Source organism: Nonomuraea zeae, assembly GCF_005889725.1.
In the GTDB taxonomy this organism is placed as follows: domain Bacteria; phylum Actinomycetota; class Actinomycetes; order Streptosporangiales; family Streptosporangiaceae; genus Nonomuraea; species Nonomuraea zeae.
Window position 1 is genome coordinate 1 of record NZ_VCKX01000078.1, and the last position, 44695, is coordinate 44695.

40 protein-coding genes are annotated in these 44695 nt (G+C 70.7%); 32 read left to right on the forward strand and 8 right to left on the reverse strand.

What is annotated here, in order from left to right; all coding sequences use genetic code 11:
* Positions 1-147: 147 nt before the first annotated feature.
* The 13 genes from ETD85_RS24565 to ETD85_RS24625 all read left to right on the forward strand — a co-directional run bounded on the left by ETD85_RS24565 (position 148) and on the right by ETD85_RS24625 (position 12622).
* Entirely contained in the window at positions 148-1170 is a 1023-nt protein-coding gene (locus ETD85_RS24565; RefSeq protein ID WP_138692140.1) for a LacI family DNA-binding transcriptional regulator, read from the forward strand.
* Between the two features lie 140 nt (positions 1171-1310).
* Positions 1311-3002 carry an ABC transporter substrate-binding protein gene (locus ETD85_RS24570; protein WP_138692141.1) on the forward strand — a complete coding sequence of 564 codons (1692 nt, stop codon included), beginning with the start codon at positions 1311-1313 and terminating at the stop codon, positions 3000-3002.
* A gap of 4 nt (positions 3003-3006) precedes the next feature.
* Positions 3007-3993: an ABC transporter permease gene (locus ETD85_RS24575; RefSeq protein WP_138692142.1), complete on the forward strand. Its 987-nt coding sequence runs from the start codon at positions 3007-3009 to the stop codon at positions 3991-3993.
* Positions 3994-3997: 4 nt separating this feature from the next.
* A complete protein-coding gene (locus ETD85_RS24580) occupies positions 3998-4870 on the forward strand; it encodes an ABC transporter permease (RefSeq protein ID WP_138692143.1) in 873 nt (290 codons plus the stop codon).
* Positions 4867-5907, forward strand: a complete 1041-nt coding sequence (locus ETD85_RS24585; RefSeq protein WP_138692144.1) for an ABC transporter ATP-binding protein — start codon at positions 4867-4869, stop codon at positions 5905-5907. Before ETD85_RS24580 ends, ETD85_RS24585 begins: the two co-directional genes overlap by 4 nt.
* Before the next feature lie 5 nt (positions 5908-5912).
* The gene (locus ETD85_RS24590) at positions 5913-6800 is read left to right on the forward strand and encodes an ABC transporter ATP-binding protein (protein WP_240779395.1); all 888 of its coding nucleotides are present in this window, start codon (positions 5913-5915) and stop codon (positions 6798-6800) included.
* Positions 6801-6858: 58 nt separating this feature from the next.
* On the forward strand, positions 6859-7821 hold the full coding sequence (locus tag ETD85_RS24595) for an acetylxylan esterase (RefSeq protein ID WP_138692146.1): 963 nt from the start codon (positions 6859-6861) through the stop codon (positions 7819-7821).
* A 104-nt stretch (positions 7822-7925) separates the two neighbouring features.
* Entirely contained in the window at positions 7926-8189 is a 264-nt protein-coding gene (locus ETD85_RS24600; protein ID WP_020547470.1) for a phosphoribosyl-ATP diphosphatase, read from the forward strand.
* 64 nt (positions 8190-8253) lie between these two features.
* Positions 8254-9099: an ATP phosphoribosyltransferase gene (hisG, locus tag ETD85_RS24605; protein WP_138692147.1), complete on the forward strand. Its 846-nt coding sequence runs from the start codon at positions 8254-8256 to the stop codon at positions 9097-9099.
* 163 nt (positions 9100-9262) lie between these two features.
* Complete coding sequence (locus ETD85_RS24610; RefSeq protein ID WP_138692148.1) at positions 9263-10147, forward strand: ABC transporter ATP-binding protein; 885 nt, start codon at positions 9263-9265, stop codon at positions 10145-10147.
* Positions 10147-10881, forward strand: a complete 735-nt coding sequence (locus tag ETD85_RS24615) for an ABC transporter permease (protein WP_138692149.1) — start codon at positions 10147-10149, stop codon at positions 10879-10881. The genes ETD85_RS24610 and ETD85_RS24615 overlap by 1 nt, the downstream gene beginning before the upstream one ends.
* A complete protein-coding gene (locus ETD85_RS24620) occupies positions 10878-12020 on the forward strand; it encodes a sensor histidine kinase (protein WP_138692150.1) in 1143 nt (380 codons plus the stop codon). The genes ETD85_RS24615 and ETD85_RS24620 overlap by 4 nt, the downstream gene beginning before the upstream one ends.
* Positions 12017-12622, forward strand: coding sequence for a response regulator transcription factor (locus ETD85_RS24625; protein ID WP_138692151.1), 606 nt, complete (start codon positions 12017-12019; stop codon positions 12620-12622). Before ETD85_RS24620 ends, ETD85_RS24625 begins: the two co-directional genes overlap by 4 nt.
* A 134-nt stretch (positions 12623-12756) precedes the next feature.
* Here ETD85_RS24625 and ETD85_RS24630 read toward each other — a convergent pair whose 3' ends face one another.
* Genes ETD85_RS24630 through ETD85_RS24640 form a run of 3 tightly spaced genes read right to left on the reverse strand, consistent with a single transcriptional unit; the run spans position 12757 to position 15922 of the window.
* Complete coding sequence (locus ETD85_RS24630) at positions 12757-13518, reverse strand: endonuclease/exonuclease/phosphatase family protein (RefSeq protein WP_138692152.1); 762 nt, start codon at positions 13516-13518, stop codon at positions 12757-12759.
* Positions 13515-14840, reverse strand: a complete 1326-nt coding sequence (locus ETD85_RS24635) for an aminotransferase class V-fold PLP-dependent enzyme (protein ID WP_138692153.1) — start codon at positions 14838-14840, stop codon at positions 13515-13517. The genes ETD85_RS24630 and ETD85_RS24635 overlap by 4 nt, the downstream gene beginning before the upstream one ends.
* 56 nt (positions 14841-14896) lie before the next feature.
* Positions 14897-15922 (reverse strand): EAL domain-containing protein, encoded by a 1026-nt coding sequence (locus ETD85_RS24640; protein WP_240779392.1) that lies wholly within the window; start codon positions 15920-15922, stop codon positions 14897-14899.
* A gap of 120 nt (positions 15923-16042) precedes the next feature.
* Here ETD85_RS24640 and ETD85_RS24645 point away from each other — a divergent pair, with 120 nt between their 5' ends.
* Positions 16043-16696, forward strand: a complete 654-nt coding sequence (locus tag ETD85_RS24645) for an acVLRF1 family peptidyl-tRNA hydrolase (protein WP_138692154.1) — start codon at positions 16043-16045, stop codon at positions 16694-16696.
* Between the two features lie 72 nt (positions 16697-16768).
* Here the strand turns inward: ETD85_RS24645 and ETD85_RS24650 are convergent, their stop codons facing one another.
* Positions 16769-17596 (reverse strand): NmrA family NAD(P)-binding protein, encoded by an 828-nt coding sequence (locus ETD85_RS24650; RefSeq protein ID WP_138692155.1) that lies wholly within the window; start codon positions 17594-17596, stop codon positions 16769-16771.
* 85 nt (positions 17597-17681) lie between these two features.
* Here ETD85_RS24650 and ETD85_RS24655 point away from each other — a divergent pair, with 85 nt between their 5' ends.
* From ETD85_RS24655 to ETD85_RS24715, 13 genes are all read left to right on the forward strand, one after another.
* Entirely contained in the window at positions 17682-18269 is a 588-nt protein-coding gene (locus ETD85_RS24655; protein ID WP_138692156.1) for a TetR/AcrR family transcriptional regulator, read from the forward strand.
* A 190-nt stretch (positions 18270-18459) separates the two neighbouring features.
* Positions 18460-19479: a LacI family DNA-binding transcriptional regulator gene (locus ETD85_RS24660; protein WP_138692157.1), complete on the forward strand. Its 1020-nt coding sequence runs from the start codon at positions 18460-18462 to the stop codon at positions 19477-19479.
* Between the two features lie 446 nt (positions 19480-19925).
* The gene (locus ETD85_RS24665) at positions 19926-20582 is read left to right on the forward strand and encodes a DUF1961 family protein (protein ID WP_138692158.1); all 657 of its coding nucleotides are present in this window, start codon (positions 19926-19928) and stop codon (positions 20580-20582) included.
* Positions 20583-20705: 123 nt separating this feature from the next.
* Positions 20706-21335 (forward strand): YesL family protein, encoded by a 630-nt coding sequence (locus ETD85_RS24670; protein WP_240779393.1) that lies wholly within the window; start codon positions 20706-20708, stop codon positions 21333-21335.
* 119 nt (positions 21336-21454) lie between these two features.
* Positions 21455-22888: an extracellular solute-binding protein gene (locus tag ETD85_RS24675; RefSeq protein ID WP_138692159.1), complete on the forward strand. Its 1434-nt coding sequence runs from the start codon at positions 21455-21457 to the stop codon at positions 22886-22888.
* Positions 22889-22950: 62 nt separating this feature from the next.
* Positions 22951-23928, forward strand: coding sequence for an ABC transporter permease (locus ETD85_RS24680; RefSeq protein ID WP_138692160.1), 978 nt, complete (start codon positions 22951-22953; stop codon positions 23926-23928).
* Between the two features lie 11 nt (positions 23929-23939).
* Positions 23940-24851 (forward strand): carbohydrate ABC transporter permease, encoded by a 912-nt coding sequence (locus ETD85_RS24685; protein ID WP_138692161.1) that lies wholly within the window; start codon positions 23940-23942, stop codon positions 24849-24851.
* On the forward strand, positions 24848-25468 hold the full coding sequence (locus ETD85_RS24690) for a rhamnogalacturonan acetylesterase (protein ID WP_138692162.1): 621 nt from the start codon (positions 24848-24850) through the stop codon (positions 25466-25468). Before ETD85_RS24685 ends, ETD85_RS24690 begins: the two co-directional genes overlap by 4 nt.
* A 64-nt stretch (positions 25469-25532) precedes the next feature.
* A complete protein-coding gene (locus ETD85_RS24695) occupies positions 25533-28154 on the forward strand; it encodes an exo-rhamnogalacturonan lyase family protein (protein WP_138692163.1) in 2622 nt (873 codons plus the stop codon).
* Positions 28155-28264: 110 nt separating this feature from the next.
* Positions 28265-29863 carry an ABC-F family ATP-binding cassette domain-containing protein gene (locus tag ETD85_RS24700; protein WP_138692164.1) on the forward strand — a complete coding sequence of 533 codons (1599 nt, stop codon included), beginning with the start codon at positions 28265-28267 and terminating at the stop codon, positions 29861-29863.
* Between the two features lie 113 nt (positions 29864-29976).
* Positions 29977-30192, forward strand: coding sequence for a helix-turn-helix domain-containing protein (locus tag ETD85_RS24705; RefSeq protein WP_020547488.1), 216 nt, complete (start codon positions 29977-29979; stop codon positions 30190-30192).
* A 148-nt stretch (positions 30193-30340) separates the two neighbouring features.
* On the forward strand, positions 30341-31162 hold the full coding sequence (locus tag ETD85_RS24710) for an enoyl-CoA hydratase/isomerase family protein (protein ID WP_138692165.1): 822 nt from the start codon (positions 30341-30343) through the stop codon (positions 31160-31162).
* A 106-nt stretch (positions 31163-31268) separates the two neighbouring features.
* On the forward strand, positions 31269-33152 hold the full coding sequence (locus ETD85_RS24715; protein ID WP_138692166.1) for an ABC transporter ATP-binding protein: 1884 nt from the start codon (positions 31269-31271) through the stop codon (positions 33150-33152).
* On the opposite strand, the gene ETD85_RS24720 is transcribed toward ETD85_RS24715, so the two are convergent.
* A complete protein-coding gene (locus ETD85_RS24720) occupies positions 33124-34008 on the reverse strand; it encodes a sulfotransferase family protein (protein ID WP_138692167.1) in 885 nt (294 codons plus the stop codon). The genes ETD85_RS24715 and ETD85_RS24720 overlap by 29 nt on opposite strands.
* Before the next feature lie 30 nt (positions 34009-34038).
* Between ETD85_RS24720 and ETD85_RS24725 the strand changes: the two genes are divergently transcribed.
* From ETD85_RS24725 to ETD85_RS24735, 3 genes are read left to right on the forward strand one after another with little or no spacing between them, the layout of a single operon-like run.
* The gene (locus ETD85_RS24725; RefSeq protein ID WP_206058530.1) at positions 34039-34773 is read left to right on the forward strand and encodes an SIR2 family NAD-dependent protein deacylase; all 735 of its coding nucleotides are present in this window, start codon (positions 34039-34041) and stop codon (positions 34771-34773) included.
* A 3-nt stretch (positions 34774-34776) separates the two neighbouring features.
* Positions 34777-35670, forward strand: coding sequence for a S66 peptidase family protein (locus tag ETD85_RS24730; protein WP_138692169.1), 894 nt, complete (start codon positions 34777-34779; stop codon positions 35668-35670).
* A gap of 33 nt (positions 35671-35703) precedes the next feature.
* Complete coding sequence (locus ETD85_RS24735; protein ID WP_138692170.1) at positions 35704-36573, forward strand: hypothetical protein; 870 nt, start codon at positions 35704-35706, stop codon at positions 36571-36573.
* A 92-nt stretch (positions 36574-36665) separates the two neighbouring features.
* Here the strand turns inward: ETD85_RS24735 and ETD85_RS24740 are convergent, their stop codons facing one another.
* From ETD85_RS24740 to ETD85_RS24750, 3 genes are all read right to left on the reverse strand, one after another.
* Complete coding sequence (locus ETD85_RS24740; RefSeq protein ID WP_138692171.1) at positions 36666-38978, reverse strand: ATP-binding cassette domain-containing protein; 2313 nt, start codon at positions 38976-38978, stop codon at positions 36666-36668.
* Positions 38979-39114: 136 nt separating this feature from the next.
* Positions 39115-40278, reverse strand: a complete 1164-nt coding sequence (locus ETD85_RS24745; protein ID WP_206058532.1) for a pyridoxal phosphate-dependent aminotransferase — start codon at positions 40276-40278, stop codon at positions 39115-39117.
* Between the two features lie 59 nt (positions 40279-40337).
* A complete protein-coding gene (locus ETD85_RS24750; RefSeq protein WP_240779394.1) occupies positions 40338-41507 on the reverse strand; it encodes a PP2C family protein-serine/threonine phosphatase in 1170 nt (389 codons plus the stop codon).
* A gap of 349 nt (positions 41508-41856) precedes the next feature.
* On the opposite strand from ETD85_RS24750, the gene ETD85_RS24755 reads away from it, so the two are divergent.
* Both ETD85_RS24755 and ETD85_RS24760 read left to right on the forward strand, forming a co-directional pair.
* Positions 41857-43551: an ABC transporter ATP-binding protein gene (locus tag ETD85_RS24755; protein WP_206058534.1), complete on the forward strand. Its 1695-nt coding sequence runs from the start codon at positions 41857-41859 to the stop codon at positions 43549-43551.
* A complete protein-coding gene (locus ETD85_RS24760) occupies positions 43548-44657 on the forward strand; it encodes an ABC transporter transmembrane domain-containing protein (protein WP_206058536.1) in 1110 nt (369 codons plus the stop codon). Before ETD85_RS24755 ends, ETD85_RS24760 begins: the two co-directional genes overlap by 4 nt.
* Positions 44658-44695: the final 38 nt, after the last annotated feature.

Consider the following 44695-nt stretch of genomic DNA (forward strand, 5'->3'; position numbering starts at 1 on the left):
GGGTGGGAGTGCCGTTGTCAGGGGTGGTGTTGCGGGCCGGGCGAAAAGGCCAGGGGGCTTGCGTAGGGGGCATCTTTCATGTCACATGTCTTGTCGTAAACGAGCGTGTGCGGGTAAATGAACCGGTAAATCCCCAAGGACGGCCGCATGAAGCGACCCACGATCGACGACATCGCGCGCCGGGCAGGCGTCTCGAAGGGCGCGGTGTCCTTCGCCCTGAACGGCCGCCCCGGCGTCTCCAGCGAGACGCGCCGCCGGGTCCAGGCCATCGCCGCCGAGCTGGGCTGGCAGCCGAACAGCCTGGCGCGGGCCCTGTCCGACGGGCGCCCCGACGTGCTCGGCCTGGTGGTGGACCGGCCGGCGCGGACGCTGGGCCTGGAGCCGTTCTTCATGCAGCTGATCTCCGGCATCGAGGCCACGCTCTCGGAGGCGTCCGTCGGGCTGCTGCTGCAGATGACCGAGGACCACGAGGCCGAGATCGCGATCTACCGCAAATGGTGGGGGCAGCACCGGGTGGCCGGGGTGTTCGTCGTCGACCTGCGGGCCGCGGACGCCAGGATCGCCGCGCTGGAGGAGCTGCGCCTGCCCGCCGTGGTCATCGGCGGGCCGGAGGGGACGGGCGGGCTGCCCGCCGTCTGGAGCGACGACGCGGGCGCGATCGCCGTGGTGGTGGAGCACCTGGCCGAGCTGGGGCACCGCAGGATCGCCAGGGTCGCGGGCCCGCAGGAGCTCAGGCACACCGGCGTCAGGACCGACGCCATGAGCGAGACGGCCGCCCGGCTCGGCGTGCGCTGCCGCACCCTGTACACCGACTACAGCGGCGAGGGCGGCGAGCGGGCCACGCTCGCCTTCCTGGAGGCGGTCGGGCGGCCCACCGCCATCGTGTACGACAACGACGTGATGGCCGTCGCCGGCACCGCCGCCGCCCGCGAGGCGGGGTTCGCCGTCCCCGCCGAGCTGTCGATCGTGGCCTGGGACGACTCCGCCCTGTGCCTGCTGGCCAGGCCGCACCTGACGGCGGTGGGCCGGGACATCCCCGCGTTCGGCGCCCAGGCCGCCCGCTCGCTGCTCGACCTGGTGCAGGGGCGCCCGGTGGCGGACACCCAGCAGGCCCGGCCGCGGCTGGTCCTCAGGGACAGCACCGCCACCTGCCATGAATCGGTTCAGTAACTGAGCGGAAATCTCGCCGACCAGCCATTGCAACTAAACGGGTTTAGTGATGGCATGGCCGTCAATGGGAGCGCTCCCATCCGCCGTACTCCGGCTCCCGCGCAGGGCCGGCCTCCTGATCCCCCCACCTGGAGAAGCAGATGAGAGTCAAGCTCGTCGTGGCGGGCGTCGCGCTCGCCACGCTCGCCGCCTGTTCGGGCGGAGGCGTCCCGCTGACCGCCGGCAGCACCGCGCCCACCGCCCCCGCCTCGGGCGCCTCCGCCTCCAAGGCCGCCGGCGACACGATGGTGAACGTGGTCGGCGGGACCGGCCAGTTCAACGAGAACCTCAACCCTCTGGTCCAGGGCACCCCCAACCTGATGGGCACGTGGGGGATGATCTACGAGACGCTGATGTTCTTCAACCAGTCGAAGTCGGGCGACGTCCAGCCGCTGCTGGCCACCAAGTACGAGTTCGGCGACGAGGGCAAGTCGCTCACCTTCACCCTCCGCGAGGGCGTGAAGTGGAACGACGGGCAGCCGTTCACCGCCGACGACGTCGCCTTCAACTTCCTGTACCGCAGGGACAAGAAGGACCTGAACGCGGCCGGCACCAACATCGTGGACGCGCAGGTCCTGAGCCCCACCCAGGTGAAGATCACCTTCAGCGAGCGGATGTACACCAAGCTCTGGGACGTCGCCGGCAACTCGTACATGGTGCCCAAGCACGTCTGGGAGAAGATCGACAAGCCGAGCAAGGAGACCAACCTCAAGCCGGTCGGCACCGGGCCGTTCATGATGGGCGAGTTCACGCCGCAGAGCTACACGCTGGTCAAGAACCCCCAGCACTGGGACACCGGCAAGCCCAAGATCGCCGGACTGCGGTTCTGGTCGTTCAACAACAACGACGCCTCGCTGCAGGCCCTCGTCGCCGGGCAGATCGACTGGGGTGCGATGTTCATGGCCGACCCCGACAAGCAGTTCGTGGCCAAGGACCCCGCGCACAACACCTACAAGAACGAGTCCCACCTCTACATCACCAACCTGGTGCCGAACCTGACCAAGGCCCCCACGAACGACCTGGCCGTGCGCCAGGCGATCAACCTGGCGCTCGACCGGGACAAGATCATCGATCTGGCGTTCGCGGGGCTCGGCAAGCCGGTCAGCCCGCTGGGTGTGGTGCTCCCGCTCTTCCAGGACTACGTCTCGCCCAAGCACGCCGCGCTGAAGCTGGACTACAACCAGGAGAAGGCCCGCCAGACGCTGGAGGCGGCCGGCTACGCCAAGGACGGCGACGGCTACTACGCCAAGGACGGCAAGCGCGTCTCCCTCACCTGCCACCTGGTCAGCGGCTGGACCGACTACATCTCCGCCGCCCAGGTCATCAAGCAGCAGCTCAAGGAGGTCGGCATCGAGTTCAGGGCGAAGGAGGTCTCCTTCAACGCCTTCACCGACATCCAGCAGAAGGGCGACTTCCAGCTGCTGATGTGGAACGCGTGGGGCGGCCCGCACCCGTTCTACATGTACGACAACATCCTCAACAGCAAGAACGTCCCCCCGGCCCGCCAGAACATCGCCCGTTACAAGAACCCGGCCGTGGACGACGCGCTGGCGCTCATCGCCTCCACGCCGCCCGAGCAGGCGGACACGATCAAGCAGGCCATCTACACCATCCAGGACGCGGTCGTCGCCGACCTGCCCTACATCCCGGTGCAGCAGTCCAGCTCGCTGGCCGAGTTCAGGACCACCAACGCCACCGGCTGGCCCAGCGAGCAGAACCCGTACGCGCTCGGCCTGCCCTTCTCCCATCCGGACAACGGGATCGTCGCCAAGAACCTCGAGCCCGCGCAGTAGACACATGACATATCTCTGGCGCAAGCTCGGCTTCTACGCGGTGGCGCTGTGGGCGGCACTGACGATCAACTTCCTGATTCCGCGGTTGATCAGGGGCAACCCGGTCGACATCATCATGACGCGGTTCCAGTCCAGGCAGCCGCCGCCCCCGGAGTTCCGCAGGACCCTGGAGGTGATGTTCGGGGTCAGCGACGAGCCGCTGTGGCGGCAGTACCTGGCCTACCTGCGCCACCTGGTCACCGGGGACATGGGCACCTCGGTCACGTACTACCCGACGCCTGTCACCACCGTGATCGGCCAGGCGATGCCCTGGACGCTCGGCCTGGTCTCGATCTCGCTGCTGATCACGATCGGGCTGGGCGTGGGGCTCGGCATGGTGGCCGGCTGGCGGCGGGGGAGCTGGCTGGACGGGCTGATCCCGTCCACCACGTTCCTGGCCGCGATCCCGTACTTCTGGCTGGCCCTGCTCCTGCTGTTCTTCCTCGGGGGCGCGCTCGGCTGGTTCCCGCTCAACGGCGCCTACGACTACGCCCACGTACGCATGGGGTTCACCGGCGAGTTCGTCGGCAGCGTGCTCTACCACGGCGCGCTGCCCGCGCTGACGCTGGTGATCTCCGGCATCGCGGGATGGCTGCTGGGCATGCGCAACATGATGGTCTCGACCATGGCGGCCGACTACGTGGTCATGGCGCAGGCCAAGGGGCTGCGGCCGCGCCGGGTGATGATCGCCTACGCCGCCCGCAACGCCGTGCTGCCCAGCGTGACGGGGTTCGCGATCACGCTCGGCTTCTTCGTCGGCGGCCAGGTCGCCACCGAGGTGGTCTTCTCCTATCCCGGCGTGGGCTTCGCCCTGCTCCAGGCGGTCGGCAGCGCCGACTACCCGCTGATGCAGGGCATCTTCCTGATGATCTCGGTGGCCGTGCTGGCCGCCAACCTCCTGGTCGACCTGCTGTACGGGCTGATCGACCCCCGAGTGCGGAAGGCGGCCTGAGATCATGACCGCACTTGTGACCCTGGCCGCGCCCCGGGACCGCCTGCTCGGCCTGCCGAGGTCGGGCAAGCTCGTCACGGGCCTGGCGATCGTCGGCTTCTTCGCCGTGCTCGCCGTCGCCGGGCCGCTGCTGGCGGGCGATCCGGAGGCCCTCGTGGGCGGCCGGCTCGACCCGCCGTCGGCCGGGCTGTGGCTCGGCTCCACCGACACCGGGCAGAGCGTGCTGGCCCAGCTCCTGACCGCCACGCGCGGGTCGATGCTGATCGGCGTGGTCGCCGGGGTGCTGGCCACGGCCGCCTCGCTGGTCGTCGGCGTGGTGGGCGGCTACGTCGGCGGCTGGCTGGACGAGGCGTTCTCGCTGCTCAGCAACGTCACCTTGGTGATCCCCACGCTGCCGCTGCTGATCCTGGTCGCCGACTACGTCGAGGACAGCGGCCCGTTCACGTACGCGCTGATCATCTCGGTGATCAGCTGGGCGGGCCCGTCGCGGGTGATCCGCGCGCAGGTGATGTCGCTGCGCAGCCGCGACTACGTGGACGCGGCCCGGGTGAGCGGCGAGCCGGGCTGGCGGATCATGGTCTTCCAGATCCTGCCGAACCTGACCCCGGTCATCGCCGCCGGGTTCGTCTGGGCGGTGATCGGCGCCGTCCTCACCGAGTCCGGGCTGTCCGCGCTCGGCCTGGGCGGCGGCTCGGTCGCCTCCTGGGGCGGGATGCTCTACTTCGCCCAGAACGGCTCCGCGCTGTCGATGGGCGCCTGGTGGTGGTTCGTGCCGCCGGGGCTGTTCATCGCCGCGCTCGGCACCGGGCTCTCCCTGATCAACTTCAGCATCGACGAGCTGATGAACCCGCGACTGCGAAAGGGGGCCGCCGCGTGAGCGACCCCGTCCTGTCCGTACGCGGACTGAGCGTGGCCTACGGAGCGACCCGCGCGGTCCGCGACGTCAGCTTCGAGCTGGGCCGCGGCCAGGTGCTCGGCATCGCCGGCGAGAGCGGCTGCGGCAAGTCGACGCTGGCGTACGCGATCAACCGGCTGCTGCAGCCGCCCGGCCGCACCACCGCGGGCGAGGTCGTCTTCCACCCGGCGGACGGCGCCCCGATCGACGTCCTCGCCCTGGAGGGCGAGGCGCTGCGGCGCTTTCGCTGGCGGCGGGTGGCGATGGTCTTCCAGAGCGCCATGAACGCGCTCAACCCCGTGCTGAGCGTGCGCCGCCAGCTCCACGACGTGTTCACCACCCACGAGCCGTCGATGTCGAGGCGCGAGCGGGAGGAGCGCTGCCGCGAGCTGCTCGACCTGGTCGGCATCGATCCGGGGCGCATCGGGGCCTATCCGCACGAGCTGTCCGGCGGCATGCGGCAGCGGGTGCTGATCGCGATGGCGATGGCGCTCAACCCCGACGTGGTCGTCCTGGACGAGCCGACCACGGCACTGGACGTGGTGGTGCAGCGCGACATCCTGGAGGAGATCGACCGGCTGCGGGAGAGGTTCGGCTTCGCGGTCGTCTTCATCACCCACGACCTGTCGATGCTGCTGGAGGTCAGCGACCACCTCGCCATCATGTACGGCGGCCGCATCGTCGAGTACGGCACCAGCAGGGACACCCTGCTGAACCCCCGCCACCCCTACACGGTCGGCCTGCTCAGCTCCTTCCCGCGCCTGCGCGGCGAGCGCCAGGCCCTGCACGGCATCCCCGGCAGCCCGCCCGACCTGTCCGAGGAGCCGGCGGGCTGCTCGTTCGCGCCCCGCTGCCCCTACGCGTTCGAGGGCTGCCACACCCACGAGCCCGAGCTCGACGCCATCCAGGGCTCCCTGGTGGCCTGCCTGCAGTACGACCGCAGGCTGCACCCGGCCCGCCCCGACCGGCGCCTGCTGGAGCGGCGCTTCGAACCCGCCGAGCACGAGGTGACCCCGTGACGTCGATGACCGTCAGCCACCTGAGCAAGACCTTCAAGCTGTCCAGGAAGGAGCGGCTCAAGGCGGTCGACGACGTCTCCTTCGAGCTGAGCTCCGGCGCGACCACGGCGCTGGTGGGGGAGAGCGGCAGCGGCAAGTCCACGATCGCGCGCATGCTGGCCAGGCTCGTCAAGCCCACCTCCGGCGAGATCCGGCTGGCGACCTCGGACTACCGCAAGGACGTCCAGATGGTCTTCCAGGACCCGTTCGCGTCGCTCAACCCGGCCCACACGATCGGCTACTGCCTGCGCCGCCCGCTGGAGATCCACCGGCAACCGGGCACGGCCGAGGAGCTGCTGGAGCGGGTGAACCTGCCGGCCGCCTACGCCCGCAGGTATCCGCACGAGCTGTCCGGCGGCCAGCGGCAGCGGGTGGCGATCGCCAGGGCGCTGGCGCCGCGTCCCAAGGTGCTGCTGGCCGACGAGCCGGTCTCGATGCTGGACGTGTCGATCAGGCTGGAGATACTCAACCTGATCGACCGGCTCAAGCGGGAGGAGGACCTGGCCGTCCTCTATGTCACCCACGACCTGGCCACCGCCCGGCACTTCGCCCGCGACATCATGGTCATGTACCGGGGGCAGATCGTCGAGAGCGGCCCGGCCGACGACGTCATCCTCACGCCCGGGCACCCGTACACCCGGCTGCTCGCCGAGGCCGCCCCCGACCCCTGGGCGGCGCACGAAGGCGAGCGCGAGCCCCGCCAGGAGCGCAGGACCGGGCCGCCGGTGGCGGACGGGTGCCTGTTCCGCGCGCGCTGCCCGTACGCCGTGGACGCGTGCGCGAACGAGATCGCCGTCCACGGCGAGGAGCACCGCGTCCGGTGCGTGCTGCGGGAAAGCGAGCCGGCCGGCTGATGGAGCGCCAGAATTGTCCTGTCTGATCCTTGATCGCCCCGCCTGACAAGGAGCGCCCGTGTTCGTCGACATGCCACTCCCGCAACTGCGCGAGTATCTCCCCGACCGCGCCGAACCCGCCGACTTCGACGGCTTCTGGGACCGTACGCTCGCCGAGGCCCGGGACCATGACCTGGTCCCGGTCTTCGCCTCCGTGCCCTCCGAGGTGAGCACCGCCGACGTGTACGACGTCACCTTCGCCGGGTTCGGCGGCCACCCGATCAAGGGCTGGCTGCTCGTCCCGCGCCACGTCGCCGGGCCGGTGCCGTGCGTGGTCGAGTACCAGGGCTACGGCGGCGGGCGCGGGCTGCCCATCGACTGGCTGCTGTGGCCGAGCGTCGGCTACGCCGTGTTCGTCATGGACAGCAGGGGCCAGGGCGCCGGCGGCTGGCGGCGCGGCGACACCGCCGACCCGTTCCCCGGCACCGGGCCGCAGACGCCCGGCGTCATGACCAGCGGCATCCACGACCCGGACGCGTACTACTACCGGCGGCTCTACACCGACGCCGTGCGCGCGGTCGAGGCCGCCAGGTCGCACCCCAGGGTCAGCGCGGTCGCGGTCGCGGGCGCCAGCCAGGGCGGCGCCATCGCGCTGGCCGTCTCGGCGCTGGCGCCCGGCCTGGCCTGCGCGCTCATCGACGTGCCGTTCATGTGCCACATCAGGCACGCCACCGAGATCACCGGCGAGCATCCCTACGCCGAGCTGGCCGCCTACTGCCGGGCGTTCAAGGATCAGGTGGAGCACGTCTTCGGCACGCTGGCCTACTTCGACGGCGTGAACTTCGCCGCCCGCGCCTCCACGCCCGCGCTGTTCTCGGCCGGGCTGCAGGACGGGATCACCCCGCCGTCCACGGTGTTCGCGGCCTACAACCACTACGCGGGCGAGAAGGACATCCGGGTCTACCCGTACAACGGGCACGAGGGCGGCGAGTCCGCCCACACCATGGAGAAGATCGTCAGAGCCCGTAAGTCGCTGGGCTGAAACTTGCCGGGATGGCGCCGTCTCGCGTGGCGGACGCGAGGCGGCGCCACTCTCTCGCGCAGACTAGGCTTAACAGGCACGTCAGCCGACCGACGAGAGAGACCATGAAGACCTTCGAAGAGCTGTTCGCCGAGCTGTCAGAGAAGGCCCGGACCAGGCCCGCGGGCTCGGGCACCGTGGCCGCGCTCGACGCCGGCGTCCATGCCATCGGCAAGAAGGTCGTCGAGGAGGCCGCCGAGAGCTGGATGGCGGCCGAGCACGAGTCAGACGACAGGGCCGCCGAGGAGATCTCTCAGCTCCTCTATCACGTGCAGGTGCTCATGATCGCCAAGGGCATCGGGCTCGACCAGGTCTACAAGCATCTCTAGGGCGCCGCGCGCCCGCCATCGCCAGCCCTGGAGAAGCGACAGCGAGACAAAAGAAGGACCTGACATGCTGCGTCTGGCAGTACCCAACAAGGGCGCGCTCAGCGAAGCCGCCCAGCACATGCTCAAAGAGGCGGGCTACCGCTCGCGCAGGGACAGCAAGGAGCTCGTCGTCGTCGACGAGGACAACGGCTGCGAGCTGTTCTTCCTGCGCCCCCGCGACATCGCCGTCTACGTCGGTGAGGGCACACTCGACGTCGGCATCACCGGCAGGGACATGCTGATCGACTCCGGCGCGCCGGTCGAGGAGATCATGCCGCTCGGCTTCGGCGGCTCCACCTTCCGGCTGGCCGCCCTGGCGGGCACGATGTCGTCGGTCAAGGACCTCGACGGCCAGCGGATCGCCACCTCCTACGCGGGCCTGCTCGACAAATACCTGTCCGACCAGGGCGTCGACGCCCGGGTGATCAAGCTGGACGGCGCCGTCGAGACCGCCATCAGGCTCGGCGTGGCCGACGCGGTCGCCGACGTGGTGGAGACCGGCACGACGCTGCGCAACGTCGGCCTGGAGGTGTTCGGCGAGCCGATCATGCGATCGGAGGCGGTGCTGATCAAGCGGCAGAGCACGCCGGAGACGCCCGGCGCCGGCCAGCTCGTACGCCGCATCCAGGGCGTCGTGCACGCCCGCGACTTCGTCATGATGGACTACGACATCCGCGCCGAGCGCATCGAGGAGGCCATCGCGCTCACGCCCGGCATGGAGGGCCCCACGGTCTCGCCGCTGCACCGCGAGGGCTGGGTGGCGGTGCGCGCCATGGTCCGGCGCAAGGGCCACCAGCAGGTGATGGACCAGCTCTGGGACATCGGCGCACGAGCCATCCTGGTCACCGACATCTACGCCTGCCGCCTCTGACCTCCGCCCGCCAGGGCCGTGCGCAAGCCGGGCCTGGCGGGCAGGTCACAGCCGTGCGTGCCGAACCGGCCGCCTGGTGAGCCGGAGGGCCTGACAAATGTCACGGCCAACCCCGGAAGGAACGCACTGACCGCGCGAGATCCGCGGCCATAGCGTCTTCGCCATGAACGCCATCGTGTTCGACAACGTCAGCAAGCACTACGGGGACGTGCTCGCCGTCGACGACCTCTCGCTCGCCATCGAGCCGGGCAAGACCGTGGCACTCCTGGGCCCCAACGGGGCCGGCAAGTCCACCTCCATCAACCTGCTGCTCGGCCTGCTCGCGCCCACACACGGCACGGTCTCCATCCACGGCCGCAACCCCGCCCAGGCCGTCAGGGACGGCGAGCTGGGCGCCATGCTCCAGGACGGCGCGCTCCTTCCCGAGCTGTCGGTCAAGGAGCTCGTCGAGCTCGTGCGCCGGCTCTACCCCGACCCGCTCGGCCTGGACGAGGTGCTCCAGCTCGCCGACCTGACCGGCCTGGCCGACCGGCGGGCGGGCCGGCTGTCCGGCGGGCAGGCCCAGCGGGTCAGGTTCGCACTGGCCGTGGCGGGCGCCCCCAGGATCCTGCTGCTGGACGAGCCGACCGCGGCCATGGACGTGGAGTCCAGGCTGCGCTTCTGGGCCGGCATGCACGACTACGCGGCGGGCGGCAGGACCGTGCTGTTCGCCACCCACTACCTGGAGGAGGCCGACGAGCACTCCGACCGGGTGATCGTCATCGCCAGGGGCAAGGTGGCGGCCGACGGCACCGCCGCCGAGATCAAGGCGGGCGCCGGCGGGCAGGCCGTCCGCTTCGTGATCGGCGAGCAGCCCACCGCCGGGCTCGACACGCTCCCGGGCGTCAGCGCCGTCGAGGTCGGCGCGGGCGTCGCCACGCTGCACACCTCCGACGTGGACGCCACCCTCGCCGGGCTCTACCGGGGCACCACACTCGACGTGCGCGACGTGCGCCTGTCCGGCGCCGACCTCGAAGCCGCCTTCCTCGCGATCACCAGGGAGTCCTGATGCTCTACTACGGCCGGACCGAGGCCCTGCGCATGCTGCGCAACCGGCGCTACCTCATCTTCGTGGTGGTCTTCCCGGTCGTCCTCTACCTGATCAACGCCAACATCTACGGCAAGCAGGTCGACGAGGCCGGGGTCAGCTACAGCGTCGGGCTGATGGTGTCGATGGCCGCCTACGGCGCGCTCGCTTCGTCCATGATGAGCTCCGCCGTGCCCTGGGCCACGGAACGCCAGTCCGGCTGGCTGCGCCAGCTCCAGATCACCCCGCTGCCCAACTGGGCGATCATCGTCACCAAGCTGGCCGCCGCCATGGTGCTCGTGCTGCCCTCGCTGCTGCTGGTCAGCCTGGTCGCGATCGTGCAGCAGGGCGTGTCGCTGCCGCCGGGCCGGTGGGCGCTGCTGCTGCTCATCCTGTGGCTCGGCACCGTCCCCTTCGTGGCGCTCGGCCTGGCGATCGGGTCGGTGCTGTCGGCCGACGCCGCCCAGCCCGCGGCCATGATCTGCATGTTCGCGCTGGCGCTGGCCGGCGGCCTGTGGTTCCCGCCCGAGATCTTCGGCGCCACCATGAGGACCATCGCCGGCCTGACCCCCACCTTCCACTACGCCGCGCTCGGCTGGAGCGTGGTCGGCGGCCACGGCCTGCCCGTGACGGACCTCCTCGTCCTCGCCGGGTGGGCGCTCGGCCTCGGGGGCGTGGCGGTCTACCTCTACCGGCGGGCTACTGTTCGGGCATGAGCTTCGCGGACCGGATCAGCTTCGGCGGGGACGGGGACAAGCCGTCGCCCGTGCGGCGGCTGCTCGGCATCTCCGTCGGGCTCGTCTACCTCGTCTTCCCCGTCACGGACCTCGTGACGGGCGTGGTCACGGGGGCGCGGGCGCTCTGGGCGGGCGTGCTGCTCCTCGTCTTCGTCTGCTGCTACCTGCTCACGGTGCTGAGCGCGAAGAGCTTCCTGACACGGAACCCCTTGACCTATCCGCTGCTCGGGCTCACCACCGTGCTCGGCGTGACCGGCGCCCTGGTCTTCGGCGGCTCCTGGCTCAGCCTGCCCGTCTACACCGTCGTCCTGTACGGGTTCATGCTGCCGCCGATCCTCGCCCTGTGGGCCATGCTCGCCAGCCTGGCCGTCGTCATCGGCGGCGGCGTCATCAACGACAGCGGGCTCGAAGGCGTCATCGTGCTGGGACTCCAGGTGGTGACGCTGGGCGTGCTGTTCATCAGCATCCGCAACAGCCGGGTGCTCAACGTCAAGCTCCGCCTGGCCCAGGACGAGGTGGCCAGGCTGGCCGCGACGGAAGAGCGGCTGCGCATCGCCCGCGACCTGCACGACCTGCTGGGCCACAGCCTGTCGCTGATCGTGCTCAAGAGCGAGCTGGCCGGGCGGCTGGCCGAGGCGTCGCCGCAGGCCCGCAAGGAGATGGAGGACGTCGAGACCGTGGCCAGGAAGGCGCTGACCGAGGTGCGGGAGGCGGTCACCGGCTGGCGCCGGCGCAGCCTGCCGGAGGAGATCGACAGCGCCAGGGCCGTGCTGCGCGCGGCGGGCGTGCGCGAGCAGGTGCGCATCTCGGGGACGCCGCTGCCCGACCCGCTCGACGGGCTGTTCGGGTGGGCGGTGCGCGAGGGCACCACGAACGTGGTGCGGCACGCGCGCGCCACGACCTGCGAGATCAAGGTGACGTACGACGGGGGGCAGGCCGTGCTGGAGATCGTGGACGACGGCACGGGCGGCGGCGAGCCGTACGCGCGGGGCAGCGGGCTGCGCGGTCTCGGCGAGCGGGTGGCGGACGCGGGCGGCACGATGACGGCCGGCCCCCGGCCCGGCGGCGGCCACCGGCTCAGCCTGCTCGTCCCGGCCAGGGCGGAGGCGTGCGCATGATCCGGGTGCTGCTGGCGGAGGACCAGGGCATGGTACGCGGCGCTCTGGCCTCCCTGCTGGGCCTGGAGCCCGACATCGAGGTCGTCGGCGAGGCCGCGGACGGCGAGGAGGCGATCGCCGTCGCCGCCGAGGTGCGGCCCGACATCGCGCTGCTCGACATCGAGATGCCGGGGACGGACGGGCTCAGCGCCGCGGCCGGGATCACCGCCCGGGTGGCGGGATGCCGGGTGATGATCCTGACCACGTTCGGCCGGCCCGGCTACCTGCGCACGGCGATGGAGGCCGGGGCCATGGCGTTCCTGGTCAAGGACAGCCCGGCCAGGGAGCTGGCGGCGGCCATCCGGCGGGTGCACGCGGGGGAGCGGGTCATCGACCCCGCGCTGGCCGCGGCGGCGCTCAGCGCCGGGCCCAACCCGCTGTCGGCGCGCGAGCGCGACGTGCTGGCGGCCGCGGCGGACGGCTCGACCATCGGTGACATCGCCCGGCGGCGGCACCTGTCGGAGGGGACCGTGCGCAACTACCTGTCGTCGGCCATCCAGAAGACACACGCCCGCAACCGCATCGAGGCCGTGCAGCGGGCCAGGGCGCAGGGCTGGCTCTGACCGTGGGTCGGCGGTAGTGCGGGGCTGGCTCTGTCTCGGGGTCCGTAGTGCGGGGCCGGCTCTGTCTCGGGGTCTGTAGAACGGGGCTTGCTCTGAGCCGGGGTCCGTAGTGCGGGGCCGGCTCTGAGCAGGGGTCAGTAGCGCAGCTCGGCCAGCACGGCGTAGTGGTCGGAGGCCGGTTGCGGGCCGTCGCCCACCACCTCGCAGCGCACCGGGTGGCCCGCGCCCCCGGCCCGCGGCCAGGCGCTGAGGACGTAGTCGAAGCGGCGGTCGGGATAGAGCCCCGGGCGCGCCCACGGGTTGGCGTTGCTCCACGTGTGGCCGGGCCCGCCGTCGCCGGCCACCTCCCAGGAGTCGTAGAACACCACCCCCGGCGTGCCGGGAGCGCTGCGCCCGGTCAGCATCCTGATCTCGTCGCTGTCCGGCGGCGCGTTGAAGTCGCCGCACACCACCGCGGGATGCCGGCGCCCGGCCACCTCGCCCACGAACGCGGTGAGCGCCCGCACCTGCGCCTGCCGCACCTCCGACTCGTCCAGCCGGAACGAGCCGATGATCACGCTGAACACCTGTAACGGCCCGCGCGGCCCGGCCAGCTCGCAGAACAGCACACTGCCCGGCATGGCGCCGCCCGCCAGGTGCCGCTCCTCGCGCCGGGTGATCGGCCAGCGCGACAGCACCGCGCACGGCAGAGCGCCCGAGCCCGCGGCGGAGTGCTCGTAGCCGAGGGACTGGCCGGCCCACTCCTGCAGCGTGACCACGTCGGGGGACAGCTCACGCACCACCTTCTCGATCTGCCGCGTGCGCTCGGCGTGCGGGCCGTACTCGCCCCACACGTTCCAGGTCAGCAGGCGCACGCGGGTGTCGATCAGCGGCCCGTACGGCTCCGTCCAGCTCATCGCAGCCCCTCCACCGCCTTGATCGCCTGATCCACCTGCTCGGGGGTCGTCACGATACTGGTGCCGAAGCGCAGGAGCGAGGGGTTGTAGGGGGTCGTGCTCGCGACGACCTTCTGGGCGTGCAGCCGCTGCACCGCCTCGAACGGCTGCATCCCCTCGATCGAGCAGCACACCAGCCCGGCCGACAGCTCCGGCGCCCGCGGCGTGGCCAGCGTGACGTGCGGGATCCCGGCCAGCCCCGCCTTGAGCCTGGTGGCCAGCTCCTGCGTGCGCCGCTGGACGCGGTCCTTGCCGATCGCCGTCATGAACCCGAACGCCTCGGCCATCGCCCACCGGTGCTCGAACGCCTTGAACCCGCCGGGCGTGACCAGCTCGGCCGTGCTCGCCGGATCGCCGCCCTCCTGCCAGGCGGTGAACGAGGCCTCGCTGAAACTGGCGATGACCGGCGCGACCGCGTCCCAGGCCCGCCCCCAGACGATGCCGGTGCCGCGCGGGCCGAACAGCCACTTGTGCGTCCCGCTGGCCAGGAAGTCGCAGCCCAGGTCCGCCACGCCGTCGGCCAGCGCGCCGAACCCGTGCACGCCGTCCACGCACAGCAGCGCCCTGTCCCGCTCGTCCCGGTCCTTGTTCGCCTCGGCCAGCAGGTCGGCGATGGCGCGGACGGGCACGCGCACGCCGGTGCTGGAGTGGACCCAGGTGATCGCGACCACCCGCGTGCGGGGGCCGAGCCCGGCCTTGACGGCGGCGACCATCCGGTCGGCCGAGGCCGTGGCCGGATCGTCGTACAGCCTGACCTTGCGCACCTTCGCCCCCGTGCGCCCGGCCAGCAGCCGCAGCCCCTCGTGGGTGGCCAGGAAGTCGTGCTCGGTGGTCAGCACGTCCTGGCCGGGGCGCAGCCGGATGCCGGAGTAGAGCAGGCCGAGGCCCATCGTGGTGCTGTCGGTGAGCGCGATGTCGCCCGCCTCGGCGCCCAGGTAGCGGGCCGCGGCCTCGCGTACGGTCTGGTCGGGGGACTGCGCGCCCTTCGGGGTGTACTCCGGGTCGGCGTCGAGGGCGTCGCGGTGGGTCCTGATCACGGCGCGCACCGGCGCCGGGGCGGGCGCCAGCACGAAGGCCGCGAACTGCGCGTAGGCGGGGTCCATCGCGAACTGGGCGCGCACGGAGCCCCAGTCCGCCGGGTCGAAGGCCGGGCCCGCGCCGGTCCCCGTGGGAGCGGCGGGAGTGGCCGGGGCGGTGGTGCACGCGGACGCGCCGGCCAGCACGCCGCCCGCGCCGAGCAGCGTCTTTCCGATCAGGGCACGTCTGTTCAGCGGCCGGTCCATGGCACATTCCTATCCCGGCCGCCCTGCCCCCGCCCAGCATCGCCCGCGAGTCGTTATCAGCTTCTGATCGACGTCACCTGTCTGATCAGGTCGGAGACGCGCACGATGCCGAGGCAGCGGTTCAGCTCGTCGGTCACCACCAGGTCGTCGTAGACGCGGGCCGCGTCCCGGCCGGCCGCCTGCATGGCGGCGATGGCCGGGGTCGTCCGCGGGACCGTGCGCGGCGGGTCCGCCAGCCGTTGCGCCGGCTTGGCGCCGTGGAGCGCGTGGCCGTAGCGGGCCGCGAACGACAGCAGGAACCTGCTGCGGTCCAGGCTGCCCTTCGGCCGCTGGAACTCATCCACCAGGATCACGCTGGTGATCGTCGGCTCGTGCCCGAACGCCGCGACCACCTCCTCCGCCTTCGCCTCGGCCGGCAGCGTCACCGCGGGCAGCAGCAGCTCCTGCACGCGGGGGCCGAACATGACCGTCTCCGGCGACTCGTCGGCGACCGGGAGCGGCACCCGGACCTTGCCGTCGGGTCCAGGGGCCACCAAAGGGCCGTGCGCGAGGCGTACGCCGAGGCCGCGGATGACCGCGAGCTGCGGCTCGCGCTCGACGCCCGGGGCCAGCACGTGCGCGCCGATGCCGCGCGCCAGCGTCGCCACCGAGCGCGCCACCGCGACCGCGCGGTGGTCGCCGGGGATGCGCGAGACCAGCTCCGGATCGAGGGCCAGCAGGTACGGTGCCGCCTCCGTGACCAGGTCCAGCGACGCACCGCCGGAGCCCACGTCCGCGAAGCCGAGCAGGTAGCCGATCGTGCGCAGGCCGTCGATCCCCACCTTGAGCAGCCGCCGGTCCTGCTCCTGGCAGGGGCCGGTGAGCAGCAGGATCGCCTCGCGCGGATGCCGTCCGGCCCGCCTGAGCGCCTCGTGCAGGGGCGCCAGCGCCCCAGCGCCCGACAGCACCACCCGGATGGGCAGCTCCAGCACCATGGGCAGCGGAGTGGCCCGGAGCGTGCCGGTGGAGTCGACGACGGCCGGGTGCGCGATCACGGCACCGGTGTCGAGATCCACCATGGGGCTGGTGAGCAGGGAGGACACGTACAGATGGTGCTCCCGTCACGGCGGTCCCAGAAGCCCCGCGAAACAGAATTAACCGACATTTCCGCTTCGGTTCCCCGCCTGCTGGGGCGGGGACGGCATTCGGCTAGCCTTCGGGGCATGAGCGCGCGTCCGGCAAAAGGCGGCGGCCGGTGGGTCACGGTGCCGCCGGAGCGCGTGCATCCGTGGATCGACGGGTTCGCCGGGCGGCACGGCCCCTTCTCCGCGTCGGGCGACGAGCGCGTCGTGCGCCTGGTGGCCGAGGACGGGGCGCTGGCCGAGCTGCACGTGCCCTTCCCGCCCATGCGGCCGGGGCCGCCGCACGTCACCCGGCTCGTCTCCCACGCGCGGGCCGAGCGGCGGGTGGGGGTCTTCCTGGTGCGGCTCGGCGGCTACGCGGCGGGGGTGTTCCACGGGCCGGTGCTGGTGGCGTCCAAGGTCGGGTCGCGGCTGGTGCAGGGGCGCACGGCGGCGGGCGGGTGGTCGCAGCAGCGCTTCGCCAGGCGGCGCCAGAACCAGGCGGCCCAGGTCTTCGACGACGCGGTGGAGACGGCGGTGCGGGTGCTGTCGCCGCACCTGGGGGAGCTGGACGGGGTGGTGCTGGGCGGGGACCGCCGGGCGGTGGACGCCCTGCGGCCGGATCGGCGGCTCGCGCCCCTGCTCGCGCTGGAGACCGAGCCGTTCGTGGTGGTGCCGGACCCGCGGCTGGCCGTGCTGCGCGACACCCCGGCCACGTTCCGCGCGGTCCGCGTGCGGGTGGTGGATCCGGAGTGAGGGCGGGGCCGCGCTCGCGGGGCCGGGCTGATTGGGGTGCCGGGCTGACCGGCGTGCCGGGCGGGTGAGGGGCTAGGAGGTCCGGCCGAAGGCGTCCTTGTGGTCGGCGAGGAAGGCGGACAGCGGGCGGGGCGGGCGTCCCGTCAGGTCCTCGACCGCCGTCGTGGTCGTCGCCCACCGGCCGTCGCCCGTCTCGGCCATCAGCTCGGCCAGGTCGCCGGCCTGCGGCTGCGGGACGCCCTGCCGCTCCAGGTGCGCGGTCATCTCGGGGACGGACAGGTTCACGTACCGGACCGCGCGGCCGGTCGCGGCGCTGATCTCGGCGGCGATCCGGTCATGGGACAGCGACTCGGGCCCGGTGAGCACATGGTCGCCCGAGGCCGCCACCGGACCTGTCAGCAGCGCCGCCGCCACCTCGGCGATGTCGCGGGTGTCGATGTAGTTGACCGCCTCGGGGCCGTACGAGCCGTAGAAGCGGCCGTCCCGCACCTCGTGCGGCAGGTTCTGCATGAAGCCGGTCGGCTGGAGGATGGCGTACGGCAGGCCCGACTTCCTGAGGTGGGCGTCGACCTCCCCGTGCATGCCGCCGCCCAGCTTCGCGCCCGGTACGGCGCCCCGTACCGACACCGCCACCACCTGCGCCACACCCGCCCGGGCGGCCAGGTCGATCACCGCGCGGTGGGCGTCGACGAAGCCGGGCCAGAGCGAGCTGTTGAGGAAGAGGCGATCGCCCGGCGACAGCAGCCTGCCGATCGTCCCGGGCTCGTCGAAATCGGCCAGCGCCTGCTGGCCGCCCAGATCGGCGACGGGGCGCCGGACCACGGCGCGCACGTCGTGCCCGCTCAGCCGCCCCACGAGCGCACGTCCGATGGAGCCGGTGGCACCGGTTACCACGATCATCGTCATCCTCCTAAGTGGAACATCAGATTCCGCTTGCGTGGACGCTACACTAACCGGAATCAGGTCGTCCACTTGGGAGTCGTACGTGCGCGCTGATGCCAGGCGGAATCTGGACAAGATCGTCGTCGCGGCCGCCGAGGTGGTGTCCGAGCGCGGCGTCAACGCGCCGATGGAGGCCATCGCCAAACGCGCGGGCGTCGGCGTCGGCACGCTCTACCGCCGCTTCCCCGACCGGCACGCGCTGATCGCGGCCGTCGGCGACCACTACATCCACACGATGGCCGGCGCGCTCGACCGGGCCGCGAGCGTCGCCCCCGACGCCTGGAGCGCGATCTGGGACTTCGTCTCCTGGGCCGCGGAGCCGGGCCGCGCCGCGCTGGCCACGGCGCTGGCCGAGCTGCCGGAGGAGTCGTACGTGGAGCGGGCCGAGTTCGCGCGGATGCGGGCGCAGTGGGTGGAGCGGTTCGACGGGCTCGTCCGCCGGGCCCAGACCGAGGGCTCGATGCGGGCCGACGTCGGCGTCGAGGACCTGGTCCACCTGCTCAACGTCTTCACCTGTCACCCCGACCACCTGCCGGAGCCGGTGGCGGCGCAGCCCGCCCGATATCTGCGCCTGATGCTCGACGGCATGAAGGCGGGCGCCGCGACGCCACCGGCCGATGGCCCAGCGTGACCGTTTCGTGTGGTTGAGACGATTCAAAAGAATCTTGAATGCCGCTATGCTGAGCGAGTTCACGGTGCAGCCGCTTTCGGCGGTCCACCGCAGACGGCGCTTTCCCGCACCCGCGAGGTGCGGCCGCGTCCAGCGGATCACCGAAAGCAGCGGATCATGCACTTACAGCAGCACGGCCTCGTGAGGATCGATGGCGACCAGGAACATCAAGGAGGTCGCGCAGCTGGCGCGCGTCTCTGTGGGCACGGTGAGCAATGTGCTCAACCGCCCGGAGATCGTGTCCCCCGCCACACGCGAACGCGTCTTCGAAGCGATCAAAAAACTGGGCTTCGTCCGCAATGAGGTGGCTCGCCACCTGCGGGTCGGGCGCAGCCGGACCGTCGGGCTCGTCGTGCTCGACGTGGCCAACCCCTTCTTCGTGGACGTGGCCCAGGGCGCCGAGTCGGTCGCCGACGACCACGACACGATGGTGGTGCTCTGCAACAGCGCCGGTGATCCCGGCCGCGAGCGCCGCCACCTCGACCAGCTCGAACAGCAGCGGGTCATGGGCATACTGATCACCCCTGTCGAGATGGAGAGCCCCTGGCTGGAGGAGCTCGTCGCCCGCGGCACGCCCGTGGTGCTGGTCGACAGCCCGGCCACGGGGCTGCAGTGCTCGGTGGCCGTCGACGACCGGCTCGGCGGCCAGATCGCCGGGGCCCACCTGATCGAGCGCGGGCATCGGCGGATCATGTTCGCCGGCGGGCCGCCGGCGATCAAACAGGTGGCCGACCGGCACGCGGGCGTCGTCAGCGCCGTCGCCGCCGCCGGCGGCGCCGTCGAGCTGCTCACCTCCACCGCGCCGACGCTCACCGTGGCGGAGGGGCGGGCGATCGGGGAGCGGGTGGCGGCCCTGCCGCCCGAGGACCGGCCCACCGCCGCCTTCTGCGCCAACGACATGATGGCGCTGGGGTTCTTACAGGCGATGGCCACGCACGGGCTGCGGGTGCCCGAGGATCTGGCCATCATCGGGTACGACGACATCGACTTCGCCGCGGCGGCCGCCGTGCCGCTGTCGTCCATCAGGCAGCCGCGTGAGCTGCTCGGGCGAACGGCCATCGACCTGCTGCTGGAAGAGGTCGCCGAGCCTGAGCAGCATCGGCATCGGCAGGTCATCTTCCAGCCTGACCTGGTGATCCGGGAGTCCAGCGCACCGCGCCGGGACCTCTGACCACCGAGGTCCGAGCTTCCTGTTCTTTTCCCGGGGACTCGACTTTGGGCTTTCCGTCGTTTTCCGGTTTTTTCCGGCTTTCCGCTACTCGGGGTGTCACGCGCCGCCGGTCTGTGCCGGTCTCGGCGGGCGGATGTGCTGGTCGTCGTACGCGTTGCGCCGGGCCCCGCCGTACGCCTCCCCGCCGACGCGGCGCGCCAAGCGGGATGCGTGATCCGCGATGCGCGATCCCGTGATCCGGGATGCCGCGATCCGGGGTGCGCGATCCCGCGATCCGGGATGCGCGATCCGGGATGTGCGATGTGCGATGCGGGTGGTGGCGTCGGGCTTATGGCTTTCACCTGGGCGCAAGCCGGTTCGACCAGCCCGCGTGCCGGTGTGCGGGGACCGGTGTGTGACCAGGGCCGCCGGAAAGGTGGCCGTTTGAGCACCGAGGAGGAAAACTCTTGACCGAGCTATACCGCAACCCCCTGGCCGGCCCGGAGGATCTGGACGGCTTCCGGCTGGAAGGCGACGGCGCCGTGTCCTTCCCCCAGGGCCGCCTGCGCCTGGAGAGCCTCAGGCCGCCGTCCGACGGCCAGGCGGCCAACCTGGTCCTGTGGTGTCCCCAGGAGTTCCCCGCCGACGTGCGGATCGAGTGGGACTTCTGGCCGATCAGGGAGCCGGGGCTGGCGATCATGTTCTTCCACGCCCGGGGCAGGAACGGCGAGGACGTCCTGGACCCTGGTCTGGCCGGGCGCACCGGGCCCTACGAGCAGTACCACCACGGCGACATCGACGCCTACCACGTCTCCTACTTCCGCCGCATGTGGGAGTCCGAGCGGGCCCTGCACACCTGCAACCTGCGTAAAAGTCACGGGTTCCACCTGGTCGCGCAGGGGGCGGACCCGCTGCCCGGGGTGCTCGACGCCCGGGGCCCCTACGCCGTCCGCCTCGACGTCAAGGGGGCCGAGATCACGTTCTCGGTCAACGATTTGGTCTCGTTCCGCTGGGAGGACGACGGCTCGATCGGCGGTCCCGCCCTGGCAGGGGGCAAGATCGGCTTTAGGCAGATGGCGCCGCTCATCGGAGAGTACGCAAATCTCCGCGTATCTCGTCATTGACTTTGAGTCGATTCAACACTAATTTCGCACCAACCGCCGTTCACTAGCCTGTAACTGGCCAGGAACCACGGTGCAACACTCCACCCCCGTATCCGTGCACATGCCACGAGAAGGTGGTGCCGGATGAACCATCCCGCCATGTCGATCAGGATTCAAGCTGCCTGCTCAGAGCTCATCTGGGCGGTCCGCCTGAATCTGATGTGGATCGTCTTCACCCTCGCTGGAGGCGTGATACTCGGGCTCGGGCCCGCCACCGTAGCCGCCTACACCCTGGCTCGGCGGCATGCCCGTAATGAATCGTTTCAGGCTTGGACCGAATTCTGGACCGTCTACCGACGGGAGTTCGTCCGGGCCTCGTTGCTGGTCCTGCCGGCGGCGGCCCTCGCCACCGTGCTGATCGGCAACTACCTGTACTTCTCCGCGCTCGGCCCCGACATGGGGGCGCTGCGGATCGCGACCTTGGTGGCGCTCATCGCACTTGCCGGTGCGGGGGCGTACGTCGGGCCGCTGTACGTGCATTATGACCTGCCGCTGCGGGCCTACTGGCCCAAGGCGTCCCAGCTAGCGCTCATGCGTCCGGCGTCATCCGTGCTGTTGCTGCTAGCGCTCTCCGCCGTCGCCTTCGCGACCTCGGCGGCGCCCCTCCTCGCGCCGATCATCAGCTTCGGCGCCTGGATTTACCTCAACACGTGGCTCTGCCTGCGCTTCTTCGAGGAGAACGAGGCGCGCCTGCATTCGAAAGGGAACTCATGAGCGCATCGCGTCGCCGGCGGCTCTTCGCCGGTGTGTTAACGCTAACGGCTGCTCTCACCGCTTCTGCCTGCTCCGGCGGCGGCGACGCGGCCCAGTCCGATCCGAACACGATCACGTTCATGTCGAAGCTGTTCGGCACGGCCCCCGAGCCGACCGGCGAGATGCAGCAGGCCATCGAGAAGTTCCTCGGCAAGAAGATCAAGGTCACCTGGGTCCCGAACGCCGAGTACACCGAGAAGCTGAACGTCACCCTGGCGTCGGACAGCATCCCGCAGGTCGTCGTGGTGGACCCGCACCTGCCGGCGTTCGTGAAGGCCGCGCAGGCCGGGGCGTTCTGGGATCTGACCGACAAGCTGGAGAAGTACCCGAACCTCAAGCCGGCGAACGCGCAGTCCGCGCTCAACGCCTCCATCGACGGCCGGACCTACGGCCTCTACCGGATGCGGCCCCTGCTGCGCTCGGCGGTCGTCATCCGCAAGGACTGGCTGAAGAAGGTCGGCCTGGAGGAGCCGAAGACGATCGAGGACTTCTACAACGTCGCCAAGGCGTTCACGGAGAAGGACCCCGATGGCAACGGCAAGAAGGACACCTACGGCCTCATCATCCCGAAGTGGCCGGGTAACTACGCCAGCGCCAGCCCGTACGACGTGATCGAGACCTGGTTCGGCGCCCCGACCGGCTGGGGCGAGCGCGGCGGCAAGGCCGTTCCCGGGTTCGACACGCCGGAGTTCCTCGAGGCCAACAAGTGGCTGAAGAAGATGGTCAGCGAGGGCCTGGTCAACCCCGACTTCGCCACGCTCGACTCCGCCAAGTGGAACGAGCCGTTCTTCCACGGCCGGGGCGGCATGATCATCGACGTCAACATCCGCTCTCGCCAGGTCCTCGACCTGTTCAGGGAGGACGGCGACCAGAACTACGGTGACAAGGTCGCCATGGTCGGCAACATGGCCAAGTCCGCCACCGAGAAGTACTCCTACCCGTTCACCGGTTACGCGGACTCCCTGGCCATCTCCAAGCAGGCCGTGCGAACCGACGCCGACCTCGACAACGTGCTGAAGACGCTGGACAAGCTCGCCACCAAGGAGGGCCAGGTCCTGCTGCAGGACGGCATCGAGGGCCGCAACTTCAAGGTCGAGAACGGCGACACCGCCGCGTTGATCAACGAGGACGACCCCGCCGTCCGCACCGTCCAGGACAACGTGGACGACGCGTTCACGCAGCTCAGCACCAAGGGCACGATGGACATCGGCGGCATCGCCTACCAGCGCGTCCCCTCCGGTCAGCCCTACCGGGACATCCTCGCCCTGCAGAAGAAGCTGGTGGAGGAGGACCTCAAGACGGCCGTGCACAACGTGGCCCTGCCCGTGATCTCGAAGACGCAGATCGAGAAGGGCGCGCAGATCGACGTGATCATCGCCGACGCGCGGATCAAGTACCTGTCGGGCGCGATCGACGAAGAGGGCCTCAAGGCCGAGATCCAGCGCTGGCACACCAGCGGCGGCGACCAGGTGATCACCGAGGTCAATGAGGGGCTCGCGAAGCTTCCCAAGTAGTCACGTCCCCCGCCTGAGGGGCCCGGGCACCTCCCGGGCCCCTCATACGAAAGGAGGCCGCTGTGGCCACCGACCTGGCGACGCCTCCGAAGGCGGCGCCCAAGGCGAAGAAGGCGAAGCGGGCGGACAGGGTGCCGCTGGGCACCGCGTTGGTGCGTTACCGCTGGCTCTACCTGATGCTCCTCCCGGGCCTCGCCTACTTCGCGATCTTCAAGTACCTGCCGATGTACGGCGTGACGATCGCGTTCCAGGACTTCCTGCCCTTTCTCGGCTACTCGGGCAGCCCCTGGGTCGGCTTCAAGCACTTCGAGGCGCTCTTCACCGGCGGCGATTTCGGCAAGCTGATGTACAACACGCTCCTGCTGGCGTTGTTGCACGTCCTCATCGTCTTCCCGGCGCCGATCATCGTCGCGCTGCTGCTGAACGAGCTGCGGCTGCGCATACTCAAGCGCTCGATCCAGTCGCTGATCTACATTCCGCACTTCCTGTCGTGGGCGATCGTCGCGTCGGTGACGTACGTGCTGTTCTCGGCTGACTTCGGCGTGCTGTCCGGCTGGATGCGCGACTTCCTGCACGACACCGCGAAGATCGACTACATGGCGCAGGAAGAGTGGTTCCGGCCGCTGATCATCCTCCAGCAGGTCTGGAAGATGACGGGCTGGGGCACGATCATCTACCTGGCCGCGCTGGCCGGTGTGGACCCCAACCTGTACGAGGCCGCCCGCATGGACGGCGCCGGCCGCTTCCGCCAGCTCTGGCACGTCACGCTGCCCGCGATCCGCCCGACGGTCGTCGTCATGGCGATCCTCGCCTCCGGCAATCTGCTGGACTCCGGCTTCGAGCAGATCTGGCTGATGACCACCGCGCTGAACCGCGACGTGGCGAACGTGTTCGACACCTACGTCTACTACGCCGGCATCCAGAACGCGGCCATCAGCTACTCCACCGCCGTCGGCCTGTTCAAGGGCGTCGCGGGCGTCATCCTGATCTTCGGCTCCAACTGGCTGGCCAAGCGCCTCGGCCAGCGGGGACTGTTCTAAGGAGCCCGGCCATGACCACCATGACTGAGTCCGAGCCCAAGAAGCTCGCCGTCAACAACAACAGCTCGCTCGGCAACCGCGCGTTCGACACGCTGAACATCGTCGTGCTCGTCGGCATGGCGCTGATAACGGTGCTGCCCCTGCTGTACGTTCTGGCCGGCTCGTTCGCCCCTGAGCCGCAGATCGCCTCAGAGCCGTTCTTCCTGTGGCCGGAGCGGATCGTCACCGAGTCGTACGAGTACATCTTCGCCACGCCGACCTTCGTGCGCGCCCTGCTGACCACCGTGATCGTCACGGCGGTCGGCATGGTGGTGCAGGTGCTGCTGACGTTCACCATGGCCTACCCGCTGGCCAAGCGATACCTGCCGGGCCGCGCGCTGGTGCTGAATCTGATCATCTTCACGATGGTCTTCTCCGGCGGCATGATCCCCACGTACCTGGTGGTGCGTGACATGGGGCTGCTCGACAGCTACTGGGCGCTGATCCTGCCGCTGGCGATCAACCCGTTCTACCTGGTCATCGTCAAGAGCTTCTTCCAGGAGCTGCCGCAGGCGCTGGAGGAGGCGGCCAGGATCGACGGCTGCAACGAGATGGGCGTCTTCTTCAAGATCGTCCTCCCGCTGTCCAAGCCGATCATCGCGACGTTCTCGCTGTTCTACGCCGTGGCGATCTGGAACGACTACATGTCGCCACTGCTGTACATCAGCGATCCGAGCAAATGGACGCTGCAGGTCCTCGTCCGCCAGCTCATCACCACCGACGCCGCGACCGCCCTGGCGCAGATGGACCGGACCTGGGTGCCGCCGGAGCAGGGACTGAAGTTCGCGGTCATCGTGATCGCGACGCTGCCGATCCTGCTGTTCTACCCGTTCCTGCAGAAGCACTTCGCCAAGGGCGTGCTGATCGGGGGCGTCAAGGAGTGAGCCGTACCGTGCTGCTGGCGGGCGACTCGACGGTCGCCTCCTGCCCGGCCTTCGAGGCCCCGATGTCCGGGTGGGGGGCGCAGCTCGGGGCGTACGTCGGCGGCCCGGTGCGCAACTTCGCCAAGGGCGGCGCCACCACGGCCAGCCATCGTGCGGAAGGGCTGTGGGCGGCGCTGCTGCGCGAGGTCGTGCCGGGCGACCTGGTGGTGCTCCAGTTCGGGCACAACGATCAGAAGGAGCCTGAGCTGCCGTACCAGGACAACCTGCGCGCCTTCGTCGAGGAGGCGCGCGGCGCCGGGGCGCTGCCGGTGCTGTGCACGCCGGTGCAGCGGCGCAGGTTCGAGGGCGGGCGGCTGACGCCGACCCACGGCGGCTGTCCCGGGCAGGTGCGCGCGCTGGCCGCCGCCGAGCGCGTGCCGCTGATCGACCTGACCGCCGCGACCACCGAGCTGTACGAGCGGCTCGGCCCCGACGGCTCGAAGGCCCTGTTCACCCACTTCCCGCCGGGCGTGCACCCGCTCTATCCCGACGGGGTGGCCGACGACACCCACTTCTGCTTCCGCGGCGCCGACGAGGTGGCCGCGATCGTCGCCGCGCGCCTGAAAGAGATCACGTGACCGAACGAAGCGAGAGAACGATTTGACGCAGCACCTTGATCACGAGGCCCGCGAAGACGGCCGCGTGACCGCATTGAGCTGGCTGGACCGACCGGGAGATGAAGGGACGACTTGGGGCGTTCCGTGGCCGCGGGGCGCGGTCGAGCGGGGCACGCCGTTCGCGCTGGCCGGCGCGGACGGGCACGAGGTGCCCGTGCAGAGCTGGGTGACCGCCACCTGGCCCGACGGCTCGGTCAAGTGGTCGGCCCACGCGATCGGTGCGCGGCCCGCGACCGGCGCGTCCCGGACCGAGGCCCGCGGTACGGACGGCGAGCCCGCGTACCGGATCGAGCCGGGCCGCGAGCCCGCGCGGCCCGCCGTCCCCGTCACCGTCACCCGCGACGGCGGGGTGCTGCGCGTGAGCACCGGCGTCGTCACGTGGACGATCGAGGAGTCCGGCGGCACGCTGGCCCGCTCGATCTCGCGCGGGAGCCGCGAGATCGCCAGGGACGTCCGGCTGGTCAGCCTGCGCCAGAGCGAGCCCACCCCCGACGAGGGCGGCCCGGTGGCCAGGGAACAGGCCACCGGCCAGGTCACCGGGGTCACGGTCGAGCAGGACGGCCCCGTGCGCGCCGTGCTGCGGCTGGAGGGGCGGCACGGCGACTGGCTTCCGTTCACCGTGCGCCTGTACTTCTACGCGGGCGCGGAGAACGTGCGGATCATGCACACGTTCGTCTGGGACGGCGACGCCGAGCGCGACTTCCTGGCCGGGCTCGGCCTGCGCGCCGACGTCGTCATGCGTGACGAACCGCACGACAGGCACGTGCGGCTGGCCGGGACCGATGGCTTCCTCACCGAGGCCGTGCGCGGGCTGACCGGCCTGCGCCGCGACCCCGGCGAGTCCGCGCGGCGGGCCCAGGTCGAGGGCCGGCCGGCCGGTGAGATCGACCCCGAGGTGGCCACCCGCCTGCACCTCATCCCCGCCTGGAACGACTACACGCTCGACCAGGGCTCCGCCGACGGCTACACCCTGCGCAAGCGCACGGCGGAGGGCCACTCGTGGGTGACGATCCCCTCGGGCACCCGCTCGGCCGGCTACGGCTACGTCGGCGGCGTCAGCGGCGGCCTCGGCTTCGGGCTGCGCGACTTCTGGCGCCTGCACCCCGCCAGGCTCGACGTCAGGAACGCGGCCACCGGCCTGGCCACCGCGACCGTCTGGCTGTGGTCGCCGTCCGCGCCGGCCATGGACCTGCGCTTCTACCACGACGGCATGGGCCAGGACACCTACGCCGAGCAGCTGGAGGGGCTGGAGGTCACCTACGAGGACTACGAGCCCGGGTTCGGCGACCCGCACGGCGTGGCGCGCACGCACGAGCTGACCCTGCGCGCCCACGACGCCACGCCCTCCTCCACGGCCCTGGCCGCGCACGCGGCCGCCATGAACGCGCCCGGACTGCTGGCCGTGAGCCCCCGGCGGATGCGCGAGGCGGGCGTGTTCGGCGTCTGGGAGCTGCCCGACCGCTCCACGCCCGCGCACGCGCGGATCGAGGACCGGCTGGACTTCCTGTTCGACCTGTACGTCCGCGAGCGCGAGCAGCGCAGATGGTACGGCTTCTGGGACTACGGCGACGTCATGCACACCTATGACGGCGACCGGCACACCTGGCGCTACGACGTGGGCGGCTACGCCTGGGACAACTCCGAGCTCTCGCCGGACCTGTGGCTGTGGCTGCAGTATCTCCGCACCGGCCGGGCCGAGGTCTTCCGCTTCGCCGAGGCCATGACCCGCCACACCGGCGAGGTGGACGTCTACCACCTCGGCAGGTGGAAGGGCCTGGGCAGCAGGCACAACGTGCAGCACTGGGGGTGCAGCTGCAAGCAGCTGCGCATCTCCAACGCCGCCTACCGGCGCTTCTACTACTACCTGACCGCCGACGAGCGCACCGGCGACCTGATGGACGAGCTGAGCACGCCCGAGGAGACGTTCGTCGTCATCGACCCCACGCGCAAGGTGCGCGAGGACGTCTACACCCCGGATCCCTCGGCGCTGTCGGTCGGGCTCGGCACCGACTGGGGGTCGCTGGCGGCGGCGTGGCTGACCCGGTGGGAGCGGCACGGCGACGAGCGGGCCAGAGACCGGCTGCTGGGCACGATGGCCGACATCGGGGCGATGCCCCGGCGGTTCCTGACCGGCGAGGGCCGGCTGGACCTGGCCACGGGGCGTTTCGACACCTCCGGGGACAAGATCTCGATCTCGCACCTGTCGTCGCTGTTCGGGCTGCCCGAGATGTGCGCCGAGCTCATCGCGCTCGGCCTGGACGTGCCGGGCTTCGAAGAGGCGTGGCTGGAGTACTGCAGGCTGTACCTGGCCACCCCCGAGCAGCAGGAGGCGGAGACCGGGCAGCGGCTGAGCGGGATCTCGCTGATCCAGGCGCACAGCAGGCTCACGGCGTACGCGGCGGCGCGCACCGGGGACGCCGAGCTGGCCGCGTGGGCCTGGCGCAAGTTCCGCCTGGGGGAGGGCGACCAGCTCAACCGCAACCCGCTGCAGCACCAGGAGAACTGGGAGCTGACCGTCGTGGACGGCCCCGAGGTGCCGCATCCGGTGTACGAGGCGCCGTTCGTCAGCACCAACAGCGCCGCGCAGTACGGCCTGGCCGCCATCCACAACCTGGCGCTGATCGGCAGGCATCTGGCGGAACGTTAACCAGAGGTGGGGCCCCGCAAGGGGCCCTACACTGATCTGTATGCATACTCCCGATTGACCGGCGTCGCACGCCCAATCCTCGTTTCCTAGCTCGGGAGTGTTCCGCCAATATGATCATCGCCAATGACATCGAGCTGCGCGCGGGCGCGCGACTGCTCATCGAGAAAGCCTCGTTCCGGGTCAACCCCGGTGACAAGATCGGGCTCGTCGGCCGCAACGGCGCGGGCAAGACGACGCTGACCAGAGTGCTCGCAGGTGAAGGCCTGCCTGCCGGTGGCAACGTGACCACCTCGGGCAGCGTCGGATACCTGCCCCAGGACCCGCGCACGGGCGACCTGGAGGTGCTCGCCCGCGACCGCATCCTGTCGGCGAGGGGCCTCGACGAGGTCCTGCGAAAGCTGCGCGCGGCAGAGATCGGAATGTCCTCCGCCGACGAGCGCACCCGGGAGAAAGCCGTCCGGCAGTACGGCCGTCTCGAAGATCAAATGCATGTGCTCGGCGGATACGCGGCCGAGTCCGAGGCCGCCTCCATCGCTTCCAGTCTGGGTCTCCCGGACAGAGTCCTCGGACAGCCCTTGCAAACGCTTTCCGGCGGTCAGCGGAGACGCGTGGAATTGGCGCGAATTCTTTTCAGCGGAGCGGAAACTCTCCTTCTCGACGAGCCGACAAACCACCTAGATGCGGACTCAATCGGGTGGCTTCGTGATTTTTTGCGATCCCATCAAGGTGGCTTGGTGATCATCAGCCACGATGTCGGCCTTCTTGAAGCCACGGTCAACAAGGTCCTGCACCTGGACGCCAACCGGTCGGTGATCGATCACTACAACGTCGGCTGGAAGGCCTACCTGGCGCAGCGCGAGACCGACGAGAAGCGCAGGAAGCGCGAGCGCGCCAACGCCGAGAAGCAGGCGGGCGCGCTGCTGGCCCAGGCCGACAAGATGCGCGCCAAGGCCACGAAGGCCAAGGCCGCCCAGGACATGATGCGCCGCGCGCACCGGCTGCTGTCGGGCACCGAGGAGGAGCGCCAGAGCGACAAGGTGGCGCGCCTGCGCTTCCCCGAGCCGCAGCCGTGCGGCCGCACCCCGCTCATGGCCGAAGGGCTGTCGAAGTCCTACGGCTCGCTGGAGGTCTTCACCGACGTCGACGTGGCCATCGACCGAGGTCACAGGGTCGTCATCCTGGGGCTCAACGGCGCGGGCAAGACCACGCTGCTGCGCCTGCTCGGCGGTGTCGAGGAGCCCGACACGGGCGCGATCCGCCCGGGCCACGGTCTCAAGATCGGTTATTACGCCCAGGAGCACGAGACGCTCGACAGTGACAGAACGCTGCTGGAGAACATGCGCTCGGCGGGCGGTCAGTTCACCGACACCGAGTTGCGCAAGGTCCTCGGCTCGTTCCTGTTCACCGGCGACGACGTCGACAAGCCCGCCGGAGTGCTCTCCGGCGGCGAGAAGACCCGGCTGGCGCTGGCCATCCTGGTGCTCTCCAGTGCCAATGTCCTGCTTCTTGACGAGCCGACGAACAACCTCGATCCGGTCAGCCGCGAGCAGGTTCTCAATGCGCTGAGGTCGTATTCAGGAGCAATCGTCCTAGTCACCCATGACGAGGGTGCCGTTGACGCCCTGTCACCGGATAGGGTGATCTTGCTACCTGACGGAACTGAAGACGCATGGAGCGCCGAATTTTCCGATCTTGTGGCACTTGCCTGATCTTAATTTGAGTGGGTACGGATCTTTTCCCGTGGAGTAGGTAGCCGATCCCGCTGAAATGACTGATCATGGCGGAGTAACGCTGCGGAAGTCCGGCACTACAGGAGGTACTCGTGGCCGAGACACTGAAGAAGGGCACCCGGGTCACCGGGGCCGACCGGGAAAAACTGGCCGGCGATCTCAAGAAGCGCTACGCCGCGGGCGAAAGCATCCGCGCCCTGGCCGCTTCGACCGGTCGGTCTTACGGGTTCATCCACCGCATCCTTAGCGAGTCCGGTGTGACTCTGCGCGGGCGCGGCGGGGCGACCCGAGGCAAGTCCAAGCGCTGACGGCCGCCTCGGAACGTGCGACCGCAGCCGCCCGTCCCTAGTCAGCCGCCGTCGCGCCCGAGCCAGAACGATATTCTGTAGGCTCGGGCGCGACGGTCAGCAGTCTGGCCACGCATTCGTGCGCGGCCGAAGACGCAGGGAGCGGGCGATGGCGGAAGCGCAGGCGCAACAGCGCGGGGGGAACGCGGAGGAAGTCTCCGCCGGAAAGACGGCGGCGGACGGAGTCCGTTTCGAGGTGGACGGTGAGATAGCGACGATCACGCTGGACCGGCCGGAAAAGCGCAACGCACAGACGTTCGCGACATGGTCGGAGCTGGCTCGCATCGGCGAGAACCTGCCCGAGCAGGTGCGCGTAGTCGTCGTGAAAGGTGAGGGACCGTCCTTCTCGGCAGGGATCGACCTGCGAATGTTCACACCTGAGGGGGTGCCAGGACAGGGCTCGTTCAGCGCGGCGGCCAAGAGCGACGGCGCAACCTTCGAGCAGCGCATCAGGCAGGCCCAAGCGGGGTTCCTGTGGCTGCGCCGCCCGGAGATCGTTTCCATCGCCGCAGTGCAGGGGCACGCGATCGGCGCGGGGTTCCAACTCGCGCTCGCCTGTGACCTGCGCATCGTGGCCGATGATGTTTCCTTCTGCATGAAAGAGCCCGCACTGGGCCTGGTCCCCGATCTGACGGGAACCAAGCCGCTGGTCGAGCTGGTGGGCCTGGCCAAGGCGATCGACATCTGCCTGACCGCCAGGACCGTGCGTGCCGACGAGGCCTTGCGTATCGGCCTCGCGGAGATCGCGGTCGCCGGGGGCGACCTGGATCAGGCCGTGCAAAACAAGATCGCGGAGCTGCTCGCGACCAACAGGGACGCGGCGGCGGCGACCAAGCGACTCCTCCAGGGGGCGCAAGGGCGCACCCTGGAGGAGCAGAGTGTGGCCGAGGGAATCGAGCAGGCCGCACGGCTCAAGGCATTGTTCGGCTGAGGTCTCGGCCGAAGAAGATACAGCCGCGGTTACGCGGTGAGCGGACTCGGGAATCGCCGTACGCCTCGGCGGCGCTGACCCCGGGGGAGAAGGAGGGACCCCCGGAATGGCGATGATGGGTGGGGGCTTCGGCCCTGGCATGGCGTCGTTTCGACGCGATGGGTCGGTGACCAAGCAGCGGCTGCGGCCGGGCACGGTCCGGCGCATCGCGCGCTACGCCAGGCCCCATGTCAGGAAGATCGTGGCGTTCCTGGTGCTCGTCGTGGCGGGCGCGGTGATCGTGGTCGCCAACCCGCTGCTGATGAAGGCGATCATCGACGACGGCATCCTGGCCAAGCGGCCGGGCGTCGTGGTCGGGCTGGCCGTGACCATCGCCGCGCTGGCGCTGGTGGACGCGGGGCTCACCCTGGCGCAGCGGTGGTTCTCGGCCCGCATCGGCGAGGGGCTCATCTACGACCTGCGCACCGAGGTGTTCGACCACGTCCAGCGCATGCCGGTGGCGTTCTTCATGCGGGCGCAGACCGGCGCGCTGGTCAGCAGGCTCAACACCGACGTGATCGGCGCCCAGCGGGCGCTGACCAGCACCCTGTCGTCGGTGGTCGCCAACGTGGTCAGCCTGGTCCTGGTGCTGGGCGCGATGCTGGCGCTGTCGTGGCAGGTGACGCTGGTCGCGCTGGTGCTGCTGCCGATCTTCGTCGTGCCGGCGAAATACGTGGGCCGCCGCATGTCGGTGCTGACCCGCGAGCAGATGCAGCTCGACGCCGAGATGAGCTCGGTCACCACAGAGCGCTTCAACGTCGCCGGCGCCATGGTCGCCAAGCTCTACGGCCGGCCCGAGGACGACGCCGAGGTGTTCGGCAGGCGGGCCGCGAGGGTGCGCGACGTGGGCGTGACCGTCGGCATGTACGGCACCGTGTTCAGGGTCGCGCTCGGCCTGGTGGCGGCGCTGGCCACCGCCCTGGTCTACGGCATCGGCGGCGTGCTGTCGGTGTCGGGCGCCTTCGAGCTCGGCACGCTGGTGGCCCTGGCCGCCCTGCTGATGCGCCTGTACGGCCCGCTCACATCGCTGTCCAACGTGCACGTCGACGTGATGACCGCGCTCGTGAGCTTCGACCGGGTCTTTGAGATCCTCGATCTCAAGCCCATGGTGGCGGAGAAGCCGGACGCGGTGCCGGTGCCCGGCGGGCCGGTCACGATCGAGTTCGACGACGTGCACTTCCGCTACCCCGCCGCCGAGGAGGTCTCGCTGGCCTCGCTGGAGTCGGTGGCCAGGCAGGACACCGGCCCGTCCCAGCCGGTGCTCAAGGGCGTCTCGTTCACCGCCGAGCCGGGCCGGCTCATCGCCCTGGTCGGCCACTCGGGTGCGGGCAAGACGACGATGACCTCGCTGGTCTCGCGCCTCTACGACGTCAACGAGGGCGCGGTGCGGATCAACGGCCTCGACGTGCGCGACGCCACGCTCGCCTCGCTGCGCGACACCGTGGGCGTGGTCATGCAGGACGCTCATCTCTTCCATGACACGATCGGGGCCAACCTCCGTTATGCCAGGCCCGAGGCGGCCGAGGAGGAGATCTGGGAGGCTCTCAGGGCCGCGCAGATCGGTGACCTCGTGGAGGGGCTGCCCGACCGGCTCGACACGGTGGTGGGCGATCGCGGCTACCGGCTGTCCGGCGGCGAGAAGCAGCGCCTGGCGCTGGCCAGGCTGCTGCTGAAGGCGCCGCGCGTGGTCGTGCTCGACGAGGCCACCGCGCATCTCGACTCCGAGTCCGAGGCGGCCGTGCAGGTGGCGCTGAAGACCGCGCTGGAGGGCCGCACGTCGCTGGTCATCGCCCACCGGCTCGCGACGATCAGGGAGGCCGACGAGATCCTCGTCGTCCACGACGGCCGCATCGCCGAGCGCGGCGGCCACGAGGAGCTGCTGGCCCGCGGCGGGCTCTACGCCGAGCTCTACCGCACCCAGTTCAGCTCTTCAGGTAGCCCAGCCGGGTGAGCTCCTTGCGGCCCACCCGCTCCACCAGCTCCAGGTCGTCGCGGCCGAGCCTGGTCCGCCAGGCGCCGGCCTTGGGGACGCCGGTCCCGTACAACACGACCTTGGACACCCGCGTCTCCAGATAGTCCGTCAGCGTGGCCACCGACTGCGCGGGCTTGAGCACCAGGTCCTCGTAGCGCAGCGTCAGGAGCTGGTCCTCGGGCAGGGTCCTGCGCAGCTCGGCGCTCATGCGCACGGCGCTGCGCCAGCGCAGGGCGCTCTTGCCGGCCGCCGGCATGCCCTTCCACCGGTCGAGGTGCTCGTCCTTGTTGACGCCCAGGAACGCGTTGGGGAACTCGGTCTGCTCGGCCAGGATCGCGGGCTTGAACCAGGCCAGGCACACCGGATCGGCCAGCATGTCGGCCACCACGTCCCGGCCGTCGCGGATGAGCTGCACGAAACGGGCGTCGGGGAACGCCTGGAGCAGCACGGGAGCGCTGTAGAGCAGGTCGGGGCTGCCGTCGCCGAACCTGGTGACCTCGGCCGCCGACACGCAGGGGCCGGCGCCGGTGACGCCGCCGGCCTCCCTGCACACCTCGGCGCACTGGCCGCACGATCGGGGCAGCACCTGCCAGGACTCGGCGAGCGCGTCGCGCATGACGCGGACCGCGCCGGGCGTGCGGCCGATGGAGGGCTTGCGGGCGAAGGCGTAGACCACGTGCGCCACGCTGGCGCGGCCCATCGTCACGTGGAAGCCGGGGGAGCGTTTCAGGGCGCGGGCCAGCAGGTCCGCGCCGGAGTGCGGCGCTCCGATCAGGAAGACCGGACGGCGGACCTTGATGCCGTTGACCACGAGGATGTGGGGCGGAAGTCGCATACGAGAGGTAAGTGTGGCACCGTTTTCCGCGTGAACGAGCCAACGCATGTGTCGGTGCTTACCGGGGCGGGCATATCGACCGACTCCGGCATTCCCGACTATCGCGGGCCGCAGGGCGTCTGGACCAAGAACCCGCAGGCCGCCGTCACCGCGACCATCGAGCACTACCTGGCCGACCCGGACGTCCGGCGGGCGGCCTGGCAGGCCAGGCTCGACCATCCGGCCTGGGCCGCCACCCCCAACGCCGCCCACCGCGCGCTGGTCGACCTGGAGCGCGCCGGGCTGCTGCGCGCGATCATCACCCAGAACATCGACGAGCTGCACCAGCGCGCCGGATCCGCGGCCGGCAAGGTCATCGAGCTGCACGGCACCCTGCACCGCGTCGAGTGCGTCGCCTGCGACCTGATCACGCCGATGCCCGAGGTGCTCGACCGGGTCCGCGCGGGCGAGGAGGACCCGCCGTGCCCGCGCTGCGGCGGCATCCAGAAGTCGAACACGATCTCGTTCGGCCAGCAGCTCAAGCCCGCCGTGCTGGACGCGGCCAGGGACGCGGCCCGCTCCTGCGAGCTGTTCCTGGCGGTGGGCACCTCGCTGACCGTGCACCCGGCGGCTGGGCTGTGCGGCGAGGCCCTGGACGCGGGGGCCCGGCTGGTGATCATGAACGCCGAGCCCACGCCTTACGACCCCTTCGCCGATCAGGTGATCAACGAGCCGATCGGCCGGGCACTGCCCGAACTCGTCAAGCAGATCATCGAGAGGAGCTGATCGATGCAGCGCGGTGACACCGTCGCGATCGTCTCGCCGGCGGGACCGCCCGACGCCGTCCTGCTCAGGCGCGGCGTCGAGCGTCTGGAGGGACTCGGCCTGAAGGTGGTGGTCGGCGCGCACGCGCTCGACCGCCAAGGGCTCGACTACCTGGCGGGCGGCGACGCCGCCCGCGCCGCCGACCTCCAGGCCGCGTGGTGCGATCCGGCCGTGTCCGCGGTGTTCTGCTCCCGGGGCGGCTACGGCGCCGGCCGGTTGCTCGACCTGCTCGACTGGAACGCCATGCGCGCGGCCGGCCGCAAGATCCTGGTCGGGCTGAGCGACATCACGGCGCTGCACAACGCCTTCGCCATCGAGCTGGGCGTGCCCACGCTGCACGGCCCGATGCCGGCCTGCGACGTGCTGGCGGAGGAGAAGGGGCCGGAGCCGCGGACCTGGGAGAGCCTGCAGGCGGCGCTGTTCGGCACGCCGGAGACCGTCCTGGGGGATCGGGTGCTGGTGCCCGGCCGGGCCGAGGGGGAGATCAGCGGGGGCAACCTGTCGTTGCTCGCCTCGATGTGCGGCACCCGGTGGCAGCCGTCGTTCGCCGGGAAGATCGCCTTTCTGGAGGACGTGGGCGAGGAGCCGTACCGGATCGACCGGATGCTGACCCAGCTCCTGCAGGCGGGGGCGTTCGACGGGGTGCGCGGGATCGCGCTCGGATCGTGGGAGGACTGCGGCGATCCGTACCCGGTGCTCCAGGATCGGCTCGCGCCGCTCGGCGTGCCTCTTTTGGCGGGGCTCCCGGTGGGGCATGGGTCACCACAGGTGAGCGTGTGGCTGGGGATGCTTGGGGTTATCGATACCGAATCGTGCTCCCTAGCTGGTCCGTTCCGCAACGAGGAGCAGGCAAGGTAGGAGGGACGAATCCGACAGAGAGGGACAGACCGCGTGAACTTGTTCAGGCGTGATCGCGAGCCCTCGCGACGCCCGGTCGAGGACGTGGACCTCGATTCGCTGCTCGCCCTCGTCGCCGAATCCCTCGGATACTCCTACGATTTCGCCCTGGACGGCTCCTCCGTGACGCTCTCGGGCGAGAGCGACCTCGTCGTCAGGCTGACCGGGCTGCGGCGCGAGGCGGGGCGCAGGGCCAGGGAAGACTGGCCCATGCTGGTCTCCGAGCACCTCGCGCACGCCGTGGCCACCGCCGGCGACCGCCTGGACGTGTGCGACCTGGAGCAGGCCAGGCCGCTGCTGCGGACCCGGGTGGAGTCCGTGGACGACGTGCCCGACCTGACCAGGGTGGTGGGCCGCCACCTCAGCGCCGACCTGGTGGAGCTGCTCACGGTCGGCTCGCGCGCCGTCCGCCCCGAGGAGGCCGGGTGCTGGCCCGTGGCCGCGGTGCGGGCCCTGGACCTGGCCGTCGCGAACGTCCGGCGCGAGGACCGGCTGTGGGTGGAGGCCATCGAGCTGTCCGGCACCCCGGTGACCCGGCTGACCGGCATGACCCCGTCGGCCGCCACGCATCTGCGCTGGCTGGGCGACCATCTGCGGGTGCCGTCCGACGGGGTGCTGGTCGTGCTGCCCGACCCGTACACGCTGCTGGTGCACCCGGTGGACGGGATCGGCGTCGTGCGCGCCATCGAGCGGCTGCGGGTGCACGCGGAGCGCACCGACGGGCTCAGCTCGCAGGTCTACTGGTGGCACGGTGGCCGGCTGACCCTGATCAAGGCCGACATCGTCACCCGGCGGGGCCAGACCAGGCTCGTGGTCGCGCCGCCGCCGGAGTTCGCCAAGGTGCTGGCCCGGCTGGCCGTCTGAGACTCCGCGCGCCACCGGCCGGATCCCGGCGGCGCGCTGTCACGTGCGTGACCGGCCGCAGCCCGGCGGCGCGCTGTCCCCGTGCGCGGGCGCTACTCGCGGTTCACGTATTCGCGCAGGTGGATCGCGGTGAGCGAGGAGCCGCCGCCGACCAGCTCCGCCGGGGTGCCGGAGAAGACGACCTGACCGCCGTCGTGACCCGCCCCCGGACCCAGGTCGACGATCCAGTCCGCGTGGGCCATCACGGCCTGGTGGTGCTCGATCACGATCACCGTGTTGCCGTCCTCCACCAGGCGGTCGAGCAGCGACAGGAGCTGGTCCACGTCCGCCAGGTGCAGGCCGGTGGTCGGCTCGTCCAGGACGTACGTGGAGCCGTTCCTGGCCATGTGGATGGCCAGCTTGAGCCGCTGCCGCTCGCCGCCGGACAGCGTGGTGAGCGGCTGGCCGAGCCCCAGGTAGCCGAGACCGACCGAGACCAGCCGGTCGAGGATCGTCCTGGCCTGGCCGGTGGTGAAGAAGTCGCGCGCCTCGGCCACCGGCATGGCGAGGACCTCGCTGATGTTCTTGCCGCGCAGCCGGTATTCCAGCACCTGCGGCGTGAACCGGCGGCCCTCGCACTCCTCGCAGACCGAGGCCACCTCGGCCATCATCGCCAGGTCGGTGTAGATCAGGCCGATGCCCTTGCAGGCCGGGCAGGCGCCCTCGGAGTTGGCGCTGAACAGGCCGGGCTTGACGCCGTTGGCCTTGGCGAACGCCGTGCGGATGGGGTCGAGCACGCCCGTGTAGGTGGCCGGGTTGCTCCTGCGCGAGCCGCGGATCGGCGACTGGTCGGCGACCACGACGCCGTCCAGGCCCGCCACGTAGCCGTGGATCAGCGAGCTCTTGCCCGACCCGGCCACGCCGGTGACCACGGTGAGCACGCCGAGCGGCAGGTCCACGCTCACGTCGCGCAGGTTGTGCAGGGTGGCGCCCTTGACGGGGAGCCAGCCGGCCGGCTCGCGGACCTGCTCGCGCAGCCGTACGCGGTGGTCGAGGTAGCGGCCGGTCAGCGTGCCCGAGCCGCGCAGCCCGTCCAGGTCGCCGGCGTAGCAGAGCTGCCCGCCCGCGGTGCCCGCCCCCGGGCCCAGGTCCACGACGTGGTCGGCGATCGCGATCGTCTCCGGCTTGTGCTCCACGACGAGCACCGTGTTGCCCTTGTCGCGCAGCTGGAGCAGCAGGTTGTTCATGCGCTGGATGTCGTGGGGGTGCAGCCCTGCCGTGGGCTCGTCGAAGACGTACGTGACGTCGGTCAGGCTGGAGTTGAGGTGGCGGACCATCTTCACCCGCTGCGCCTCGCCGCCCGAGAGCGTGCCGGACTCCCGGTCGAGGCTCAGATAGCCCAGCCCGATCTCCACCAGCGAGTCCAGCGTCGAGCTCAGCCCTTCCCGCATCGGGCCGACCGCGGGGTCGCCGATGCCGCGCACGAAGGCCGCCAGGTCGTTGATCTGCATCGCGGAGCACTCGGCGATGTTCCTGCCGTCGATCAGGGAGGAGCGGGCGGCCTCGTTGAGCCGGGAGCCGTCGCAGGAGGGGCAGACGATGAGCTTGACCGCCCGGTCCGCGAACGCCCGCGCCGACGCCTGCATCGACTCGCGGTCCTTGCCGAGGTACTGCCGCCTGATCTTGGTGACCAGGCCCTCGTAGGTGAAGTTGTTCGAGCCGGACTTGATCTTGGTGGCCGGCTTGTGCAGGAAGTCCTGCCACTGCTCGGGGGTGTAGTCCTTGAGCTTGGCGTCCGGGTCGTACAGGCCGGAGCCGGCCATGACCTGCCAGTACCACGTGTCGACCGCGTACCCGGGGGCCTTGATCGCCCCTTCGTTCAGCGACAGCTCCCGGTCGACCAGCTCGTCCACGTCGATGTCGGAGGCCTTGCCCAGCCCCTCGCACTCGGCGCACATGCCCTCGGCCCGGTTGAAGCTGAAGGCGGAGGCGGGCCCGACGTGGGGCAGGCCGATCCGGCTGAAGATGATCCGGAGCATGGTGTGCGCGTCCGTGGCCGTGCCGACCGTGGAGCGCGCGTTGGCCCCCATCCGCTCCTGGTCCACGATGATCGCGGCGCTCAGGTTGCTCAGGGAGTCGACGTCCGGGCGGGCCCGGCTCGGCATGAACGCCTGGATGAACGCCGTGTACGTCTCGTCGAACAGCCGGCGCGACTCGGCGGCGATCGTGTCGAAGACGAGCGAGGACTTGCCGGAGCCGGACACGCCCGTGAAGACGGTGAGGCGGCGCTTGGGGACATCCAGGGAGACGCCCTTCAGGTTGTTCTCCCTGGCGCCGCGGACCTGGATGAGATCGTGGCTGTCCGCGGCGGTGTGATCGCGGTGCCGGACGGAATGTGCCTTGCTGGAGACCACGGAACCTTCCATCTTTTTATGGTGTAAGGGGATAGCTGGGACAGCGTACCCCCCTTGACCGACAAGACGGAAAATTCCGCAGAACGCCTGACGGCTGGGGGCACCCGCGCGCCCGCGAGGGTGCGGGGCGGGCGCGCGGACGCGGCGGTCAGGCGGACAAGGGGTTGACGTGCCGGTGATGGACGCCGATGACGGGGATCTCGTGCAGGCTGCCCGAATACAGGAACTGCGTCATCCCGATCAGCAGCCGGCGCACGTCCTCCTGCGGGCGCACGACCAGGCGCAGGAACTGGCTGGTGGTGCCCAGCTTGTTCCCGCACTCCCTGACGTAGACCCCGTGCTCGCCGAGCAGGTGGTCGCGCAGCGGCACCCCGTCGTGCCCCGGCGGCAGCTTGACCAGCAGGAAGTTGCCCTGCGACGCGAAGACCGACAGCCCGGGCATGGTGCTGAGCTGCTGGAACATCGCCCGCCTGTCGTGCGCCAGCCGCCTGAGGCTCTCCTGGTACTCGCCCATGAACTGCCGCATCATGAAGACCACGACCTCGGCGAAGGAGTTGAGGTTCCACTTGGGCAGCGCGTCCCTGACGCGGCCGGCCAGGGCCGGATTCGCGACCATGTAGCCGAAGCGGATGCCGTGCAGGCCGAAGTTCTTGCCCAGGCTGCGCAGCACGATCACGTTCGGCCGGACCGCCGCCTCGTCGGCCACCCCCGGGTACGGCTCCGCGTCCACGAAGTCGCCGAAGGACTCGTCCACGATCACCAGGTCCAGATCGATGAGCTCGTCGAGCAGCCGCAGGACCTCGTGCTTGGGCAGGTAGCCGCCGTCGGGGTTGTTCGGGTTGCAGATCACCGCCACCCGGGAGCCCCGCATGCGGATGAACGAGACGTAGTCCTGCACGTCGAGGGCGAAGTTGCGGCTCTCCAGCAGCGGATACATGTCCACCCGCTTGCCCGTCTCCAGCGGCTGGTCGGTCCAGCGGCCGAAGGTGGGGATCGGCACCGCCAGGCTCTCGCGCACCAGCAGGTGGTCGATCCAGGTGATCAGCTCGGTCGAGCCGTTGCCCATGGCGACGGTCTTGGGGTGGAGCCCGAGGGTGGAGCAGAGCTCCTGGGTGATCGTGCCCGCGTCGCTCGGATAGAACTTGAGAATCGTCTCCAGGTTCCTCCCGAGGTGCTCGAATATGTCCGGAGTCGGAAAGTACGGATTGCAAGGGATGCAGAAGTCCACCGGGGCGCGCTCTCCAGAGGAGCTGCGCATCAGTGAGAAGTACGACGGGCTATGCGCCTGCGCCCGCAAGAGGCTGAGCTCCACGACACCTCCATGGACCACGTGTCCGATGTGTCTAGGTACGCGCCGGCGGGGCGGACGGTTCATGGTGTTGCGGCGGCGGGATCTCCAAGCCTCTCGCCGGACCCGCCCTCGACGGCCTCCTCGATCGTGAGTCCGGGCCCCTGCTCGGTCCTGCGCAGCGTGAGGACCGCGATGTCGTCGCGTGGCGCGGTCCTGGTGAAGGCCCTCAGATCGGCGCACAGCGCCTTGGCGAGCCTGGCGGGCGGGACGCGCGCCCACGTGCGCAGGCGATCCTCCAGCGGGTAGAAATCGCCGTCAGGGTCGCGCGCCTCGGTGACGCCGTCGGTGCACAGCAGCATCTTCGCCCCGGCGGGGAACACGAACCGCTCGCGCCGGCGCGGCGACACCGACAGCGAGGCCACGCCGAGCGGCACGCCGGGCTCGCCGAGGTTCACCTGTACGACCTCGCCGTCGTGGATGACGTAGGGGGCGATGTGGCCGCAGTCGACCGCCTCGACCATCAGCTCCTGGCGGATGTCGAGGACGAGCGCGGTGACCAGGCGCTCGGGCTCGCCGTTGCGGGTGGCGAAGGTGTTTTGCCTGACCACGGCGTTCTCCAGGGCGTTCACCACGCCGAGGAGCGTCTCCTCCCGGTAGGCGGCCTCCCTGAACGCGCCCAGCACCGCCAGCGCGGTCCCGATCGCCGGGATCCCCTTGCCCTGCACGTCCGCGATCAGGACCCGGGTGCCGTTGGGGGAGACGGACACCTCGTACATGTCGCCGCCCACCATCGTGTCCTCCTCGACCGGCTGGTAGAGGCCGTCTACGGCGAGGTTCGGGGTGCGCAGGGGCAGCGGGCGCACGATCTGCCGCTGCAGGGCGGCCGCCGCCGAACGCAGCCGGTGCACCTCCTCCTCGCGCCGGACCCGGTAGCGGCAGCCGAACACGCTCAGCACCCCGAACATCGCGGTGAACCCGCCCGCCAGCAGAAGATCGCTCGTCCGCCCGCCCAGATAGGCGGTGGTAACGATCACCACGACGAACACCCAAACCGACGCGACCGCCGTCTGCCGCACCGTGCCCAGGCCGGAGACGATCGCGGGCAGGAAGATCAGCAGCGGGAACAGCCGTACCGCCGTGCCCGTGATCACGTCCAGCGCGACCACCACCGCGGTGACCAGGACGAGGCCCACCACGAACAGGGGTGCGTCGATGTGGGGCAGCTCGCGCCGCCGCCCGTCCTCCGTCACGTCCCTCCCTCACCTCCGTAGCACCTTCTACCAGCTGGTTTCTCCCGGCTGGGGGGAGGACGCGCCCCTTTGACCCCATCTTTCCTTCGGCGAACTGGCTGGGACTCCGCTGGGGAAAGTGAGGTCCGCTGATGGACCTGCCTTGCCGGTGGGGCGGGCGTAAATCGGTTGCCGGGGGGTGGGGAGGGCTGGTGTACTCCCCGGGAAGCGCCCATCGATCAAGGAGGCCCCGGAATGCGCGCAGCTGTCATGTTCCCTCGGCACGCACACACCTCCGATCCAAAGGGCATGACGCTTCTTGAGACCATCCGACCCGGGGACCGCACGACCTGACACCTCCGTCCTGCGCTTGCTGCGCCCAGGACGCCGGCCCGCCGCCGCGCTGGCCGCGGCCGTCGCCGCCGCCACCGCGCTCCCTCTCGCGGCACCGCAGATCACCCGCCGTTTCGTGGACGACGCCATCGGCGGCGCGAGCACCCGGCACCTGACCCTGATCGCCCTGGCCTATCTCGGGATCGCCCTCGCCGGCCAGGCCGCCAGAATGGTCACCGCCTGGCTCGCGAGCCGCTTCGCCTGGGACGGCACCAACCGGCTGCGCGAGCGCCTCGCCGGGCACGCGCTCGGCCTCGACCTGGCCTACCACGGACGGCACACGCCCGGCGAGATGATCGAGCGCGTGGACGGCGACGTCGTGGCGGTCGCCGATTTCGTCGTCGCGTTCCTGCTCGACGTGGTGGCCAGCGTGCTGCTGCTGGCGGGCGTGGTCGTGATCGTGTTCGGCGTGGACTGGCGCATCGGCTGCGCGCTGCTGGCGTACTGCCTGCTGATCGGCTTCGGGATGGCCCGCGCGCAGCGGCTGGCCGTCCCGTCGGCGGCCCGGTCGCGGGCCGCGGGCGCGGCGCTGATGGGCAACCTCGAAGAACGGCTGGCCGGCGCCGAGGACATCAGGGCGAACGGGGCCGGCGAGCACACCGTGCGGCGCTTCCACCAGGCCAGCGCCGCGCTCTACCGCGCCGAGACCGCCGACGCGCGGGTCGGGACCACGCTGCTGGCGGGCACGTCGGTGGCCTTCGCGCTCGGCACGGCGATCATGATCGCGCTGGCCGCCTGGACCCTGCGGTCGGGGACCATCACGGTCGGCACCGCCGTGCTGCTCTTCCAGTACACGCTGATGGTCCGCACGCCCTTCGAGCGGCTGATCGACCAGCTCAGGCAGTACCAGGCGGCGCTGGCCGGGCTCGCCCGCATCGGCGGCCTGCTGGCCGAGCGGCGTACGCTGCCCGCGCCCGCCCGCCCGCGCCCGCTGCCGGAGTCGGGGCCGCTCGGCCTGCGCGTGGACGGCGCCGGATTCGCCTACCCCGACGACGACGAGCAGGTGCTGTCGGGCATCACGCTCACGCTGGCCCCCGGCGAGAAGCTCGGCCTGGTCGGGCGGACGGGGAGCGGCAAGACCACCCTCGCCCGCCTGGTCCTGCGCCTCTACGACCCGGTCGAGGGGAGCGTGCGGGTCGGCGGCGTGGACCTGCGGGAGGCGGATCCGGCGTCGCTGCGCAGCCGGCTGTGCGTGGTCACGCAGGACGTGCGGCTCTTCGGGGCGAGCGTGCGCGACAACCTGACGCTGTTCCGCCCGTCGCCGGGTGACGAGCGCCTGCGCGAGATCCTGACCGGCGTCGGGCTCGGCGACTGGCTGGCCGCGCTGCCCGACGGGCTCGACACCGAGCTGCGGGGGGTGTCGGCGGGGGAGTCGCAGCTGCTCGCGTTCGCCCGCGCGTTCCTGGCCGATCCCGGGCTCGTCGTGCTGGACGAGGCGTCCAGCAGGCTCGACCCGGGCACCGAGCGCCGGATCGAGCACAGCATCGACCGCCTGCTCGACGGCCGGACCGGCGTGATCATCGCGCACCGGCTCTCCTCGCTGTCCCGGGTGGACAAGATCGCCGTGCTCGACCACGGCAAGATCATCGAGTACGGCCGCCGTGCCGACCTGGCCGCCGATCCGCACAGCAGGTTCGGCCGGCTGCTGGACCTGGCGGGGGTGCGCCGATGAGGCCCGTGATGCTGGTGGCCACCAGGCTGGCCACCTTCGACCTGCGCCGCTACCTGATCGGCGCGCTGCTCTGGCTGCCGGTTCACGTCATACCGCTGGCCGGCGGGCTGGTGCTGCAACAGCTGTTCGACCAGCTCAGCGGGCACCGGGCGGCGGGGCTGGCGGCGTCGCTGTGGCTGTGCGCGGCGTTCGTGGGCGTCGAGGTCGTCCGCGGGCTGGTGATCGTCGTCGCGTGGACGTACGGGGTCTACTGGTGGGGCGCGGCGGCGACCCTGCTGCGGAGCAACGCGCTGCGCTCCATCCTGACCGCCCGCGGCCCCGCGGCCGCCCGGCTGCCGCACTCGCCGGGGGAGTCGGTCGCGCGCATGCGCGACGACGTGGCCGACGTGGTCGACTTCACCGACGAGAGCGTCAGCCTGGCCGGCACGACGCTGTTCGCCGTCGCCGCGCTGGCGATCATGGCGTCCATCGATCCCGTCGTCACGGTGGCTCTGGTGCTGCCGATGATCGTGGCCGGGGTGCTGGGCAGGGCGACGCGGCAGGCGGTCAGGCGGCGGCACCAGCGCTCCAGGGCGCTCGGGGCGGCCGTGACGGCCTACGTGGGCGAGCTGTTCGGCGGCGTGCTGGCGATCAAGACCGCGGGCGCGGAGGACGCGGCGCTGGAGCGGCTGCGGGCGCACAACCGGCGGCGGCGCGACGCCGCCGTCAAGGACCGGCTGGCGACCGACCTGCTCGACGCCGTGACGGGCACGACCGTGGAGATCGGCATCGGGCTCGTCCTGCTCCTCGCCGCGCCCGCGATGCGCGGCGGCGACTTCACGGTGGGGGACCTCGCGCTGTTCACCAGCTACGTCGGCTGGCTGACGGCGCTGCCGAGGTCGATCGGGGCGGCGCTGTACCGCCTGCCCCAGGCGGCGGTCGCCGTCGAGCGGCTCACCCGGCTGATGGCGCCGCACGAGAGCGCGGACGACCTGTCGCGGCACACCGGCGTCCATCTGCGCGACACCCCACCCGACACTCCAGCCCCTGGCTCTTATACACATCTCCGAGCCCACGAGACCCTAAGACATCGCGTATGCCGTCTTCTGCTTGAAAAAAAAAAATAACAAGCTGCTTCATGCTGGAACAGCGCTGAACAATCGGT

Coding starts and splice junctions, on each gene's coding strand:
- ETD85_RS24565 (WP_138692140.1), top strand. CDS start 148: ATGAAGCGACCCACGATCGACGACATCGCGCGCCGGGCAGGCGTCTCG.
- ETD85_RS24615 (WP_138692149.1), top strand. CDS start 10,147: ATGCTCTACTACGGCCGGACCGAGGCCCTGCGCATGCTGCGCAACCGG.
- ETD85_RS24625 (WP_138692151.1), top strand. CDS start 12,017: ATGATCCGGGTGCTGCTGGCGGAGGACCAGGGCATGGTACGCGGCGCT.
- ETD85_RS24570 (WP_138692141.1), top strand. CDS start 1,311: ATGAGAGTCAAGCTCGTCGTGGCGGGCGTCGCGCTCGCCACGCTCGCC.
- ETD85_RS24610 (WP_138692148.1), top strand. CDS start 9,263: ATGAACGCCATCGTGTTCGACAACGTCAGCAAGCACTACGGGGACGTG.
- ETD85_RS24590 (WP_240779395.1), top strand. CDS start 5,913: ATGACCGTCAGCCACCTGAGCAAGACCTTCAAGCTGTCCAGGAAGGAG.
- ETD85_RS24660 (WP_138692157.1), top strand. CDS start 18,460: ATGGCGACCAGGAACATCAAGGAGGTCGCGCAGCTGGCGCGCGTCTCT.
- ETD85_RS24720 (WP_138692167.1), bottom strand. CDS start 34,008: ATGCGACTTCCGCCCCACATCCTCGTGGTCAACGGCATCAAGGTCCGC.
- ETD85_RS24685 (WP_138692161.1), top strand. CDS start 23,940: ATGACCACCATGACTGAGTCCGAGCCCAAGAAGCTCGCCGTCAACAAC.
- ETD85_RS24600 (WP_020547470.1), top strand. CDS start 7,926: ATGAAGACCTTCGAAGAGCTGTTCGCCGAGCTGTCAGAGAAGGCCCGG.
- ETD85_RS24760 (WP_206058536.1), top strand. CDS start 43,548: ATGAGGCCCGTGATGCTGGTGGCCACCAGGCTGGCCACCTTCGACCTG.
- ETD85_RS24710 (WP_138692165.1), top strand. CDS start 30,341: ATGGCGGAAGCGCAGGCGCAACAGCGCGGGGGGAACGCGGAGGAAGTC.
- ETD85_RS24700 (WP_138692164.1), top strand. CDS start 28,265: ATGATCATCGCCAATGACATCGAGCTGCGCGCGGGCGCGCGACTGCTC.
- ETD85_RS24730 (WP_138692169.1), top strand. CDS start 34,777: ATGCAGCGCGGTGACACCGTCGCGATCGTCTCGCCGGCGGGACCGCCC.
- ETD85_RS24580 (WP_138692143.1), top strand. CDS start 3,998: ATGACCGCACTTGTGACCCTGGCCGCGCCCCGGGACCGCCTGCTCGGC.
- ETD85_RS24645 (WP_138692154.1), top strand. CDS start 16,043: ATGAGCGCGCGTCCGGCAAAAGGCGGCGGCCGGTGGGTCACGGTGCCG.
- ETD85_RS24635 (WP_138692153.1), bottom strand. CDS start 14,840: ATGGACCGGCCGCTGAACAGACGTGCCCTGATCGGAAAGACGCTGCTC.
- hisG (WP_138692147.1), top strand. CDS start 8,254: ATGCTGCGTCTGGCAGTACCCAACAAGGGCGCGCTCAGCGAAGCCGCC.
- ETD85_RS24575 (WP_138692142.1), top strand. CDS start 3,007: ATGACATATCTCTGGCGCAAGCTCGGCTTCTACGCGGTGGCGCTGTGG.
- ETD85_RS24620 (WP_138692150.1), top strand. CDS start 10,878: ATGAGCTTCGCGGACCGGATCAGCTTCGGCGGGGACGGGGACAAGCCG.
- ETD85_RS24630 (WP_138692152.1), bottom strand. CDS start 13,518: ATGAGCTGGACGGAGCCGTACGGGCCGCTGATCGACACCCGCGTGCGC.
- ETD85_RS24715 (WP_138692166.1), top strand. CDS start 31,269: ATGGCGATGATGGGTGGGGGCTTCGGCCCTGGCATGGCGTCGTTTCGA.
- ETD85_RS24650 (WP_138692155.1), bottom strand. CDS start 17,596: ATGATCGTGGTAACCGGTGCCACCGGCTCCATCGGACGTGCGCTCGTG.
- ETD85_RS24740 (WP_138692171.1), bottom strand. CDS start 38,978: ATGGAAGGTTCCGTGGTCTCCAGCAAGGCACATTCCGTCCGGCACCGC.
- ETD85_RS24675 (WP_138692159.1), top strand. CDS start 21,455: ATGTCGAAGCTGTTCGGCACGGCCCCCGAGCCGACCGGCGAGATGCAG.
- ETD85_RS24670 (WP_240779393.1), top strand. CDS start 20,706: ATGAACCATCCCGCCATGTCGATCAGGATTCAAGCTGCCTGCTCAGAG.